Annotated in this window: 55 protein-coding genes, 3 pseudogenes and 1 riboswitch (1 of these 59 only partly in view); of the genes and pseudogenes, 29 read left to right on the forward strand and 29 right to left on the reverse strand. The window is 59.3% G+C overall.

The features are described from left to right. Positions 1-408 precede the first annotated feature (408 nt). Together ABLV04_RS12315 and ABLV04_RS12320 are read left to right on the forward strand one after the other, a co-directional pair. On the forward strand, positions 409-1,785 hold the full coding sequence (locus ABLV04_RS12315) for a cystathionine beta-synthase (protein ID WP_348815782.1): 1,377 nt from the start codon (positions 409-411) through the stop codon (positions 1,783-1,785). Positions 1,786-1,795: 10 nt separating this feature from the next. Next, positions 1,796-2,944, forward strand: a complete 1,149-nt coding sequence (locus tag ABLV04_RS12320) for a PLP-dependent aspartate aminotransferase family protein (RefSeq protein ID WP_064155320.1) — start codon at positions 1,796-1,798, stop codon at positions 2,942-2,944. Here the strand turns inward: ABLV04_RS12320 and ABLV04_RS12325 are convergent, their stop codons facing one another. Then, a complete protein-coding gene (locus tag ABLV04_RS12325) occupies positions 2,945-3,856 on the reverse strand; it encodes a LysR family transcriptional regulator (RefSeq protein WP_064155321.1) in 912 nt (303 codons plus the stop codon). 97 nt (positions 3,857-3,953) lie between these two features. Between ABLV04_RS12325 and ABLV04_RS12330 the strand changes: the two genes are divergently transcribed. The 3 genes from ABLV04_RS12330 (at position 3,954) to ABLV04_RS12340 (ending at position 5,375) form a co-directional block, all read left to right on the forward strand. Further along, positions 3,954-4,556: a short chain dehydrogenase gene (locus ABLV04_RS12330; protein WP_064155322.1), complete on the forward strand. Its 603-nt coding sequence runs from the start codon at positions 3,954-3,956 to the stop codon at positions 4,554-4,556. 86 nt (positions 4,557-4,642) lie between these two features. Next, the gene (locus ABLV04_RS12335; protein WP_023291012.1) at positions 4,643-4,981 is read left to right on the forward strand and encodes a hypothetical protein; all 339 of its coding nucleotides are present in this window, start codon (positions 4,643-4,645) and stop codon (positions 4,979-4,981) included. A 205-nt stretch (positions 4,982-5,186) separates the two neighbouring features. Then, complete coding sequence (locus ABLV04_RS12340) at positions 5,187-5,375, forward strand: hypothetical protein (RefSeq protein ID WP_180266136.1); 189 nt, start codon at positions 5,187-5,189, stop codon at positions 5,373-5,375. A 195-nt stretch (positions 5,376-5,570) separates the two neighbouring features. On the opposite strand, the gene ABLV04_RS12345 is transcribed toward ABLV04_RS12340, so the two are convergent. The 3 genes from ABLV04_RS12345 to ABLV04_RS12355 all read right to left on the reverse strand — a co-directional run bounded on the left by ABLV04_RS12345 (position 5,571) and on the right by ABLV04_RS12355 (position 8,967). Then, positions 5,571-6,752 (reverse strand): PLP-dependent aminotransferase family protein, encoded by a 1,182-nt coding sequence (locus ABLV04_RS12345; protein WP_032454059.1) that lies wholly within the window; start codon positions 6,750-6,752, stop codon positions 5,571-5,573. Between the two features lie 150 nt (positions 6,753-6,902). After that, the gene (gene gss, locus ABLV04_RS12350; RefSeq protein ID WP_060590330.1) at positions 6,903-8,768 is read right to left on the reverse strand and encodes a bifunctional glutathionylspermidine amidase/synthase; all 1,866 of its coding nucleotides are present in this window, start codon (positions 8,766-8,768) and stop codon (positions 6,903-6,905) included. 76 nt (positions 8,769-8,844) lie between these two features. Then, positions 8,845-8,967 (reverse strand): hypothetical protein, encoded by a 123-nt coding sequence (locus ABLV04_RS12355; protein ID WP_032454061.1) that lies wholly within the window; start codon positions 8,965-8,967, stop codon positions 8,845-8,847. A gap of 20 nt (positions 8,968-8,987) precedes the next feature. Between ABLV04_RS12355 and ABLV04_RS12360 the strand changes: the two genes are divergently transcribed. Both ABLV04_RS12360 and yghU read left to right on the forward strand, forming a co-directional pair. After that, the gene (locus tag ABLV04_RS12360; protein ID WP_004150918.1) at positions 8,988-9,548 is read left to right on the forward strand and encodes a thioredoxin domain-containing protein; all 561 of its coding nucleotides are present in this window, start codon (positions 8,988-8,990) and stop codon (positions 9,546-9,548) included. 47 nt (positions 9,549-9,595) lie between these two features. Then, positions 9,596-10,462, forward strand: coding sequence for a glutathione-dependent disulfide-bond oxidoreductase (gene yghU / locus ABLV04_RS12365; protein WP_032454062.1), 867 nt, complete (start codon positions 9,596-9,598; stop codon positions 10,460-10,462). A 95-nt stretch (positions 10,463-10,557) separates the two neighbouring features. On the opposite strand, the gene yghX is transcribed toward yghU, so the two are convergent. The 4 genes from yghX to exbB all read right to left on the reverse strand — a co-directional run bounded on the left by yghX (position 10,558) and on the right by exbB (position 13,365). Next, complete coding sequence (gene yghX / locus ABLV04_RS12370) at positions 10,558-11,445, reverse strand: YghX family hydrolase (protein ID WP_180266137.1); 888 nt, start codon at positions 11,443-11,445, stop codon at positions 10,558-10,560. A 121-nt stretch (positions 11,446-11,566) separates the two neighbouring features. Then, on the reverse strand, positions 11,567-12,061 hold the full coding sequence (locus ABLV04_RS12375; protein WP_004105804.1) for a TIGR00645 family protein: 495 nt from the start codon (positions 12,059-12,061) through the stop codon (positions 11,567-11,569). A 140-nt stretch (positions 12,062-12,201) separates the two neighbouring features. Beyond that, positions 12,202-12,627 (reverse strand): TonB system transport protein ExbD, encoded by a 426-nt coding sequence (exbD, locus tag ABLV04_RS12380; protein ID WP_180266138.1) that lies wholly within the window; start codon positions 12,625-12,627, stop codon positions 12,202-12,204. Between the two features lie 6 nt (positions 12,628-12,633). Next, complete coding sequence (gene exbB, locus ABLV04_RS12385) at positions 12,634-13,365, reverse strand: tol-pal system-associated acyl-CoA thioesterase (RefSeq protein WP_004174395.1); 732 nt, start codon at positions 13,363-13,365, stop codon at positions 12,634-12,636. A 250-nt stretch (positions 13,366-13,615) separates the two neighbouring features. Between exbB and metC the strand changes: the two genes are divergently transcribed. Further along, entirely contained in the window at positions 13,616-14,803 is a 1,188-nt protein-coding gene (gene metC / locus ABLV04_RS12390) for a cystathionine beta-lyase (RefSeq protein WP_032454065.1), read from the forward strand. A 131-nt stretch (positions 14,804-14,934) separates the two neighbouring features. Next, complete coding sequence (yghB, locus tag ABLV04_RS12395; RefSeq protein WP_004205217.1) at positions 14,935-15,594, forward strand: DedA family general envelope maintenance protein YghB; 660 nt, start codon at positions 14,935-14,937, stop codon at positions 15,592-15,594. A 49-nt stretch (positions 15,595-15,643) separates the two neighbouring features. On the opposite strand, the gene ABLV04_RS12400 is transcribed toward yghB, so the two are convergent. Then, entirely contained in the window at positions 15,644-16,543 is a 900-nt protein-coding gene (locus tag ABLV04_RS12400) for an AraC family transcriptional regulator (protein WP_032454066.1), read from the reverse strand. A 196-nt stretch (positions 16,544-16,739) separates the two neighbouring features. Here ABLV04_RS12400 and yqhD point away from each other — a divergent pair, with 196 nt between their 5' ends. Together yqhD and dkgA are read left to right on the forward strand one after the other, a co-directional pair. Then, the gene (gene yqhD / locus ABLV04_RS12405) at positions 16,740-17,903 is read left to right on the forward strand and encodes an alcohol dehydrogenase (RefSeq protein ID WP_023291020.1); all 1,164 of its coding nucleotides are present in this window, start codon (positions 16,740-16,742) and stop codon (positions 17,901-17,903) included. Between the two features lie 144 nt (positions 17,904-18,047). After that, on the forward strand, positions 18,048-18,875 hold the full coding sequence (gene dkgA / locus ABLV04_RS12410) for a 2,5-didehydrogluconate reductase DkgA (RefSeq protein WP_004205220.1): 828 nt from the start codon (positions 18,048-18,050) through the stop codon (positions 18,873-18,875). A gap of 146 nt (positions 18,876-19,021) precedes the next feature. On the opposite strand, the pseudogene ABLV04_RS12415 reads toward dkgA, so the two are convergent. The 6 genes and pseudogenes from ABLV04_RS12415 to ABLV04_RS12440 all read right to left on the reverse strand — a co-directional run. Then, positions 19,022-21,234: pseudogene (locus tag ABLV04_RS12415) on the reverse strand (YgiQ family radical SAM protein); the annotation flags it as partial. Between the two features lie 33 nt (positions 21,235-21,267). After that, positions 21,268-22,680, reverse strand: a complete 1,413-nt coding sequence (ftsP, locus tag ABLV04_RS12420; protein ID WP_023291023.1) for a cell division protein FtsP — start codon at positions 22,678-22,680, stop codon at positions 21,268-21,270. A gap of 83 nt (positions 22,681-22,763) precedes the next feature. Continuing rightward, positions 22,764-23,501, reverse strand: a complete 738-nt coding sequence (plsC, locus tag ABLV04_RS12425; protein WP_004205223.1) for a 1-acylglycerol-3-phosphate O-acyltransferase — start codon at positions 23,499-23,501, stop codon at positions 22,764-22,766. Between the two features lie 191 nt (positions 23,502-23,692). Further along, complete coding sequence (parC, locus tag ABLV04_RS12430; RefSeq protein ID WP_004205224.1) at positions 23,693-25,951, reverse strand: DNA topoisomerase IV subunit A; 2,259 nt, start codon at positions 25,949-25,951, stop codon at positions 23,693-23,695. A gap of 120 nt (positions 25,952-26,071) precedes the next feature. Further along, positions 26,072-26,941 carry an AraC family transcriptional regulator gene (locus ABLV04_RS12435; RefSeq protein ID WP_044524725.1) on the reverse strand — a complete coding sequence of 290 codons (870 nt, stop codon included), beginning with the start codon at positions 26,939-26,941 and terminating at the stop codon, positions 26,072-26,074. Between the two features lie 77 nt (positions 26,942-27,018). Then, entirely contained in the window at positions 27,019-27,426 is a 408-nt protein-coding gene (locus ABLV04_RS12440; protein WP_023291025.1) for a YgiW/YdeI family stress tolerance OB fold protein, read from the reverse strand. A 149-nt stretch (positions 27,427-27,575) separates the two neighbouring features. On the opposite strand from ABLV04_RS12440, the gene qseB reads away from it, so the two are divergent. From qseB to ABLV04_RS12460, 4 genes are all read left to right on the forward strand, one after another. Then, positions 27,576-28,235, forward strand: a complete 660-nt coding sequence (qseB, locus tag ABLV04_RS12445) for a quorum sensing response regulator transcription factor QseB (RefSeq protein ID WP_044524726.1) — start codon at positions 27,576-27,578, stop codon at positions 28,233-28,235. Further along, on the forward strand, positions 28,232-29,581 hold the full coding sequence (qseC, locus tag ABLV04_RS12450; protein ID WP_110237915.1) for a quorum sensing histidine kinase QseC: 1,350 nt from the start codon (positions 28,232-28,234) through the stop codon (positions 29,579-29,581). Before qseB ends, qseC begins: the two co-directional genes overlap by 4 nt. A gap of 106 nt (positions 29,582-29,687) precedes the next feature. Then, the gene (locus ABLV04_RS12455) at positions 29,688-30,269 is read left to right on the forward strand and encodes an NAD(P)H-dependent oxidoreductase (protein ID WP_023291028.1); all 582 of its coding nucleotides are present in this window, start codon (positions 29,688-29,690) and stop codon (positions 30,267-30,269) included. A gap of 81 nt (positions 30,270-30,350) precedes the next feature. Continuing rightward, positions 30,351-30,665, forward strand: coding sequence for a putative quinol monooxygenase (locus tag ABLV04_RS12460; RefSeq protein ID WP_023291029.1), 315 nt, complete (start codon positions 30,351-30,353; stop codon positions 30,663-30,665). A gap of 73 nt (positions 30,666-30,738) precedes the next feature. On the opposite strand, the gene parE is transcribed toward ABLV04_RS12460, so the two are convergent. From parE to nudF, 5 genes are read right to left on the reverse strand one after another with little or no spacing between them, the layout of a single operon-like run. Continuing rightward, positions 30,739-32,634: a DNA topoisomerase IV subunit B gene (parE, locus tag ABLV04_RS12465; protein ID WP_004205235.1), complete on the reverse strand. Its 1,896-nt coding sequence runs from the start codon at positions 32,632-32,634 to the stop codon at positions 30,739-30,741. 30 nt (positions 32,635-32,664) lie between these two features. Then, on the reverse strand, positions 32,665-33,240 hold the full coding sequence (gene yqiA / locus ABLV04_RS12470; RefSeq protein WP_004205236.1) for an esterase YqiA: 576 nt from the start codon (positions 33,238-33,240) through the stop codon (positions 32,665-32,667). After that, entirely contained in the window at positions 33,240-34,067 is an 828-nt protein-coding gene (cpdA, locus tag ABLV04_RS12475) for a 3',5'-cyclic-AMP phosphodiesterase (RefSeq protein WP_004205237.1), read from the reverse strand. The genes yqiA and cpdA overlap by 1 nt, the downstream gene beginning before the upstream one ends. A gap of 24 nt (positions 34,068-34,091) precedes the next feature. Beyond that, a complete protein-coding gene (locus tag ABLV04_RS12480) occupies positions 34,092-34,514 on the reverse strand; it encodes a DUF1249 family protein (protein WP_004205239.1) in 423 nt (140 codons plus the stop codon). Continuing rightward, complete coding sequence (gene nudF, locus ABLV04_RS12485; protein WP_117136324.1) at positions 34,511-35,143, reverse strand: ADP-ribose diphosphatase; 633 nt, start codon at positions 35,141-35,143, stop codon at positions 34,511-34,513. Before nudF ends, ABLV04_RS12480 begins: the two co-directional genes overlap by 4 nt. Before the next feature lie 196 nt (positions 35,144-35,339). Between nudF and tolC the strand changes: the two genes are divergently transcribed. From tolC to ABLV04_RS12500, 3 genes are all read left to right on the forward strand, one after another. Beyond that, positions 35,340-36,800 (forward strand): outer membrane channel protein TolC, encoded by a 1,461-nt coding sequence (tolC, locus tag ABLV04_RS12490; protein WP_032454074.1) that lies wholly within the window; start codon positions 35,340-35,342, stop codon positions 36,798-36,800. 167 nt (positions 36,801-36,967) lie between these two features. Continuing rightward, positions 36,968-37,639, forward strand: a complete 672-nt coding sequence (locus tag ABLV04_RS12495; RefSeq protein ID WP_002916849.1) for a DUF1190 family protein — start codon at positions 36,968-36,970, stop codon at positions 37,637-37,639. Positions 37,640-37,644: 5 nt separating this feature from the next. Continuing rightward, the gene (locus tag ABLV04_RS12500; RefSeq protein WP_072420622.1) at positions 37,645-38,805 is read left to right on the forward strand and encodes a glutathionylspermidine synthase family protein; all 1,161 of its coding nucleotides are present in this window, start codon (positions 37,645-37,647) and stop codon (positions 38,803-38,805) included. Between the two features lie 42 nt (positions 38,806-38,847). On the opposite strand, the gene ygiD is transcribed toward ABLV04_RS12500, so the two are convergent. Further along, positions 38,848-39,639 carry a 4,5-DOPA dioxygenase extradiol gene (ygiD, locus tag ABLV04_RS12505; protein WP_004205244.1) on the reverse strand — a complete coding sequence of 264 codons (792 nt, stop codon included), beginning with the start codon at positions 39,637-39,639 and terminating at the stop codon, positions 38,848-38,850. Positions 39,640-39,825: 186 nt separating this feature from the next. On the opposite strand from ygiD, the gene zupT reads away from it, so the two are divergent. After that, on the forward strand, positions 39,826-40,596 hold the full coding sequence (gene zupT / locus ABLV04_RS12510; RefSeq protein WP_048335299.1) for a zinc transporter ZupT: 771 nt from the start codon (positions 39,826-39,828) through the stop codon (positions 40,594-40,596). Positions 40,597-40,659: 63 nt separating this feature from the next. On the opposite strand, the gene ribB is transcribed toward zupT, so the two are convergent. Next, the gene (gene ribB, locus ABLV04_RS12515; RefSeq protein ID WP_023159075.1) at positions 40,660-41,313 is read right to left on the reverse strand and encodes a 3,4-dihydroxy-2-butanone-4-phosphate synthase; all 654 of its coding nucleotides are present in this window, start codon (positions 41,311-41,313) and stop codon (positions 40,660-40,662) included. Positions 41,314-41,418: 105 nt separating this feature from the next. Further along, positions 41,419-41,570, reverse strand: a riboswitch (FMN riboswitch). Positions 41,571-41,690: 120 nt separating this feature from the next. On the opposite strand from ribB, the gene ABLV04_RS12520 reads away from it, so the two are divergent. Further along, positions 41,691-41,963, forward strand: coding sequence for an accessory factor UbiK family protein (locus tag ABLV04_RS12520; RefSeq protein ID WP_004174355.1), 273 nt, complete (start codon positions 41,691-41,693; stop codon positions 41,961-41,963). A gap of 34 nt (positions 41,964-41,997) precedes the next feature. Here ABLV04_RS12520 and glgS read toward each other — a convergent pair whose 3' ends face one another. Beyond that, positions 41,998-42,195 (reverse strand): cell surface composition regulator GlgS, encoded by a 198-nt coding sequence (gene glgS, locus ABLV04_RS12525; protein ID WP_004205248.1) that lies wholly within the window; start codon positions 42,193-42,195, stop codon positions 41,998-42,000. On the opposite strand from glgS, the pseudogene ABLV04_RS12530 reads away from it, so the two are divergent. Beyond that, positions 42,187-42,333 (forward strand): annotated as a pseudogene (locus ABLV04_RS12530) (hypothetical protein); the annotation flags it as partial. The gene glgS and the pseudogene ABLV04_RS12530 sit on opposite strands and share 9 nt — an antisense overlap. An 80-nt stretch (positions 42,334-42,413) precedes the next feature. Here the strand turns inward: ABLV04_RS12530 and hldE are convergent. The 3 genes from hldE to ABLV04_RS12545 are packed head-to-tail and all read right to left on the reverse strand — an operon-like array spanning position 42,414 to position 48,062. After that, on the reverse strand, positions 42,414-43,847 hold the full coding sequence (gene hldE, locus ABLV04_RS12535; protein WP_023291033.1) for a bifunctional D-glycero-beta-D-manno-heptose-7-phosphate kinase/D-glycero-beta-D-manno-heptose 1-phosphate adenylyltransferase HldE: 1,434 nt from the start codon (positions 43,845-43,847) through the stop codon (positions 42,414-42,416). Positions 43,848-43,905: 58 nt separating this feature from the next. Further along, on the reverse strand, positions 43,906-46,743 hold the full coding sequence (glnE, locus tag ABLV04_RS12540) for a bifunctional [glutamate--ammonia ligase]-adenylyl-L-tyrosine phosphorylase/[glutamate--ammonia-ligase] adenylyltransferase (RefSeq protein ID WP_187142931.1): 2,838 nt from the start codon (positions 46,741-46,743) through the stop codon (positions 43,906-43,908). Positions 46,744-46,763: 20 nt separating this feature from the next. Then, entirely contained in the window at positions 46,764-48,062 is a 1,299-nt protein-coding gene (locus tag ABLV04_RS12545; protein ID WP_147733507.1) for an inorganic triphosphatase, read from the reverse strand. Between the two features lie 214 nt (positions 48,063-48,276). On the opposite strand from ABLV04_RS12545, the gene ABLV04_RS12550 reads away from it, so the two are divergent. Together ABLV04_RS12550 and ABLV04_RS12555 are read left to right on the forward strand one after the other, a co-directional pair. Further along, the gene (locus ABLV04_RS12550; RefSeq protein ID WP_023291036.1) at positions 48,277-48,897 is read left to right on the forward strand and encodes a TIGR04211 family SH3 domain-containing protein; all 621 of its coding nucleotides are present in this window, start codon (positions 48,277-48,279) and stop codon (positions 48,895-48,897) included. A gap of 61 nt (positions 48,898-48,958) precedes the next feature. Beyond that, positions 48,959-50,200 carry a multifunctional CCA addition/repair protein gene (locus tag ABLV04_RS12555; RefSeq protein ID WP_023291037.1) on the forward strand — a complete coding sequence of 414 codons (1,242 nt, stop codon included), beginning with the start codon at positions 48,959-48,961 and terminating at the stop codon, positions 50,198-50,200. Positions 50,201-50,211: 11 nt separating this feature from the next. Here the strand turns inward: ABLV04_RS12555 and bacA are convergent, their stop codons facing one another. Then, positions 50,212-51,033: an undecaprenyl-diphosphate phosphatase gene (gene bacA, locus ABLV04_RS12560; protein ID WP_023291038.1), complete on the reverse strand. Its 822-nt coding sequence runs from the start codon at positions 51,031-51,033 to the stop codon at positions 50,212-50,214. A 198-nt stretch (positions 51,034-51,231) separates the two neighbouring features. Continuing rightward, positions 51,232-51,615 carry a bifunctional dihydroneopterin aldolase/7,8-dihydroneopterin epimerase gene (folB, locus tag ABLV04_RS12565; protein ID WP_004150923.1) on the reverse strand — a complete coding sequence of 128 codons (384 nt, stop codon included), beginning with the start codon at positions 51,613-51,615 and terminating at the stop codon, positions 51,232-51,234. A 107-nt stretch (positions 51,616-51,722) separates the two neighbouring features. Between folB and plsY the strand changes: the two genes are divergently transcribed. Then, positions 51,723-52,340: a glycerol-3-phosphate 1-O-acyltransferase PlsY gene (plsY, locus tag ABLV04_RS12570; RefSeq protein ID WP_004205257.1), complete on the forward strand. Its 618-nt coding sequence runs from the start codon at positions 51,723-51,725 to the stop codon at positions 52,338-52,340. Positions 52,341-52,462: 122 nt separating this feature from the next. Then, positions 52,463-52,591 (forward strand): annotated as a pseudogene (locus ABLV04_RS12575) (hypothetical protein). A 10-nt stretch (positions 52,592-52,601) separates the two neighbouring features. Here ABLV04_RS12575 and ABLV04_RS12580 read toward each other — a convergent pair. Continuing rightward, a complete protein-coding gene (locus tag ABLV04_RS12580) occupies positions 52,602-52,748 on the reverse strand; it encodes a hypothetical protein (RefSeq protein ID WP_032428993.1) in 147 nt (48 codons plus the stop codon). On the opposite strand from ABLV04_RS12580, the gene ABLV04_RS12585 reads away from it, so the two are divergent. The 4 genes in view from ABLV04_RS12585 to ureC are tightly spaced (at most 9 nt apart) and all read left to right on the forward strand, a layout consistent with a single transcriptional unit that may run on beyond the window. Then, positions 52,738-53,562, forward strand: coding sequence for an urease accessory protein UreD (locus tag ABLV04_RS12585; protein WP_023291039.1), 825 nt, complete (start codon positions 52,738-52,740; stop codon positions 53,560-53,562). The two genes, ABLV04_RS12580 and ABLV04_RS12585, sit on opposite strands and share 11 nt — an antisense overlap. 9 nt (positions 53,563-53,571) lie before the next feature. Beyond that, positions 53,572-53,874: an urease subunit gamma gene (locus ABLV04_RS12590; RefSeq protein WP_002916871.1), complete on the forward strand. Its 303-nt coding sequence runs from the start codon at positions 53,572-53,574 to the stop codon at positions 53,872-53,874. A gap of 9 nt (positions 53,875-53,883) precedes the next feature. Beyond that, entirely contained in the window at positions 53,884-54,204 is a 321-nt protein-coding gene (locus ABLV04_RS12595; protein WP_023291040.1) for an urease subunit beta, read from the forward strand. Further along, positions 54,197-55,383, forward strand: partial view of an urease subunit alpha gene (gene ureC / locus ABLV04_RS12600; RefSeq protein WP_023291041.1) — the 5' portion only. 517 nt of this gene lie beyond the right edge of the window; the window shows 1,187 of its 1,704 coding nt (coding positions 1-1,187); the start codon lies at positions 54,197-54,199; the stop codon falls past the right edge of the window. Before ABLV04_RS12595 ends, ureC begins: the two co-directional genes overlap by 8 nt.

Genomic DNA, 55,383 nt, shown 5'->3' on the forward strand with positions numbered 1-55,383 from the left:
AGTCCGGGCACCACTATTTAAAGAACCCGCCCAAAAGGCGGGTTTTTGCTTTTCTACATCCGGACTCTCCATCGAACTCCGTTAAGCCGTGATTTCCCTGCTGCGTTTTTCTCCTGGCCAGCCCGCTGCCACTTAACGGCAAGCGCAGGCCTGTTCCCCATAGAATCTTTTCGCAAATACATTGCCAGATATCAGATAACACGCTGATTAAAATCGCCTTTTTGTCGCCAAAAGCGGCTAAAAACGCCCTTTTCTGGCAATCGATCCGCCCAGGCGGCTACCCTGCTTTCCCTCCGGATGGCTGAATAGCATCTTATATTCCATTTTGCGCTAAATGACAGAGAAATATTCTTTAAATAACCGATTTCACAGACCTACCATGCAAAAATATCTTAAACGAGTGGGTAAATGGTTATGTCACTGTTTCATTCCGTGAGCGACCTGATCGGTCATACTCCCCTGCTCCAGTTGCACAAACTGGATACCGGCCCCTGCAGTCTGTTTTTAAAACTGGAAAATCAGAATCCGGGCGGCTCAATTAAAGATCGGGTTGCGCTGTCGATGATTAACGAAGCCGAGCGCCAGGGAAAACTGGCGCCCGGCGGGACAATTATCGAAGCCACCGCCGGCAATACCGGCCTCGGCCTGGCGCTGATTGCGGCGCAGAAAAATTACCGCCTGATCCTGGTGGTGCCGGACAAAATGAGCCGCGAGAAAATTTTTCACCTGCGGGCGCTGGGCGCGACGGTGCTGCTCACCCGCTCCGACGTCAATAAAGGCCACCCGGCCTACTACCAGGATTATGCCCGCCGCCTTGCCGATGAAACGCCGGGGGCTTTTTACATCGACCAGTTTAACAACGACGCGAATCCGCTGGCGCACGCTACCTCCACCGCGCCGGAACTTTTCCAGCAACTGGAGGGCGACATAGACGCCATCGTCGTCGGCGTTGGCTCCGGCGGCACGCTGGGCGGGCTTCAGGCCTGGTTTGCAGAACATTCGCCGAAAACGGAATTTATCCTCGCCGATCCGGCGGGCTCGATCCTTGCCGATCAGGTTGATACCGGACGCTACGGCGAAACGGGATCCTGGCTGGTCGAAGGGATTGGAGAAGATTTCATCCCGCCGCTGGCCAGGCTGGAAGGGGTGCATACCGCCTATCGCGTCAGCAACCGCGAAGCTTTCCACACCGCGCGCCAGCTGCTGCAGGTCGAGGGGGTACTGGCCGGCTCCTCCACCGGCACCCTGCTCAGCGCCGCGCTGCGCTACTGCCGGGCGCAAAGCCGTCCGAAGCGGGTGGTGACCTTCGCCTGCGACAGCGGCAATAAATACCTGTCAAAAATGTTCAACGACGACTGGATGCGCCAGCAGGGGCTGATCGCCCGCCCCGAACAGGGCGATCTCAGTGATTTTATCGCCCTGCGCCATGACGAAGGCGCCACCGTCACGGCCGCGCCGGACGACACCCTGGCCGCAGTATTTACCCGCATGCGGCTGTATGACATCTCCCAGCTGCCGGTGCTGGAGGATGGCCGCGTGGTCGGCATCGTCGATGAGTGGGATTTGATCCGCCACGTAAAGGGCGATCGCCAACGCTTCTCTCTGCCGGTTAGCGAAGCGATGAGCCGCCATGTTGAAACTCTCGATAAGCGTGCGCCAGAGAGCGAACTGCAGGCCATTCTCGATCGCGGTCTGGTGGCGGTGATCGCTGACAACGCGCGTTTTCTTGGCCTGGTCACCCGCAGCGATGTACTGACCGCCTGGCGTAACCGAGTCGCACAATAAGGAATTTTTTATGTCATCCATCCACACCCTGAGCGTACATAGCGGAACCTTCACCGACAGCCACGGCGCAGTGATGCCGCCGATTTACGCCACCTCCACTTTTGCTCAGCCGGCGCCGGGGCAGCATACCGGCTATGAATATTCCCGTAGCGGGAACCCTACCCGCCACGCGCTGGAGACGGCGATCGCCGACCTGGAAAACGGCACGCGCGGCTACGCGTTCGCCTCCGGGCTGGCCGCCATCTCCACCGTGCTGGAGCTGCTGGATAAGGACAGCCACCTGGTGGCGGTCGATGATGTGTATGGCGGCACTTACCGCCTGCTGGAAAACGTTCGCCGCCGTAGCGCTGGTCTGCAGGTGAGCTGGGTGAAACCCGACGACCTGGCGGGGATTGAAGCGGCGATCCGCCCCGATACGCGCATGATCTGGGTGGAGACGCCCACCAACCCGCTGCTGAAGCTGGCGGATCTCAGCGCCATCGCCGCCATCGCGCGCCGCCATAACCTGATCAGCGTCGCCGATAACACTTTCGCCTCGCCGGCGATCCATCGCCCGCTGGAGCATGGGTTTGATATTGTGGTCCACTCCGCGACCAAGTACCTCAACGGCCATTCCGATGTCGTCGCCGGCCTGGCGGTGGTTGGCGATAACGCTGAGCTCGCGGAAAAGCTTGGCTACCTGCAGAATGCGGTAGGCGGTGTACTCGACCCGTTCAGCAGCTTCCTGACGCTACGCGGCATCCGCACCCTGGCGCTGCGGATGGAGCGACACAGCGCGAACGCGCTGCAGCTCGCCAAATGGCTGGAACAGCAGCCGGAGGTGGAGCGAGTCTGGTTCCCCTGGCTGGCCTCGCACCCGCACCATCAGCTGGCGCGCCAGCAAATGGCCCTGCCCGGCGGCATGATTTCCGTCGTGGTGAAGGGCGATGACGGTTACGCCGAACGCATCATCAGCAAGTTGCGCTGGTTCACCCTTGCGGAGAGTCTGGGCGGCGTGGAGAGCCTGGTGAGCCAGCCCTTCAGCATGACCCATGCCTCGATCCCGCTGGAGAAGCGCCTGGCGAACGGCATCACGCCGCAGCTGATTCGCCTGTCGGTCGGGATCGAAGATCCTCACGATCTGATTGCCGACTGGCAGCAGGCGCTACGGGAGGAGTGATTATTCCGACGCGCGGGTCGTCGCCAGCGCGTCGGCCATTCCCTGCTGAAGGTGGGCGATAAACTGCGTCAGCTTCGGCAGGGGCCGGCGATCCTGACGCCAGAGCAGATGTACAGGCCTCGGCTGTGGGGTCCACGCCTCCAGCACCCGCATCAGGCTGCCGCTGGCCAGCGCATCGGCCAGCAGCACCTCCGGCTGCATCAGCAGCCCGGCCCCGGCGATCGCCGCATGGCGCAGCGCATAGCCATCGTTGCAGCGCAAAACCGCATCACGCTTCCAGCGCACTTCCCCCTCCATGCCCGGCAGCCGCCACTCGTTGCGCGCGGTCCAGACCGTATGGGACAGGCAGAGATGATCGGCGAGATCTTCCGGCGTCCCTGGCGTTCCGTAACGCGCCAGATAAGCCGGCGCGGCGCAGATCACCATCCGATAGGGCGCCAGATAGCGGGCCACCAGATCCTCCTGATGGATCTCGCCAATGCGGATCGCCAGATCGAAACCTTCATCCACCAGATCGACCATCCGGTTGGTCAGATCCAGTTCCACCCGGACCGCTGGCCAGGCCTGCAGAAAGGTGGCGGTCAGAGGCGCGATCACGCTGGCGCCGAACGAGGTGGGCGCGCTCACCCGCAGGGTGCCGGCGGGCGCCAGCCGCAGCCGCTCAACGGCGCTTTCGGCGATGGAGACCTGCTCCATCACCCGTTTCGCTTCGTCAAAATAGACCCGCCCTGCGTCGGTGAGGCTCTGGCGTCGGGTGTTACGCTCCAGCAGACGCGTCGCCAGCTGGGTTTCCAGATGGGCGATGTATTTCCCGACCATTACCGCCGACAGCCCCAGGCGCGACGCCGCCCCGGTAAAGCTGCCGCACTCCACCACAGCAATAAACGTCTCCATCCCTCGCAGCTTATCCATATTGCTAACCTCTGGTTAGTAATGTTCTAACTTTTAGCCAGTTTATCCGATATCCGTTTTATTAAAGAATAGCCTTTCACCTCACGAGGAGTCAGCCATGAAAATTATCGTTATCGGTGCCAGCGGCACCATTGGTCGCGCGGTCAGCGAAGAACTGGGCCAGAGACATGACGTTATCCGCGTCGGCCGCACCCGGGGGGATTATCAGGTGGATATTACCTCCCAGGGGAGCGTCGAGACGCTGTTTGCGCAGACCGGCGAAGTAGACGCCATCGTCTCCACCACCGGCAATCTGCACTTTGGGCCGTTAAGCACCATGACCGATAGCCAGTTCAACCTCGGTCTGCAGGACAAGCTGCTGGGGCAAATTCGCCTGGCGCTGATCGGCCAGCATTTCCTGCGCGACGGCGGGTCGATTACTCTGGTCAGCGGCATTGTCGCGCAGGAGCCGATTGCTCAGGGCGTCAATGCCACGACGGTTAACGCCGGTCTGGAAGGCTTTGTGCGCGCCGCCGCCTGCGAACTACCGCGCGGGCTCCGCATTAATCTCATCAGCCCCACCGTGCTCAGCGAGTCGCTGGCGGCCTACGGCGACTTTTTCCCGGGCTTTGCCAGCGTCCCCGCCGCCGCCGTGGCGCAGGCCTATCGCCGCAGCATTGAAGGGGTGCAGACCGGCCGCATTTACCCGGTCGGCTACTAGCCTGCGCCGGCCCGCCGGGGCCGGCGCTTACATCCTGACATCGTTGCAGGTACACTGACGGCTGATTGTCTCCGGCCGAAAAACTGATGTTGAAAAAATTACCCTTTATTATCCCGCTGCTGGCGCTTACCGCGCTGCTGGTCTGGTGGTTCACCCCGCATTACACCGAGGAAGACGAAGCTTACTACCGGGCTGTATTTTGCGTGATCGATCATGACGACAGCCGCCAGTTCCTCGACGATATGCAAAACATCGTCGAGGGGGGGAATTCTGACTACGCGCTGCATAAAGCGCATTACCTGCCGGCGCTGGGGCAGCGGATGCTGGACACCTGGCATCAGCTCAGCCCGCAGGAACAGCAGACGCTGCGTCAGGACCGGCAGCGCTGCGGCGAGATATTACGGGCAAAACAGCAGGGTGAATAATCCCGGCGGGCTGGCGAAACAGCAGCCCGTCCCAGCGTCCGATAAGATCCCGCTGTTGATGAGCCGATCGCTGTCACAAAATCCTCCTCTATCGCCGAGCCACGGGATGTCGTTTTTTTCTGCGGTCGCATACGATAAAAAGTAGTTGATCTGGTACGAACTAACTCTTATTTTGCTTCTCAGTTTTCAAAATGAGATAAAACTGATGCCTGTCATTATTGCCAGTAGTGTTAAAGAAGCCAAAGCGTTAATTAACGGTGGGGAATACAGGGAAATTATTCTTAACTTCGATATTGATGCCGATGACTTTTTCTCTCTCGCCAGCCATTCGGCTGGGACAAAAATCACCATCTCCGACCGAAACGATCGCTCTCCGGTAAAATCAGCAAAATAATTAACCCGTGAGGGACATCTATGTGGTTGTTTATTGGTACCTTTGCGGTGGCTTTTCTCGCAGCGCTGATGTTGGTCTGGCTGGATGATCGCATCGCCGATACGGAGTGACCCCAGCGCTGAACGCTAGCGTCACCCCCTCTCGCTACTGAGGCGAAGAGGGTGCGCCGCCGCTAAGCGGCACACTGCAGGGTCGTTACAGGGAGGCCGCCAGCCGCTCAACGGCGGTCAGCAGCCCCGCTTCCGACACCGTGGAGTAGGAAAGGCGCAGGGTACGGGTATCCGGATTATCGTGATAGAACGCTTCCCCCGGGACGTACACAACGCCGTTTTCCAGCGTTTTCTTCATCCATGCCATGGTATCGAACGGATAGCGGAAACGCGCCCACAGGAACATCCCACCCTGTGGGCGGCTGAATTCCAGATGCTCGCCAAGGCGACTCTCCAGCGCGTCGGCCAGCGCCACGCACTTCTTGCGATAGTCTTCGCGAATCAACGCAATCTGATTTTGCAGCCGGTTCAGGCTGAGGTATTCCGCGGTGATCACCTGCGACAGCATATTGGTATGCAGATCCGCCGCCTGCTTAACGATCACCGTCTGCTGCGCCAGCCAGTCCGGCATGACGATCCAGCCGATACGCATCCCCGGCGCGAGGATCTTTGAAAACGTCGAGGTGTAAACCACCTGATCTTCACAGCCCAGCTCAACGGCGTGCTGATAGAGCGGACGTCGCACGGCGTCAGTAAAGCTAATTTCACCGTAGGGATCGTCTTCCAGAATGACGAAGTCATATTTTTTCGCCAGCTCGACCAGCCGGCGACGACGCGCCTCGCTCAGCGTTTTACCGCCGGGGTTGCCGAACGTCGGCACCAGGTAGACGGCTTTGACGCGGGTGGTCTCCAGCAGGTCGGCCAGTTGCTCCACCAGCATCCCGTCATCATCGGTATCGACGCTGAGGATATTGGCCTGCGCCAGCTGAAACACCTGCAGCGCCGCCAGATAGGTGGGTCGCTCAACGACGATAGTATCGCCTGGATCGAGCAGCGTGCGGGCAACGATATCCAGCGATTGCTGGGAGCCGGAGGTGATATAGACCTGAGCGGCTGAACAGGTCACGCCACGGGAGTGGCAGATTTCACTCACCGCCTGACGCAGCGGCGGGTAGCCCTCGGTCAGACCGTACTGAAATGCGTCATGAAAACGCTCGCTCATCACCTTCTGCACCGCCAGCTCCAGGCCTTCGGTATCAAACAGTTCCGGGGCCGGAATGCCGCCGCCAAGCGAGATCACGCCCGGCAGTTTACTGTGCTTGAGAAGTTCGCGGACGGCGGAGGGCTTGAGTTCACCCGCGCGGGCGGCGAGACGCCGATCGTGCATACTATTTTCCTTTTCTGTCTTGTTGTTGTGTTAATTATCTTGGCTTTGTTGCAGGTGGTCCCCGGCGGCGCTTACCGGACCGGGCTATCCTGGTTCGTGTCTCTGCGCTCTCCCCGGACAGGGCGCGAGCCGCTATCCGGGGTCAGCACATCACGCTTTATCTTTCAATACGATCAGCGGCTCTATGTCGCTCTCTTTTTTCACCACCAGCGACGAATCGCCGCGCAGGCAGGTACCGCCGTAGTTACCGCCGACGGTAAAGGTGCACACCTGGATATACTTGCCATCCACTTTCGGCAGGCACCACAGCTGCTGGTAGATATTCTTACGATCGACAAACTGGCCGCTGGTCTGATCCAGAACCTCATCCTGAGGCCCGATCAGATCGATATTGTTCCCGCAGCGTCCGGAAATGGGCTTCACGGCATAACCGGTTTTCGCCAGCTCGTCGTTAACCACGAAATCGGTATCCAGCAGATAGCGATGATGCGGGAACAGCGACCATAGCACCGGCAGGATCGCTTTGTTGCCCGGGATCACCGTCCACAGGGGTTCGAATACCAATACTTCAGGACGCAGCAGGACGTCAATCAGTCGCACCTCATTCTGCGGATGTCCGGTACGAATCGGCACCGCCGCGTACTCATCGGCACTGACTTCGCGCACCTGCTCAATGGCGGTTTCCCATGCCCAGGTTTTCCAGACGCAGTTGACCAGCCGCCCGTCGGCGTCGATCAGCTGGCCGGCGGCATCCCAGCGCAGTTCATCGAGGCCAAAGAGAATTTTGCTCTCAAAACCGGCCTGGGTCAGCGAACGCTGGATAAACTTCGCGTGGTAATTCTCTTCCAGATCCTTGTCCTGCATGATGTGCACGAATGGCCGCGCCCGGCTGTGTTTCCACGCCCCCGCCAGCTCATCGAGCAGACCTTCGGCCGGATTGTGACCCGTGCCGTAGTAGCCCTGCTTCAGCCACTGCTCGAGGATCAGCCCGCCTTCGGTATGGCAGGAGGCGGAGTCGGCATTGTACTCGTACACCTTCAGCCCGCGCTCGTCCATGCAAAAATCCATGCGCCCGGTGATCATATGATGACGCCGGCGCTGCCACGAGAGACGCAGACGCGGCCAGAGGATTTTCGGGATATCAAACAGCGCCAGCAGGTTATCATCCTTCATTACCTTATCGGTGGCGTGCAGATACATCAGGTGCAGCTCGTTGGTGGCTTTAATCAGCTCCTGTTCGGCGCTTTCGCTGATGGTGAAATACTGATAGGGATCCTGATTGATAAAATGGCCGTTGGCCGCCACGTAGGCTTTCTGCAGCGGATCTTTCTCGTTCAGCCATTTGCCGCGGAACTGGCCGTTGTTCGGCAGCCGCGCGCCCTTGATCGCCATCGCCTCGCCCGGCAGCACCGGCTGCGGCAGGCTGTGTTCGGTATCGGCGGTCTGGATCATCCAGCCTAAAATTTCGGTATCGGCAAAGGTATCTTTGATGGTGTACCGGCCGGCGTTGACCTCGAGGGTCAGCTCGCGGGTCCACTGCTGGCCCTGCGGCAGCGGCGAGTGAATGACGTTCTGCTCGGCGATACGCACCTTATTGCCGACAAGCTGGGTGATCACCGCGACGTGGCCGGTGTGCTTAAACTCGCCGCCCTTCTGCCAGATCAGCAGCGAACCGGCGATCGGCGGACGACGGGAGCCGTTGGCGAAGGCCTGCAGCGGGAGAATATTGTCATTGACCACTTCGCGCAGAAAGCGCAGGGAGAAGATTTCATAGGCCATCCCAACATCGGTAAAGACAAACCCGTAGGTCAGGAACAGAAAGCGGCGCGCAAATTCAACGCACTGCCATTTATGCCCCATATACTCATTGCCGATGTAGCTGCGAAACGTCGCGTCATCCGGATAGTCCTGCGGATTTAAGCTACTGTAATTCGATGAATAAATTGCCACGCCGCCGGGCGCGTAGCCTAACAATGTCCCAAACGGGGCGTCACTGCTTGTCGATCCTTTGCTCATTTAGCCTGACCTCAAATAAATGCAGCCCGGGCAGTTGGCGAAACAAAACTCCCTCTTCTTATCCTGCCGCAGGCACTTACCAGACAGAGGTGTAACGATGATACCACTCATTCGTTTCGCTAATCGTGCCGTTAAGGAAAATAACCCTGCAGCCGAAAGCAGAAGTGATATCGTTATCGGTGATATAACAAAAAAACAACGCAACATCAGGAGTCGACAATGAGCACACCCTCGCATCTGAATGCCCAACCGCTGGTCTGGGGACACGGCCCGCGGACGTTTGAGGTGTTCCTTGAGCCCACCTGCCCCTACTCTGTCCGCGCGTTTAATAAACTCGACGATCTGCTCGATGAGGTCGGCGCCGATAACGTAACCATCAAGATACGGCTGCAGTCGCAGCCGTGGCATCTGTTCTCCGGGGTGATTGTCCGCTGCATCCTCGCCGCGTCCACCCTGCCGCATGGCAGAGAGCAGGCGCATAAGGTGATGCAGGCCGTGGCAGACCATCGGGAAGAGTTTGAATTTACCGATCACTGCAGCGGGCCGAACATGAACGCCACGCCGCAGCAAATCATTGAACGCATTGAGCGCTACAGTCACGTCCTGCTGGGAGCCGCCTTTGCCCGCCCGGAGCTGCAGGACGTGATCAAGTGGCACAGCAAATATGCCCGCCAGAACGGCATCCATGTCTCGCCGACCTTTATGGTCAATGGTCTGGTGCAGCCGGATCTGGGCAGCGGCGATGATGTCAGCGTGTGGGCCGCGCGGATTATGGCCTGAGGTCACCTGCTACACTTTTTGTACATCCACGAAAAAGGCAAACCAGCATGTCAGAGCAAAACTACCAGCCACCAAAAGTGTGGGAATGGAAGCAAAACAGCGGCGGCGCGTTCGCCAACATCAACCGTCCCGTTTCCGGCGCGACTCATGAACGCGTCCTGCCGGTGGGAACCCATCCGCTCCAGCTATACTCACTTGGCACGCCCAACGGCCAGAAGGTGACGATCATGCTGGAGGAGCTGCTGGCGCTGGGCGTCAGCGGCGCGGAGTACGACGCCTGGCTGATACGCATTGGCGAAGGCGATCAGTTTTCCAGCGGCTTTGTCGACATCAACCCGAACTCGAAGATCCCGGCGCTGAGCGATCACTCCACCACACCGCCTACCCGAGTATTCGAATCCGGCAACATTCTTCTCTATCTGGCGGAAAAATTTGGCTTCTTCCTGCCGAAGGATCCCGCTGGCCGCACTGAAACCCTTAACTGGCTGTTCTGGCTGCAGGGCGCCGCGCCCTTCCTCGGCGGCGGCTTCGGCCACTTCTATAACTATGCGCCGGTGAAGATCGAGTACGCGATCGATCGCTTTACCATGGAAGCCAAACGCCAGCTCGACGTGTTGGACAAACAGCTCGCCCGCGGTCGCTATGTGGCCGGCGAGGAGTATACCATCGCCGATATGGCGGTCTGGCCATGGTATGGCAACGTGGTGCTGGGCAATGTCTATAACGCGGCGGAGTTCCTCGACGCCGGGAGCTACACCAACGTGCTGCGCTGGGCGCAGGATGTCGGCAACCGCCCCGCCGTCAAGCGCGGACGCATCGTTAACCGCACCAACGGCCCGCTCAATGAGCAACTGCATGAGCGCCACGACGCCCGCGACTTTGACACCCAAACGGAAGATAAGCGCCAGGCGTAGCGCGCTGACCCACCGGAGGCGCCCGCCTCCGGTTTTTAGCTTTCCAGCCGATAGCCTGCCATAAGCGAGCGGTAGCGCTATTTATGACGTTTGCGCTAGCGTAAATACTTCTCAAACCATGCCAGCGTGCGTTGCCAGGCCAGGTCCGCCGCAGCCCGATCGTAGCGCGGCGTGGAATCATTATGAAAGCCGTGATTCACGCCCTGATAGAGATAGGCCTCATAGACTTTATGGTGTTCCTTCAACGCCTGTTCATAGGCGGGCCAGCCTTCATTAATGCCGCTATCGAGGCCGGCATAGTGCAGCAGCAGCGGCGCTTTAATTTTATCGACCTCCTTCAGCGGCGGCTGGCGGCCGTAAAACGGCACCGCGCAGGCCAGCTCCGGAATGGCGACCGCCGCCGCGTTGCTGACGCCGCCGCCGTAACAAAAACCGGTGATACCAACCTTCCCCGTCGCCTGCGGATGCTTCGCCATAAACGCGACCGCGGCAAAAAAGTCATTCATCAGCTTCACGGGATCGACTTTCTGCTGCAGCGCGCGGCCTTCATCATCATTCCCTGGATAGCCGCCAACGGAGCTCAGGCCATCCGGCGCCAGCGCGATATACCCCGCTTTCGCTACCCGCCGGGCGACATCTTCAATATAGGGATTCAGGCCGCGGTTCTCATGCACCACCACCACGGCGGGCGCTTTGTCGGCTATTTTCGTCGGCGTCACCAGGTAAGCCCGCACTTCGCCGTGGCCGTCAGGAGAGGGATAATGAATATACTCCGGGCGGATATCCGGGTCGGTGAACTGTACCTGCTCTGCCAGGGCATAGTCGGGCTTCAGCAGATTAAATAGCGCCAGCGCGGTCATCCCGCCGACGGTATATTTCCCCGCCAGCTGGAGAAACTCGCGTTTGCTGATTTTGCCGTGGGCATAGTAGTCATAATACTCGAGCAGCTGCTGCGGGAAATCTTTGGCCGTTAATCGCGTCATCACCCTGCCTCCGTTGTTAAGCGCCCTTTAAGCAAAGCAGAAGCCCGGACATACGCCAGCGCAGAACAGCAGAAACGGGGAGAAGAAAGCCCAGCGGCTAACGCCGCCGGGAGAGAAAGGATCAGTGTTTCACTTTGGTCAGACGATCGAGGTAGCCCATCACAAAGGCCGACAGCACAAAGGTCAGGTGGATGATGACATACCACATCAGCTTATTGTCCGGGACGTTTTTCGCATCCATAAACACCCGCAGCAGGTGAATAGAGGAGATCGCCACGATGGAGGCGGCAACCTTATTTTTCAGCGACGTCGCGTCCATTTTGCCCAACCAGCTGAGTTTTTCTTTACCCTCGTTAATATCCAGCTGCGAGACAAAATTTTCATACCCGGAGAACATCACCATCACCAGCAAACCGCCCACCAGGGTCATATCCACCAGCGACAGCAGGGTCAGAATCATATCCGACTCACTGACGCTAAAAATATGCGGCAGTATGTGGAAGATCTCCTGAAAAAATTTGATGGTGAGCGCAATCAGACCAAGCGAGAGGCCAAAATAAACCGGCGCCAGCAGCCAGCGCGAGGCGTACATAGCATTTTCCAGAAAGCGTTCCATAAGATCCTGTCAGTTAACAAAAAGAAGCGACATTATATCTCAGACAGATAACGTGATGGCAACGCCAGGCCAACACTTCGCTGGCAGAGGACAATAAAAAAGGCCGGCGCGCGGCCAGCCTTTTCAGGAAAAGCATCGGGTTATTTGGCTTTGACGGTCTCTTCGCCCACCAGCCCGATCTTGAGATAGCCCGCCTGATGCAGGGTATCCATCACTTTCATCATCGTCTCGTAATCGACGGTTTTATCCGCGCGGAAGAAGACGGTGGTATCTTTTTTGCCGGCGGTCAGGCTATCCAGGGCGTTAATCATATTCGTTTCGGTCACCGGGTCGTTGCCGAGGAACATGCTCTTATCCGCCTTCACCGACAGGTAGATAGGTTTTTCCGGTCGCGGTTGCGGCTGGCTGGAGGAGGCCGGCAGATTGACCTTCACGTCGACCGTCGCCAGCGGCGCGGCTACCATGAAGATAATCAGCAGAACCAGCATGACGTCGATAAACGGCGTCACGTTGATCTCATGCATTTCGCCGTTATCGTCCAGATTTTCATTAAGACGCATCGCCATAGCCGATCAACCTACCCGTAATTTCTGCGCGCTGCGCACCGGCTTCACGCCGCTGGCGCTGAGGTCCAGGTCGCGGCTTTGCAGCAGGAGGACCTGAGCGGCGACGTCGCCAAGCGAGGCCTTATAGCTGCCGATCATGCGGGCGAAGATGTTATAGATGACCACCGCCGGGATGGCGGCGAACAGACCGATAGCTGTCGCCAGCAGCGCTTCCGCGATGCCCGGCGCCACCACCGCAAGGTTGGTGGTCTGGGTCTGGGCGATGCCGATAAAGCTGTTCATGATGCCCCAGACGGTGCCGAACAGGCCCACGAACGGCGAAATGGCGCCGATGGTGGCCAGATAGCCGTTGCCGCGCCCCATATGGCGACCGACGGCCGCGACGCGGCGCTCAAGGCGGAAACCGGTTCGTTCCTTGATGCCTTCATTGTCTTCGGCACCGGCGGAGAGTTCGAGTTCGTTCTGCGCTTCATTGATAAGCTGGGTGGTGAGGCTTTTCGCCTCAAAGGCGCTGGCGATATCGCTGGCCTGATCGAGAGAGCGGGCTTCCGCCAGCTGCTGCTGTTCACGTTTGAGGCGACGCTTGCTGGCGAGGATTTCCGCCCCTTTACCGAAGAAGATGGCCCAGGTGACGACCGACGCCAGAATCAGGCCAATCATCACCACCTTAACGACAATATCGGCATGATGATACATACCCCAAACGGAGAGATCCGCCTGCATCAAATTATTACCCACGCTCTATCTCCACGACGATAATCACAAAATCTGCCCACAATAATATCAAAACGACATCGAATTGATAGTGGTTCTCATTAGTATTTACACTGTGCAGCAAATCACGTTTATTTTCCTTGCGCTTACGCAGTAAAAAAGTGGCTAACCGCGGGCCTGGTAAAATTTTCGCCTGTATCGGCAGCGCGCTGGTACAGAAAAGAAGATTCATGCTAGTTTAGACGTCCAGACGTATAAAAACAGGTTCATCAACATGGCTGATAAACATCTTGATACCGCGCTGGTCAACGCCGGGCGGAGCAAAAAATATACCCAGGGCTCAGTGAACAGCGTGATCCAGCGCGCGTCATCGCTGGTGTTCGACACCGTAGAGGCCAAAAAGCACGCCACCCGCAATCGGGCCAACGGCGAGCTGTTCTATGGGCGTCGCGGCACCCTGACCCACTTCTCGCTGCAGGAAGCGATGTGCGAGCTGGAGGGCGGCGCCGGCTGCGCCCTCTTCCCCTGCGGCGCGGCCGCGGTGGCCAACACTATCCTGGCGTTTGTCGAGCAGGGCGACCATGTGCTGATGACCAATACCGCCTATGAGCCAAGCCAGGATTTTTGTACCAAAATTCTCGCCAAACTCGGCGTGACCACCAGCTGGTTCGATCCCTTAATCGGCGCCGATATTGCCCGTCTGGTTCGCCCTGAGACCCGGGTGGTGTTCCTGGAATCGCCCGGCTCCATCACCATGGAAGTGCACGATGTGCCGGCGATTGTCGCCGCCGTGCGTCAGGTCGCCCCGGAAGCGATTATCATGATCGATAACACCTGGGCGGCGGGGATCCTGTTCAAAGCGCTGGATTTTGGCATTGATATTTCTATTCAGGCAGGCACCAAATACCTGATCGGCCACTCCGACGCCATGGTCGGCACCGCGGTGGCGAACGCGCGCTGCTGGCCGCAGCTGCGTGAGAATGCCTATCTGATGGGGCAAATGTTGGACGCCGATACCGCCTATATGACCAGCCGCGGCCTGCGCACGCTGGGCGTCCGCCTGCGTCAGCATCATGAAAGCAGCCTGCGCATCGCCGAGTGGCTGGCGCAGCATCCGCAGGTGGCGCGGGTCAACCACCCCGCTCTGCCCGGCAGTAAAGGCCATGAGTTCTGGAAGCGCGATTTTACCGGCAGCAGCGGGCTGTTCTCGTTTGTGCTCAACAAGCGTCTCAACGACGCTGAACTGGCAGCGTATCTCGACAACTTCAGCCTCTTCAGCATGGCCTACTCGTGGGGCGGCTTTGAATCGCTGATTCTGGCCAATCAGCCGGAGCAAATCGCTCACATCCGACCGGATGCGGAAGTCGACTTCAGCGGCACGCTGATCCGTTTGCACATTGGTCTCGAAAATGTTGACGATCTGCAGGCGGATTTAGCAGCGGGCTTCGCGCGTATCGTGTAAAGTGACAGTCAGTGGCAACAATAGCGGACGCTTTTTATCGGAGCGGCCGCTTTTGTTGCGCCCGGGATCAAGGTGCTCGGGTCTCTTCAGGAGTACACTAGTCAACAATACGGTACCACTTAGGAAAGTCCATGGTTGTCATTCAAGAGATTGTCGCCGCGCTGTGGCAACATGATTTTGCCGCACTGGCGAACCCTCATGTTGTGGGCGTTGTATATCTGGTTATGTTCGCGACCCTGTTTCTGGAAAACGGGCTGCTGCCTGCCTCCTTTTTACCTGGAGACAGCCTGCTGCTGCTCGCCGGCGCGCTGATTGCTAAAGGCGTCATGGACTTTGTGCCCACTATCGCCATTCTGACCGCCGCCGCCAGCCTCGGCTGCTGGTTGAGCTATGTACAGGGGCGCTGGCTGGGCAATACGCAAACGGTGAAAGGCTGGCTGGCGCACCTGCCGCATAAGTACCATCAGCGCGCCACCTGCATGTTTGACCGCCACGGTCTGCTGGCGCTGCTCGCGGGCCGCTTTCTGGCATTTGTCCGTACCCTGTTGCCAACCATGGCGGGGATTTCCGGTCTGCCGAACCGCCGCTTCCAGTTCTTCAACTGGCTGAGCGCCCTGCTGTGGGTCGGCGTGGTCACGGGCCTCGGCTATGCGCTGAGCATGATCCCGTTCGTGAAGCGTCATGAAGATCAGGTGATGACCTGCCTGATGATCCTGCCGATTGCCCTGCTGCTGGCTGGCCTGCTCGGCACGCTGTTCGTGGTGATCAAAAAGAAATACTGCAGCGCCTGACGTCGACTGCCGGGGGGCTGCGCCCGCCCGGCCTGCTCCCTCCCCGGTATTACATTCCCTGCATCGTACGAATACGCGCGGCGTCTTCCCCGGGCGTCATCCCGAAGTAGCGCTTAAACTCGCGACTGAACTGGGAAGGGCTTTCATAGCCCACCTGTATCGCTGCCGCGCTGGCCTTCATCCCGTCATGGATCATCAGCATGCGCGCCTTGTGCAGACGGTAGGTTTTCAGATACTGCAGCGGCGAAGTGCTGGTCACCGATTTAAAATTATGGTGAAACGCCGATACGCTCATATTCGCTTCCGCCGCCAGCCGATCGACGCTGAGGTTTTCGGTGTATTGACTCTCGATATGCTTGAGTACGCGGCTAATCAGGCTGAAGTGGGTCTGCCGGCTGACCAGCGCCAGCAGCGCGCCGCCGCAGGGTCCCGTCAGCACATAGTAGAGAATTTCGCGGACGATCTGCTTGCCAAGGATCCGCGCGTCCAGCGGCCGCTCCATCACGTCGAGCAGCCGTTCAGCAGCGCACAAGATATCCTCCGAGAGCACTGCGGAGTTTATCCCGCTGGAGGCGACGGCGGGCTGAAACAGCGGATCCTCGCCAATATCCATCAGCAGCTCCTGCAGCTGCAGGATATCGACGTTCAGGCGCATGCCGGCCAGGGGCACCTCCGGGGTGGCAAAGGTTTCGCATTCGAAAGGCAGCGGTACGGTCAGCAGCAGATATTCGTTTGTATCGTAGCGAAACGTCCGCTCATTGATATAACCAATTTTATGGCCAGAAAAGAGAAAAACGATCCCCGGCTGGTACATCACCGGCATCCGCGGTCCCGGCTGCGTCCCGTACAGCAGGCGGACGTCGGGTAGCAGCGAACTTAACATTTCGTGCTTATCTTTCAGCTGGTTAACCTTCTCTGTCAGTGTCTGACATATCTCTGCGTGTTGCATTACCACCGTCTCTCCCGATGTTTCTTCACCCGTACATTGTGCGCAGGCCGCCGCGAATTCTCCAGCCATATGGAGAAATAGGCAAGACATAGGCAGAAATGTGCATTGAGGGGCAACGGCGCCAGGACCACAATAACCGTCATCGGGCAGCGGTATCGTCCCTGTCGGCGGTTTTACTCTTTTGAGGATTCAAGCAATGAATAATTTTGACCTGCATACCCCAACCCGCATTCTGTTTGGCAAAGGCGCGATTGAAAAACTGCGTGAACAGATCCCGGCGGAAGCTCGCGTACTGATCACCTACGGCGGCGGCAGCGTGAAAAAAACGGGCGTCCTGGATCAGGTACTGACCGCCCTGAATGGCCTGGACGTCCTTGAATTTGGCGGCATCGAGCCGAACCCGTCTTACGAAACCCTGATGAATGCGGTGAAGCTCGCCCGCGAAGAGAAGGTCACCTTCCTGCTGGCGGTCGGCGGCGGTTCGGTGCTGGATGGCACCAAATTTATCGCGGCAGCAGCCCACTATGACGCCAATATCGATCCGTGGGAAATTCTGGAAACCTATGGCAGTAAGATCGCCAGCGCCATTCCAATGGGCTCGGTTCTCACTCTGCCGGCGACCGGTTCTGAATCAAACAAAGGGGCGGTGATTTCGCGGAAAACCACCGGCGACAAACGCGCGTTTATGTCTTCCCATGTTCAGCCGCAGTTCGCGATCCTCGATCCGGTCTACACCTATACCCTGCCGCCGCGCCAGGTCGCCAACGGCGTGGTTGACGCCTTCGTCCATACCGTCGAACAGTACGTCACCTACCCGGTTGACGGCAAAATTCAGGACCGCTTCGCCGAAGGCATTCTCCTGACCCTGATCGAGGATGGCCCGAAAGCGCTGCAGGAGCCGGAAAACTATAACGTGCGCGCCAACATTATGTGGGCCGCGACCCAGGCGCTGAACGGCCTGATCGGCGCTGGCGTGCCGCAGGACTGGGCAACGCATATGCTTGGTCACGAACTGACGGCGATGCATGGTCTCGATCACGCCCAGACGCTGGCTATCGTTCTGCCGGCGCTGTGGAATGAGAAGCGCGATACCAAGCGCGAGAAGCTGCTGCAATATGCGGAGCGCGTGTGGCATATCACCGAGGGCTCAGACGACCAGCGCATCGATGCCGCCATCGCCGCGACGCGCCAGTTCTTCGAGCAGATGGGCGTGCCGACCCGCCTCTCCGATTACGGTCTCGACGGTAGCTCCATCCCGGCGCTGCTGGCGAAACTGGAAGAGCACGGCATGACCAAGCTGGGCGAGCGCCAGGATATCACCCTGGACGTCAGCCGTCGTATCTACGAGGCTGCCCGCTAAGTTACCCCGCCTGATTCACCTCCCCTTACGTTAAACAAACGTCGGGGAGAGGTGTTTTTACTACCGTTTTTAGCTATTTCGTCCAGACTTAATGCTACCCCTCGGCGGATCCTGCTTCGCCGAGTTCATTAACAGGAGGAAGGCATGACACATCCAACCGTTATAAAACTACACGACGGCAACCTGATGCCGCAGCTGGGTCTCGGCGTGTGGAAAGCTGGCAACGAGGAAGTCGTCTCCGCCATTCATAAGGCGCTGGAAGTCGGTTATCGCTCTTTTGACACCGCCGCCGCGTACCAAAATGAGGCTGGCGTCGGCAACGCCCTGCAAAGCGCTGGCGTCAATCGCGATGAGCTATTCATCACCACCAAGCTGTGGAACGACGATCAAAAACGGCCGCACGAGGCGCTGAAAGAGAGTCTCAGCAAGCTGAAGCTGGACTATGTGGATCTCTATTTAATCCACTGGCCGGTGCCGGCTATCGGCCATTACGTCGAGGCCTGGCAGGCGCTGATTGAGCTGCAGCAGCAGGGGCTGGCGAAGAGCATCGGCGTGTGTAATTTCCAGGTGCCGCATCTGCAGAAGCTGATTGATGAAACCGGGGTTGCGCCGGTGATCAACCAGATAGAGCTGCATCCGCTGCTGCAGCAGCGGCAGCTGCACGCCTGGAACGCCACCCACAAGATCCAGACCGAATCCTGGAGCCCGCTGGCCCAAGGGGGTAAGGGCGTCTTCGATCAGAAAGTTATCCATCAGCTGGCTGATAAATATGGCAAAACGCCGGCGCAGATTGTCATCCGCTGGCATCTCGACAGCGGTCTGGTAGTGATCCCCAAATCCGTCACGCCGTCGCGCATCGCCGAAAACTTTAACGTCTGGGATTTCCGCCTGGATAAAGAAGAATTGGGGGAGATTGCCAAACTGGATCAGGGCAAGCGTCTGGGGCCCGACCCGGATCAGTTCGGCGGATAACAGGTAAAAAAGCCGGGCAGCGCTGACGCGTGTCCGGCTTGAGAAACCGCCCGGCCAGCGAAACGCTGCCGGGCGCAAAGTCAGGCTTAACGCCCGGCGACTTTACCCCGTTTAACGGGCTTTTTCGCCGTTGCGCCACCGTTAGAACGCTGATGCACAATCGGCGTGTGCTTGGTCAGCGCCGGGCGGGTATGACGGTTCTGGCGACGCGCTTCGCGCATCTCATCCAGAGTCGGCGCCGGCACCAGGCAGTCGCGACGTGAGCCAATCAGGTGTTTCTTGCCCATCGCCTCCAGCGCCTGACGGATCAGCGGCCAGTTGGCCGGATCGTGATAGCGCAGCAGCGCTTTGTGCAGACGGCGCTGTTTATCGCCCTTCGGCACCACCACCTCTTCACTCTTATAGCCGATCTTGCCCAGCGGGTTTTTGCCGGTGTAATACATGGTGGTCGAGTTCGCCAGCGGCGACGGATAGAAGTTCTGCACCTGGTCGAGACGGAAGCGGTGCTTCTTCAGCCACAGCGCCAGGTTCACCATGTCTTCATCACGGGTCCCCGGGTGGGCGGAGATAAAGTACGGGATCAGATACTGCTCTTTACCCGCCTGCTTCGAATAGGTGTCGAACAGCTCTTTAAAGCGGTCGTAGCTGCCCATTCCCGGCTTCATCATCTTCGACAGCGGGCCCTCTTCGGTATGCTCCGGCGCGATCTTCAGATAGCCGCCGACGTGGTGGGTCGCCAGCTCTTTGATATAGCGCGGATCTTCGACCGCGATGTCATAGCGTACCCCGGAGGCGATAAGGATCTTTTTGATGCCCTTCAGCTCGCGGGCGCGACGGTAAAGATTGATCGTCGGCTCATGGTTGGTATCCATGTGCGGGCAGATATCCGGGTAGACGCAGGAGAGTCGGCGGCAGGTCTGCTCGGCGCGTGGCGATTTGCAGCGCAGCATATACATGTTGGCGGTGGGTCCGCCGAGATCGGAGATCACGCCGGTAAAGCCCGGCACCGTGTCGCGAATAGCTTCGATCTCATTGATGATCGAATCCTCTGAACGGCTCTGGATAATGCGTCCTTCGTGCTCGGTGATCGAGCAGAACGAACACCCGCCGAAGCAGCCGCGCATGATGTTGATCGAGAAACGGATCATCTCATACGCCGGGATGCGCGCATCGCCATAGGAAGGATGCGGCACCCGCTTGTAAGGCAGGGCGAAGACGCTGTCCATCTCTTCAGTGGAGAGCGGGATTGCCGGCGGGTTGATCCAGATGTAGCGCTCGCCGTGCTTTTGCATCAGCGCCCGGGCGCAGCCGGGGTTGGTTTCATGGTGCAGAATGCGCGAGGCGTGAGCGTACAGGACCTTATCGCCTTTCACCTTCTCGAAAGAAGGCAGCAGCACATAGGTTTTTTCCCACGGTTTTGGCCGCGGCGGCTGCACAGTGATGCTTTTCGCTTCCTGTTTCTTCGGCGCGACCGGTTTGTTATCGGCGCACGGCAGATCTTCACCATACGGGTGCGGGATGGGGTCGATTTTGCCCGGGGTATCCAGACGGGTGGAGTCTACGCCGCTCCAGCCCGGGAGAGCCTCTTTCACCATGATGGCGGTATTGCGCACATCGCGGATCTGGTCGATGGTTTCGCCCATCGCCAGGCGATGGGCCACTTCCACCAGCGGACGCTCGCCGTTGCCGAACATCAGCATATCGGCCTTGGAGTCCACCAGCACCGAGCGGCGCACGGTATCGGACCAATAATCATAATGCGCGGTACGGCGCAGGCTGGCTTCGATGCCGCCGAGGATCACGGGCACATCTTTCCACGCCTCTTTACAGCGCTGGGTATACACCAGGGTGGCGCGGTCCGGGCGCTTGCCCGCCACGTTGCCGGCGGTGTAAGCGTCGTCATGGCGCAGCTTACGGTCGGCGGTGTAGCGGTTGATCATCGAGTCCATGTTGCCGGCGGTCACCCCGAAGAACAGGTTCGGTTTGCCCAGACGCATGAAGTCGTCTTTGGTGTTCCAGTCCGGTTGGGAGATGATCCCCACGCGGAACCCCTGCGCTTCCAGCATGCGGCCGCAGATAGCCATCCCGAAGCTCGGGTGGTCGACGTAGGCGTCGCCGGTGACCAGAATAATGTCGCAGCTATCCCAGCCAAGTTGATCCATCTCTTCACGCGACATCGGTAAAAATGGCGCAGGGCCAAAACAGGCAGCCCAGTATTGCGGCCAGGAAAAAAGGTCACGATCCGGTTGGATCAGGGATATTGCGCTCATATTGCTTCCGGGGAAATGATAAAAAAATAACCAAAAGGGCGTGGATTATAAGCCGGAATGATAGTGGAAATGAAGGAGGATTTTCTCAAACCCTGACCGTATGCCGGCCAGGGTCGAAGAGTTTACGGTGCGGGATTCACCAGCATCTGGCCAATCGAACCGCGGTCGGCCAGCTCCAGCGTCTGGCTCAGATACTGGAACGGGAAGTGCGGCCACGACGGCTGGGCGTAGTAGACCAGCAGTTCGACCTGCCCGTCGACCCACACGGTGTCCTTCCAGCCGCGGTCTTCCGGGAAAGGGGTCGAGCCGTTGACGTTACGGATCTGGAACATTACCCCTTCAATATGGAACGACTGCGGGCGGTCGGCGCGCACCGTCCAGCGCTCCCAGGTCCCCTGCTGCGCCGTGATATCGATACGCTGCGGATCCCACAGCTGGCCGTTAATCCCCGGATCGTCGCCGAGCGTGATATCCCGGCTGCGGATCGGCGTGCCGGAGAGCAGCTCAGTCGGCAGCAGACGCGCCGGCAGGCTGTCGGTGACCAGCGGCAGCAGCCCGGTAGGGCGCAGGGTCAGCACCAGCGTGGAGACCAGAATGCTGGACGGTTCAAAAAAGCCGCGGATACGGTCGACGATGCTCGCCGCTTCGCCGCAGGTAATGGACACTTCATCGCCGTTGGTCATATCGACCAGAATTTCACGCCGTTCCCCCGGCGCCAGCGACAGCTGCTTGAGCGAAACCGGCGCCGGCAGGAACCCCTGGTCGCCGGAAATGACATGCAGCAGTCGACCATCGCTCATCTGTAGCTGATAGCGCCGGGAGTTGGAAGCGTTCAGCAGGCGCAGACGCACCCAGCCGCGGGACACTTCGACATAGGGGCTCTGCACGCCATTGACCAGCAGCGTATCGCCGACGAAGCCGCCGCTGCCCGGTTCGCTATATTCCGGCGTGCCGAAGTTATCCAGCCGTTTGTCCTGAATTATCACCGGGAAGTCATCGACGCCATAGTGGTTAGGGATCGGCAGGTTCTTGCTCACCTCATCCTCCACCAGCCACATGCCGGCCAGACCGTTATAGACCTGCTTCGCCATCCGGTTCGGCGTATTGGCCTGGTACCACAGCGTCGCCGCACTCTGACGGATCGGCAGCACCGGCGCCCAGTCGGCGTTCGGCGACATCATGCGCGCCGCGCCGCCGATCAGCGGGCCAGGCACCTGCAGGCCGCGGATGGTCATCGCGACGTTCTCCGTCAGACGGTTGCTGTAGATAAGCTTGACGTCGTCCCCGCTCCAGACGCGGATCGTCGGCCCCATATAGCGGCCATTGATCCCCCAGACGGGGGCGCGGGTGCCTGGCGTAAACGACCAGTGCGAACGCTGCAGCGTCAGAAACAGCGGCTGACCGCGACGGGACTCCAGCAGCGGCGGAACCGGCAGCGCAGGCTGCTGGCCGGCGGCATGGGCCTTCAGCGGCGCGGCGCCAGCGCACAGCGCTACGCCGGAAGCCTTAATAAACTGACGCCGACTGAGTGACATATTAACTCCATGACATACTGACAAATGAAAAAGGGAATTCGTTTCCCGCCAGCAATACGCGCGCGTTGGCGGCGTTTCCTGTCTTATTGCTTACCGGCCGCTTCGCGCTCGGCCACTTCGTTGTCCAGCTCAGCGATTTTGGCGGCCATCAGCTCGCGGCAATGCGTCGCCAGCGCGCGGACGTTGTCTTTACCGAACTGGCTGGTATCCACCGGCGGCAGCATTTCCACAATCACCAGACCGTTGTTCCAGCGATTGAGCTTTATTTTATTCGATGTATTCGAGACACACACCGGAATAATCGGCACGCCGGCGGCAATAGCCGCGTGGAAGGCGCCGGTTTTAAACGGCAGCAGACCGCGACCACGGCTGCGGGTCCCTTCCGGGAACATCCAGAACGAAATTTTACGCTTTTTAAAGGCGTTGACGACCTCGGCAATGGTGCCGTGCGCTTTGGTTCGGTTATTGCGGTCAATCAGCAGATTACCGGTCAGCCAGTACAGCTGGCCAAAGAACGGGATCCACAACAGGCTCTTTTTCCCCACGGTGACCGTCGGGGCCTGCACGATGTTAGATGCCGTCACCATATCATAGTTGTTCTGGTGGTTAGCGATGTAGATCGCGTTGCCATAGCTTTCCGCATCGGCAGGTTTGCGCAGCTCCACCTTCAGACCAAACACCGGGGATAAGCGGCCAAACAGATGGCCGAAAGTGGCAACGTGTTTTGGATTACGCGGGCTGAACAAGCAGTACAGACAGCCAAGTATGCACACTACGATGCAATAAATGACCACGAAAATTACTCGAAAAATGAATAGCATAGCTACCTCTAAAACCCAAACCGCTTAGAATTATTCGCTGCTGGCAGAAGGCAGGCTCACAAGTTCTGCGCAGGCCGGGACCGTTCTTCCTGGGCCCCTGATGATGGACATTGTTAATCGCAACGCCTGAATAAACAACGATTTTGCGGCTTTTTTTCGCCTCCTCCCGTCAAAGACGGGAGGAGAAGCGCTTACTCTTCGCTATCGCCTGCCGCGGCGCGGCGCGGCGAGTCAATTTCAACACGGTCAATCTTCTGCAGCCCGCGCATCAGCGAACCGCGGCGGCCGCGCTCGCCGGTGACTTTTTGCAGCTCTTCCGGACGCAGTTTGATCTTCCGTTTGCCGACATGAATGGTCAGCGTACTCTGCGGCGGCAGGACAAACAGATGTGCGAGACCGTCCTGGCCGGCGGCGGCTTCCGCCGCAGGAATGTTGATGATTTTGTTGCCCTTGCCTTTCGACAGCTGCGGCAGATCGCTGACCGGGAACATCAGCATCCGCCCGGCGGCGGTGATGGCCAACAGCATATCGGACTCGTCCTCAATGACCAGCGGCGGCATCACATGCGCGTTGTCAGGCAGGGTGATCAACGCTTTGCCGGCGCGGTTGCGCGCCACCAGATCGTTGAAGGTGCAGACAAAACCGTAGCCGGCGTCGGAGGCCATCAGCAGTTTCTGATCGTCGCCTTCCATCAGCATATGTTCCACGGTCGCGCCCGGCGGCAGCGTCAGCTTGCCGGTCAGCGGCTCACCCTGGCCACGCGCCGAGGGCAGGGTAATCGGATCGATGGCATAGCTGCGCCCGGTGGTATCGATAAACACCACCGGCTGGTTGCTCTTGCCCTTCGCCGAGGCTTTCCAGCTGTCGCCCGCTTTATAGCTCAGCCCCTGGGCGTCGATGTCGTGCCCTTTGGCGCTGCGCACCCAGCCCATCTGCGACAGAACGATGGTGACCGGCTCAGACGGCAGCATATCATGCTCGCTCATCGCTTTCGCTTCTTCACGCTCGTGAAGCGGCGAGCGGCGATCGTCGCCGAAAGCATCGGCATCGGCCTGCAGCTCTTTCTTCAGCAGGTTGTTCATCTTACGTTCAGAGGCCAGAATCGCCTGCAGCTGATCGCGCTCTTTTTCCAGCTCGTTCTGCTCGCCGCGGATCTTCATCTCTTCCAGTTTGGCGAGATGGCGCAGTTTCAGTTCCAGAATCGCTTCCGCCTGGGTTTCGCTGATGGCAAAGCGCGACATCAGGGCTGGCTTCGGCTCATCTTCCGTGCGGATGATCTCGATGACTTCATCAATATTGAGGAACGCCACCAGCAAACCTTCAAGGATATGCAGGCGCTTAAGGACCTTCTCTAACCGGTGGTTCAGACGGCGACGTACGGTATCGCGACGGAACACCAGCCATTCGCTGAGGATCTCCAGCAGGTTTTTTACCGCCGGGCGGCCGTCGAGACCGATCATATTGAGGTTGATGCGGTAGCTCTTCTCCAGATCGGTGGTGGCGAACAGGTGGTTCATCACCTGCTCCATATCCACCCGGTTGGAGCGCGGGACGATCACCAGGCGGGTCGGATTTTCGTGGTCCGATTCGTCGCGCAGGTCGTCCACCATCGGCAGCTTTTTATTGCGCATCTGCGCGGCAATCTGCTCCAGTACTTTGGCGCCGGAGACCTGGTGCGGCAGCGCGCTGATCACTACCGCGCCGTCCTCTTTGCTCCATACCGCGCGCATGCGCACTGAGCCGCGTCCGTTCTGGTAGATTTTGCGAATTTCCGCCCGCGAAGTGATGATCTCCGCCTCGGTCGGGAAATCCGGTCCCTGCACGATATCCAGCAGTTCGTCGAGGGTCGTTTTCGGCTGCTCAATCAGCGTAATCGCCGCTTTCGCCACTTCACGCAGGTTGTGAGGTGGAATATCGGTCGCCATGCCCACCGCGATGCCGGTGGTGCCGTTGAGCAGGATGTTTGGCAGGCGCGCCGGCAGCATTTTCGGCTCCTGCAGCGTACCGTCAAAGTTTGGCACCCAGTCGACCGTCCCCTGCCCCAGCTCGCTGAGCAGCAGCTCGGCATACTTCGACAGGCGGGATTCGGTGTAACGCATGGCGGCGAAGGATTTCGGATCGTCCGGCGCCCCCCAGTTCCCCTGGCCATCCACCAGCGGATAGCGATAGGAGAAGGGTTGCGCCATCAGCACCATCGCTTCATAGCAGGCGCTGTCGCCGTGTGGGTGATATTTACCCAGCACGTCGCCGACGGTGCGGGCGGACTTTTTGAATTTGGCGCTGGCGTTCAACCCCAGTTCGGACATCGCATAGACGATGCGACGCTGGACCGGTTTTAAGCCATCGCCAATAAACGGTAATGCCCTGTCCATGATCACGTACATGGAGTAGTTCAGGTAAGCATTTTCCGTAAATTCATGCAGCGCAAGGCGCTCTGCCATATCGCTCATTAATCGTGGATCCTCAATCTGGGTACCGACCGTTCGGACGGCAAAACTACCCGCGATAATACCCGATCTCACGCCCTGAGTCACAGGCCGTGAGATCGGTTGAGGATTCCGTCACCTTAATCAGGCCAGCGGCAGATAAATATCGGTTTGCAGCTCATGCTCAGCCACTTGGTGGACAAAATTGTGGTAACGGAAGTAGACCGGAAAATCCCGTAACGTCTCGCCTGAAGCGGGTAACCAGTCGCGATAGAGATACCAAACGCTGTTCGCCAGGGTGTCCAGCGAGCCGTGATGGCGCACGAGGGCGCAGCGTCCGCCGGGGATTTCGCCGTTAATCACGCCAAAGGCGTTTTCACCAACCGGCCGTTCGACCGTACCGCAGAGATCAAAACGAAATGCCTCCTGCGGGGTAGTCTGCGGATCGTCCCAGGCGATCCCCCAGGTTTCGCTGGTGGCAACGGGCGATAATCCGCTCGTCTTACGCCAGGCGATAAAACGCGCGGCGGTGGCGTTGACAAGGTCCGGGCTGCCACGATGTTGCAGGACGGCTACCCGGGTGGTGGGGAACGAAATGATATTGACGTCCATCGACGTTTGCTCCTGTAGCGTATGTTTCGGTACGCGTCGATGCCACTCGGCCCAGTCCGGTTGCTGACGGAACTGGGTCGGGCTTTGGTCAAACGCGGTACGGAAGGCACGGCTGAACGACTCCGCATTCTGAAATCCGGCATCAAGGGCAATGTCGATGATTTTATCGCGGGGGTTGAACGCCAGGCGCCAACAGGCGCGTCGCAGACGTAACCACTGAATATACCGGTACAAGGGAATGCCGGTATACGCGCTAAATTGCCGGTGAAAATGGTAAGGCGAACTGTGCGCTATCGCGCTCAGCGCCTCCAGCGACAGCGGCTCATCAAGATGACGCGCAATGTATCTACAGACGCGCTGGAAGCGCCCGACATACGCCGGGCTGGCCTTAATATCGTTCATCGTCTCCTCCTCGCGACATACTCTGACAGAGCGAGGATAGCGATTCCTGACCGATCTTGCGCTTATCCGCCGGAGACTTATGGCGTGATTTTACGGATCTGTTTAACGTCGATCTCCACCGAGTTCCAGTCCTTATCGACTTCCCCCTGAATTTCTACCGTGTCCTGCGGGCCGACGGTGACGCCGTTCCAGCGTTTGTGGTCGATATCGACATTGATCACCCCGGTAGCATCCTGGAACTTATACAGATCGTCGGACACGCGCTCGGTAATTTTGCCCCGCAGGGTCACCCAGGTATCGTCCCGCAGCGATTTGACATTGGTGACGGTGGTGACCGCGCCGCTCGGGCCGGTAAATCCGCCGCCCTGGGTGGTCGAACTTGCCGGTGTGGTCGCAGAAGGACCGGTATACCCGCCCTGTCCGGCAGCCAGCACCGGCATGGAAACCAGGGCAACGATCGCGGTCATCGCAGCAATTTTCTTCATGATGTGTTCTCCCTTCGTGTTGATATGGCTCCTATTACGCCCGACAAAACTTAACGACTTCTTAAGGGGAAAAAAGAAATTTTAATGCTGTACAACCCCGGTCGCAACGCGGTTTACTGCGCAGAGCAGCCGGGTTGGCAGGAGGGAAAATGCGCATATTATTGGTGGAAGATGACAAGTTAATCGGCGATGGCATCAAGGCCGGGCTGAGCAAAATGGGCTTCAGCATCGACTGGTTTACCGCCGGGCTGGAGGGCAAAAACGCCTTATACAGCGCCCCCTACGACGCGGCAATTCTTGATCTCACCCTTCCCGGCATCGATGGCCTCGATATTCTGCGCGAGTGGCGCGACAAAGGCCGCCATGAGCCGGTGCTGATCCTCACCGCCCGCGATGCGCTCAGCCAGCGGGTGGAGGGGCTGCGCCTGGGCGCCGATGATTATCTGTGCAAACCTTTCGCCCTGATTGAGGTAGCGGCCCGCCTCGAAGCATTGATCCGCCGCGCCCACGGCCAGAGCAGCAGCGAGCTGCGCCACGGCAAGGTGAGCCTTGACCCGAACCGCTTAACCGCCAGCCTCGACGGCGAAAGCCTGACGCTGAAGCCGAAGGAGTTCGCCCTGCTGGAACTGCTGCTGCGTAACGCCGGGCGCGTACTGCCGCGTAAGCTTATTGAAGAAAAGCTCTACACCTGGGACGACGAGGTCTCCAGCAACGCCGTGGAAGTTCACGTCCATCATCTGCGCCGCAAACTCGGCAGTGAATTTATCCGCACCGTCCACGGCATCGGCTATACCCTGGGTGACGCATGAAACGACTTGCCCGCCTGAGCCTGCGCCTGCGTCTGACGCTGCTGTTTGCCGTGCTGACCGCCGCCGCCTGGGGGGTGGCCAGCGTGATCGCCTGGCAGCAGACCAGTAAAAAGCTGGATAAGCTGTTTGATACCCAGCAGCTGCTGTTCGCCCGCCGCCTGAGCGTCATGAATTTCGAAGAGCTCCGCGCCCCGCCGGCATCGCTCGGGGAAAAGAAAAAGGTGCGCCACGGGCATATCGACGACGATGCGCTGGCATTCGCCATCTTCACCCGCGACGGCAAAATGGTGCTTAACGACGGCGAAAACGGGGAGGATATTCAATGGCACTCGCAGCGCGAGGGTTTCAGCGATGGCTACCTGCGCGGCGATGATGACGAGTGGCGCTTCCTGTGGTTAACCACCGCCGATGGCCGCCACCGTATCGCCGTCGGCCAGGAGTGGGATTATCGCCGCGAAATGGCGATGGACATTGTTACCTCGCAGCTAACGCCGTGGATGATCGCCCTGCCGCTGATGTTCGTGCTGCTCATCGTGCTGTTAAGCCGCGAACTGGCGCCGTTGAAACATCTGGCGCGCACGCTGCGCCTGCGCGCGCCGGACTCGGCGGAATCGCTCAGCGTGGAGAAGATCCCCACTGAAGTCCGCCCGCTGGTCGAGGCGCTGAATCAGCTGTTCCAGCGCACCCACGACGTCATGCTGCGCGAGCGTCGGTTTACCTCTGATGCCGCCCACGAGCTGCGCAGCCCGCTGGCGGCGCTGAAGGTGCAGACTGAAGTCGCCCAGCTCTCTCTGGACGATCCACAAGGGCGTGAGAAAGCCCTGGCTCAGCTCCATCACGGGATCGATCGCGCCACCCGTCTGGTGGATCAGCTGCTGACGCTGTCGCGGCTGGACTCGCTCGCCCAGCTGGACGACGTGCAGCCGGTCGCCATCGACGATCTGCTGCAGTCGGCGGTAATGGAGATGTACCACCCGGCGCAGCAGGCCGGGATTGAGCTGCGCCTGCATCTTAATGTCTCTGGCATCTCCCGCACCGGCCAGCCGCTGCTCCTCAGCCTGCTGGTGCGCAATCTGCTGGATAACGCGGTACGCTACAGCCCGCGCGGCAGCCAGGTCGATATCACCCTCAACGCCCGAGAGTTTCGGGTACGCGATAACGGCCCCGGCATCAGCCCGCAGGCGCTGGCGCGCATCGGCGAGCGTTTCTACCGCCCGCCGGGTCAGGACGCTACGGGCAGCGGCCTGGGCTTGTCGATCGTCCGGCGCATCGCCTCGCTGCACGGCATGCGCGTCGAGTTTGCCAATGCCCGCGACGGCGGCTTCGAAGCCCGCGTTGACTGGTAAGGATATTATTGCTCATTTAGCAAAAGACTTTGCACATTTTGCTCATTTTACTGCCCCGCTTCGCGGGGTAAGATCGTCGGCAAATTTTCAAGATTGAGGACAAATGATGAGCAACATCCTGATTATCAATGGCGCAAAAAAATTCGCGCACTCGAATGGCCAGCTGAACGACACCCTGACCGAGGTCGCGGAGAGTTATCTGCGCGACGCCGGACACGATGTTAAAAGCGTTCGCGCCGACAGCGAGTACGACGTAAAAGCCGAAGTGCAGAATTTCCTCTGGGCCGATGTGGTGATCTGGCAGATGCCGGGCTGGTGGATGGGCGCCCCGTGGACGGTGAAAAAATATATGGATGACGTCTTTACCGAAGGCCACGGCTCGCTGTACGCCAGCGATGGCCGTACCCGCTCCGACGCCAGCAAAAAATATGGCTCCGGCGGCCTGGTGCAAGGGAAAAAATATATGCTCTCCCTGACCTGGAACGCGCCGATGGAAGCCTTCACCGACGAAGAACAGTTCTTCCACGGCGTCGGCGTTGACGGCGTTTACCTGCCGTTCCATAAAGCCAACCAGTTCCTGGGTATGGAGGCGCTGCCAACCTTTATCGCCAACGACGTGATTAAAATGCCTGATGTCCCACGGTATATCGCAGAATATCGCAAGCATCTGGCGGAAATTTTTGGTTAACTAGGGGTCTATGCTCTACATATTTCGAGTTATTCGAACCTGGAGTATGACAAGATCCACACAGAAGGAGTTGAGTTAACCATGTTAACAGTGATTGCAGAAATCCGTACCCGCCCGGGCCAGCACCACCGCCAGGCGGTTCTCGATCAGTTCGCGAAAATTATTCCGACCGTTTTGCAGGAAGCCGGCTGCCACGGCTATGCGCCCATGGTGGATCATGCCGCTGGCGTCAGCTTCCAGACCACCGCTCCTGACTCTATCGTCATGGTGGAACAGTGGGAAAGCGTCGCGCATCTTGAAGCGCACCTGCAGACCCCGCACATGAAAGCCTGGTCGGAAGCGGTCAAAGGCGATGTGCTGGAGACCAACATCCGTATCCTGCAGGCCGGCGTCTAAGCCCGCTGACGCAGAAACGAAATAAGAAAAGGGAGCCTGAGGCTCCCTTTTACGTCTGGCGCAGCGCGCGGTCTTACACTTCCAGGTCCGCCATATCGCCCTTCTCCTGCAGCCAGTTGCGACGATCTTCGGAACGCTTCTTGGCCAGCAGCATATCCATCATCGCCGTGGTCTGCTGCTCATCCTCATCGCTGATCACCAGCTGCACCAGGCGGCGGGTATTCGGGTCGAGGGTGGTTTCCCGCAGCTGCATCGGGTTCATCTCGCCGAGACCTTTAAAGCGCTGGACGTTTGGCTTGCCCTTCTTACGCTTCAGCTGCTCCAGCACACCAGTTTTTTCTTCTTCCGTCAGCGCGTAGTAGACCTCTTTGCCGAGGTCGATACGGTACAGCGGCGGCAGCGCCACGTAGACGTGCCCCTCTTTCACCAGGGTACGGAAATGTCTCACAAACAGCGCGCACAGCAGCGTGGCGATGTGCAGGCCATCGGAGTCCGCATCCGCCAGAATACAAATTTTTCCGTAGCGCAGCTGGCTTAAATCATCGCTATCCGGGTCAATCCCAATCGCCACCGAAATGTCGTGTACTTCTTGCGAAGCTAACACTTCATCGGAAGAGACTTCCCAGGTATTCAGGATCTTGCCTTTCAGCGGCATGATCGCCTGATATTCACGATCGCGCGCCTGCTTGGCTGAACCGCCCGCCGAATCCCCTTCGACGAGGAACAGCTCGGTACGGTTCAGATCCTGGGCGGTGCAGTCGGCCAGCTTACCCGGCAGCGCCGGACCGCTGGTCAGCTTTTTGCGCACCACTTTCTTGGCGGCGCGCAGACGGCGCTGGGCGCTGGAAATGGCCATCTCCGCCAGCAGCTCCGCGGCCTGCACGTTCTGGTTCAGCCACAGGCTGAAGGCGTCTTTCACCACGCCGGAGACGAACGCCGCGCACTGGCGCGACGACAGGCGCTCTTTGGTTTGCCCGGCGAACTGCGGATCCTGCATCTTCACCGACAGCACGTAGGCGCAGCGATCCCAGATATCTTCCGCCGACAGTTTCACCCCGCGCGGCAGGATATTACGGTACTCGCAGAACTCACGCATCGCGTCCAGCAGCCCCTGACGCAGGCCGTTGACGTGCGTCCCGCCCTGCATGGTCGGGATCAGGTTGACGTAGCTCTCGGTCAGCAGCTCGCCGCCTTCCGGCAGCCACAGCAGCGCCCAGTCCACCGCTTCCGTCTCGCCGGAGAAGGTGCCGACGAAAGGTTTTTCCGGCAGCAGCGGCAGGCCGTTCACCGCTTCGCTCAGGTAGTCGTTAAGGCCATCGGCATAGCACCAGCTCTGCTCGCTGTTGTTGACCTGGTCGCGGAAAACAATTTCCACGCCCGGGCACAGCACCGCTTTCGCTTTTAACAAGTGGGTCAAACGCGAAACGGAGAAGCGCGGGCTATCGAAGAAGCTTTCGTCCGGCCAGAAATGGACGCTGGTCCCGGTGTTGCGTTTACCGCAGGTGCCGGTGACGTGCAGGTCCTCTACTTTCTCACCATTCTCAAAGGCGATGCTGTAGACCTGACCGTCGCGACGCACGTTGACCTCCACGCGTTTTGACAGGGCGTTGACCACCGAAATCCCCACCCCGTGCAGACCGCCGGAAAACTGGTAATTTTTGTTGGAAAACTTACCGCCCGCGTGCAGCCGGCAGAGGATCAGTTCAACCGCCGGCACCCCCTCTTCCGGGTGAATGTCGACCGGCATCCCGCGCCCGTCGTCAATCACCTCGAGGGACTGGTCGGCGTGCAGGATCACTTCCACGCGTTTAGCATGGCCTGCCAGCGCTTCGTCCACACTGTTATCAATCACTTCCTGACCAAGATGGTTAGGACGGGTGGTGTCGGTATACATGCCCGGACGGCGGCGCACCGGCTCTAGCCCGGTGAGTACCTCAATGGCATCAGCGTTATATGAAGATTGCGTCATGGTGTGTATTCGTAGGTCGTTCAGGGCCGTTTAGCGCAGGCCGAGAAATTCGATAATCTGAGTGAAATGATCGTCAAAGCCGACAAATGCGTGATTACCGCCCTCCTCCACCGTCTGCCGGCAGGAGGCGTAGTAATGAACGGCCTGGCGGTAATCAAGCACTTCATCCCCGGTCTGCTGCAGCAGCCAGAGTAAATCCGGCGCTTCGAGCGGGTCGATTTGCATGACTTTGAGATCGTAAATATGGCGAGACTCTAGCACATATTGCTGCCCGGTGTATGGATTCTCATTGTGGCCGAGAAAATTGTTCAGCAGCTCAAACGGCCGCACCGCCGGGTTAACCACTACCGCTGGCAGCATAAAGCACTGCGACAGCCAGGTGGCGTAGTAGCCGCCCAGCGACGACCCTACGACCCCCAGCGGCTCGCCGCCGTGCTCCAGCACGATGGACTCCAGCAGCTCCGCCGTTTCCGCCGGGTAAGGCGGCAGCTCCGGCACCACCATGGCGATCTCAGGATAGTGCTGCGCCAGCCAGGTCTTTAACGCCGTCGCCTTCGCCGAGCGCGGAGAACTGTTAAAGCCGTGCAGATAAAGGAGCGTCGCCATCAGTAGCCTTCTGAAGCAATATCCGGATGAAACGCCGCGCCTTCCAGGCGGCACACTTCGGTGGTCAGCGTTCCGTCAGGGTGAAGCTCCAGCCAGCGCCAGCCCGGCGACACCGTATCGAGGGTGAAATTGGCGCAGTGCGGTTTGAACTGAACGCAGGTCGACGGCGTCGCCATCATACGTCGGCCATTCCAGTCGAGATCCAGCTCCTGATGAATATGGCCGCACAGCAGATGCTTCACCCGCGGCCAGGCGCTCAGCGCGCTGTCCAGCGCGCCGGCGTTGCGCAGACTGTGTTGATCCAGCCAGCTGCAGCCGGCCGGCAGCGGATGATGATGCAGCAGGAGTAAGGTATAACGCTCCGGCGCCTCCGCCAGCTTATGTTCGAGCCATTCCAGCTGGAAGTCGCTCAGCTCGCCATGGGGAACGCCAAACACCTGGCTGTCCAGCAGCAGGATCTGCCAGTGGTCGCCGAGAAACACGCGCTTGGCGGGGGAAATGCCCGACTCCTGCAGGGTGCTGTACATCGCCGGCTGGAAATCATGGTTGCCCGGTAGCCAGACGCAGGGTGCAGCGAAACTCGCGATGCCCTCAGCAAAATGCTGGTAGGCCGCGGAGGAGTGATCCTGCGCCAAATCGCCTGTTGCGACAATCAAATCGCATGGACGCTGTGAGGCATGAATGGCCGACAGTACGGCCTGATAGCTTTCCCAGGTATTGATGCCTAACAACGTTTCATGTTTTTCAGCAAACAGGTGAGTATCAGTAATTTGTAAGATCCTGACTCTGGCCTCACCAGCCAGAGGTAGGTTTAACAGGCTTTCCAAATGGTGTCCTTAGGTTTAACGACGCTAACAAACCGGAATCGCCATCGCTCCATGTGCTAAACAGTAACGCAGCCAGTCGGCCAGAAACTGGTTAATTTGATGCTTTTCGTCGCGTTGATGCAACTTTTTATTAGGATAATCATATCGCGCTTTGAAGCGAAAGATCTGCTGACTCGAACACACTTCGGCCACCATGGCGTCATGGTAGAGGCGAACGGTCATCGACGGCAGACTCCAGTAGCTCACCGCTGGCAGAGTCTGCTCTATCGCCACCAGAGTAGTGTAGCGGGTTGATTCCGTTATCGTTAACCGATATTGCGCGCTTCCCACCTGATAGCTCACCTTCTCACCCGCTGCATCCGTTCGCGGCAACAGGCGGCGCAACTGGGCGAAATTGGTCTCGCACAGGCGCATCATCTCAGGGAAGTCAGGTGTATAACGCTTCATTTTGTCCACTCGTTTCGTAAATTGTGATAATGCAATTGCAGCCATTGCAAGGCGATGACAGAGGCTGCGTTGTCGATTTTCCCCTCTTCTACCCACTGGTAAGCCTGCTCCCGGCTCACCACATGCACCCGAATATCCTCATTTTCCTCGGCCAGGCCGTGAATGCCTTTTGCCGTCGATGCATCAACTTCGCCCACCAGGAGCGATAACCGTTCGCTGGTGCCGCCAGGACTGGCCAGATAGCTTAATATTGGTTTCGTCCGCCCAACTTCAAGTCCGGCCTCCTCCAGCGCTTCCCGACGGGCGACATCTTCTACCGTCTCACCCGCCTCGATCATGCCGGCGACCATTTCCAGCAGCCAAGGGCTCTCGCTGGTATCATAGGCGGCGATACGGATTTGTTCGACCAGCACCACTTCGTCCCGCACCGGGTCAAAGGGTAGCAAGACGGCGGCATGACCGCGCTCAAAAATTTCACGGGTGACTTCGCCGCTCATGCCGCCGTTAAACAGACGGTGGCGAAAACGGTATAAATCGAGCGAAAAAAAACCACGATACAGCGTTTCGCGTGCAATAATTTCTACATCATTTTTGGAGAAGGTAATTCCCTGGTGAATGGGTTTGCTCATTGTCATGTCCTGCTAATCCGAAATGAGGGATTTCCAGACCGTTTGGCTACCGTTTTACGGTCCGTATGTTAGATTGGTGCAAATTACCGCCGGATGGCACGTAACGCCAACTTTTTACGGCGGCAGAATCGATACAATCAGCGGAATTTTTCTTAGAATTAGACCAGCGCTAAATGCTTCACAACAAGGAATGCAAATGAAGAAATTGCTCCCCATTCTTATCGGCCTGAGCCTGACCGGGTTCAGCGCCATGAGCCAGGCGGAAAACCTGCTTCAGGTTTACCAGCAGGCGCGCATCAGCAACCCCGATCTGCGTAAATCGGCAGCCGATCGTGACGCCGCGTTCGAAAAGATCAACGAAGCGCGCAGTCCATTACTGCCTCAGCTCGGGCTGGGAGCGGATTATACCTATACCAGCGGCTTCCGTGATTATAAAGACCAGAATTCTAACGTCACCAGCGGCTCGCTGCAGTTAACGCAGGTTCTGTTTGATATGTCGAAATGGCGCGCCCTGACGCTGCAGGAAAAAACGGCAGGCATTCAGGATGTCACGTATCAGACCGATCAGCAAACGCTGATTCTGAATACCGCGACGGCCTACTTCAAAGTGCTGGCCGCCATCGACACGCTCTCTTATACCGAAGCGCAGAAACAGGCTATTTACCGCCAGTTGGATCAAACCACCCAGCGCTTTAACGTCGGTCTGGTGGCGATCACCGACGTGCAGAACGCCCGTTCACAATACGACGCCGTGCTGGCGAACGAAGTGACCGCGCGTAACGATCTCGACAACGCCGTGGAAGAGCTGCGCCAGGTTACCGGCAACTACTACCCGGAGCTGGCCTCCCTGAACGTAGACGGCTTCAAAACCAGCAAACCGCAGGCGGTGAACGCCCTGCTGAAGGAAGCGGAGAACCGCAACCTGTCGCTGCTGCAGGCGCGTCTGAGCCAGGATCTGGCCCGCGAGCAGATTCGCCAGGCGCAGGACGGCCATTTGCCGACCCTGGATTTGAATGCCTCGTCGGGCGTTTCCAACAACCGCTACAGCGGCTCAAACAGCATCGCGCAAGATGCTGATATCGGTCAGAACAAAATCGGCCTGAGCTTCTCCATGCCGCTGTATCAGGGCGGGATGGTTAACTCGCAGGTTAAACAGGCGCAGTACAACTTCGTCGGCGCCAGCGAGCAGCTGGAAAGCGCTCACCGCAGCGTGGTCCAGACCGTGCGTTCTTCGTTTAACAACGTGAATGCCTCTATCAGCAGCATCAACGCCTACAAACAGGCGGTGGTCTCTGCGCAAAGCTCCCTGGATGCGATGGAAGCTGGCTACTCGGTGGGTACCCGTACTATCGTTGACGTCCTTGACGCCACCACCACGCTGTACAACGCCAAACAGCAGCTCTCGAATGCGCGCTACAACTACCTGATCAACGAGCTGAACATCAAGTCGGCGTTAGGTACGCTGAACGAGCAGGATCTGGTCGCCCTGAACAACACCCTGGGCAAACCGATCTCCACCTCCGCGGACAGCGTCGCGCCGGAAAATCCGCAGCAGGATGCCACTGCCGACGGTTACGGCAACACGACCGCGGCCGTGAAGCCGGCGTCTGCACGGACGACGACCCAAAGCAGCGGCAGCAATCCGTTCCGTCAGTAATTCTCATACTGTGACGCGCATCGCCTGTCCGCCGGACAGGCGATGCGTTAAACGTAAGGCAACGTAAAGATCCCCCGCTTAGCGCCCCTCTTCGCTTCATTTTCCACCACTCATCCTCTATCCTGAGCGTTAACACACGCCATACCACTGGGTCCTGGAAGACAAATATGAAACGGACAAAAAATATTAATCATTCGTCGTTCCGCAAAAGCTGGAGCGCACGCCACCTGACGCCGGTCGCCCTGGCCGTCACCGCGGTCTTTATGCTTGCCGGTTGTGAAAAAAGCGACGAAACGGTCTCGCTGTACCAGAACGCCGATGACTGCTCCGCCGCCAACCCGGGCAAAGCAGCCGAATGCACCACGGCCTACACCAACGCGGTGAAAGAGGCAGAGCGCACCGCGCCGAAATATGCCACCCGCGAAGACTGCGTCGCCGAGTTTGGCGAAGGCCAGTGCCAGCAAACGCCTGCCCAGGCGGGCGTCGCCCCGGAAAACCAGGCGCAGGCGCAAAGCAGCGGCAGCTTCTGGATGCCGCTGATGGCCGGCTACATGATGGGTCGCCTGATGGGCGGCGGCATGGCGCAACAGCAACCGCTGTTCAGCTCCAAAAACCCGGCCAGCCCGGCCTACGGTCAGTACACTGACGCCAGCGGCAAGAGCTATGGCGCCGCCCAGCCGGGCCGCACCATGAACGTGCCGAAAACCGCGATGGCGCCGAAGCCAGCGACCACCACCACCGTCACCCGCGGGGGCTTCGGCGAGTCGGTGGCGAAGCAGTCAACCATGCAGCGTAGCGCCGCAGGCTCCACCTCCTCTTCTCGCTCAATGGGCGGCTAAGCAACATGGAAAGAGTTAGCATTACCGAGCGCCCGGACTGGCGCGAGAAAGCGACCGAATACGGCTTCAACTTCCACACCATGTACGGCGAGCCCTACTGGAGCGAAGAGGCTTATTACAAGCTGAGCCTCGCCCAGGTGGAAAAGCTGGAGGAGGTCACCGCCGAGCTGCATCAGATGTGTCTTCAGGTGGTGGAAAAAGTGATCGCCAGCGATGAGCTGATGGCCAAATTCCGCATCCCTAAACACACCTGGGGCTTTGTGCGCCAGTCGTGGAAAACCAACCAGCCGTCACTCTACTCACGTCTCGACCTGGCCTGGGATGGCGTCGGCGAGCCGAAACTGCTGGAGAACAATGCCGACACGCCGACCTCGCTATATGAAGCGGCCTTCTTTCAGTGGATCTGGCTGGAAGACCAGCTCAACGCCGGCAAGCTGCCGGCGGGCAGCGATCAGTTCAACAGCCTGCAGGAAAAGCTAATCGATCGCTTCGGTGAGCTGCGCGAGCAGTTTGGCTTCCAGCTGCTGCATATGGCCTGCTGCCGCGATACCGTTGAAGATCGCGGCACCGTGCAATATCTGCAGGACTGCGCCGCCGAGGCGGGGCTGGCAACGGAATTCCTCTACATCGAAGATATTGGTCTGGGTGAAAAAGGCCAGTTTACCGATCTCCAGGATCAGGTGATTGGCAACCTGTTCAAGCTCTATCCGTGGGAGTTTATGCTGCGGGAGATGTTTTCCACCAAGCTGGAAGACGCCGGCGTCCGCTGGCTGGAGCCGGCGTGGAAGAGCATCATCTCCAACAAAGCGCTGCTGCCGATGCTGTGGGAAATGTTCCCTAATCATCCGAATCTGCTGGCGGCTTACTTCAGCGAAGATGCCCATCCGGAGATGGAGAAGTACGTCATTAAGCCAATCTTCTCCCGCGAAGGCGCCAACGTGTCGATCGTTGAGAATGGCAAAGTTTTGGAAGCCGTGGAAGGCCCGTACGGAGAAGAAGGCACAATCGTGCAGGAATTTTATCCGCTGCCGAAGTTTGGTGACAGCTACACGCTGATTGGCAGCTGGCTCATCAACGATCAGCCCGCCGGGATCGGCATTCGTGAAGACCGGGCGCTGATTACCCAGGATCTGTCGCGCTTCTATCCGCACATTTTCGTCGAATAATGTCGCGCTCCGGCGACGATACCGCCGCCGGAGCACAATCTATCAGGCGCCAACCACCACCGACAGCATACTCAACGAGCCCATCTCGATGCCATCGACCGGGGTCGAAATCGCCTCAACGCCATCCCACGCCCCCAGGACGTATAACAGCGGCAGGAAATGCTCCGCCGTTGGGTTGGAGAGCGAGCCCCCTTCATGTGCCAGGTAGTTAACCAGCGGGTGCTGATCGTCCGGGCCCTGCCACTGCAAATTCGCCTTCACGTAGTTGTTGAAGGACTCCGCCCACGGATACGGCGTGTTCTCGCCATGCCAGCGGGCGGTACGCAGGTTATGCACCACGTTGCCGCTGGCCACCAGCATAATGCCTTCATCACGCAGCGAGGCCAGCTTCCGCCCCATTTCGAGATGCCAGGCCGGCGGTTTGGTGCTGTCGATGCTCAGCTGAACCATCGGGATATCCGCCTGCGGATACATCTTAATCAGCACGCCCCATGAACCATGGTCAAATCCCCAGGCTTCTTTATCGAGGGTAACCGGCACCGGCGAGAGCAACTCCACCAGTCGTTGCGCCAGCGCCGGGGAACCCGGAGCCGGGTAATGGGTGTCATACAGCGCCTGCGGGAAGCCGCCGAAGTCGTGAATGGTCTTCGGGGCCTCCATCGCCGTCACGCCCGTACCGCGCGTGAACCAGTGCGCAGAGACCACCACGATCGCTTTCGGACGCGGCAGGGTTTCGCCCAGGTGAGCCCAGGCGCGGGTATAGCGATTGTCTTCCAGCACGTTCATTGGGCTGCCATGGCCGAGGAACAACGCGGGCATTCGGGTACGGGACATGATGATATCCTTAGGGTGTCAATGTGATGTGCTCACATTACGCGCTTTTGCGCCAGGATAAACTCAGATAACCATGATGATGATCGTCAGAAAATTTGAATGTAATTCGCGGTAAAGGGAGCTGTCCCGTACGCGCATCCTCAGGCAATATACTCGTATGCACTTATTTTCGCAGGGAGAGAAGCGATGTCATCACCCTTAATATTGACGCTGTTAGCCGGTAGCGCAACCTTTATTGGCGCCATATTCGGCGTGATTGGCCAGAAACCCTCTAACCGCCTGCTTGGCTTCTCCCTCGGCTTTGCCGCCGGGATCATGCTGTTGATTTCGTTGATGGAAATGCTGCCTGCCGCGCTGGCCGCCGAGGGCATGTCGCCGCTGCTCGGCTACGGAATGTTTGTTGTCGGCCTGCTGGGCTACTTTGGTCTCGATCGCCTGCTGCCGCACGCCCATCCGCAGGATCTGATGACCCCCGCCGCGCCGCGGCCGCGCAATTTACGCCGCACCGCCATTTTGCTGACGCTGGGTATCAGCCTGCATAATTTTCCGGAAGGCATCGCCACCTATGTCACGGCCAGCAACAACCTCGAGCTTGGCATGGGAGTGGCGCTTGCCGTTGCCCTGCACAATATTCCTGAAGGTCTGGCGGTTGCCGGGCCGGTATATGCCGCTACCGGATCGCGCAGCAAGGCGGTGCTCTGGGCCGGTATTTCCGGCATGGCGGAGATTTTAGGCGGCGTGCTGGCGTGGCTGATTCTGGGCAGCCTGGTCTCGCCGCTGGTCATGGGCGCGATCATGGCCGCCGTCGCCGGGATTATGGTGGCGCTGTCGGTCGATGAACTGATGCCGCTGGCAAAAGAGATCGATCCGCAAAGCAACCCGAGCTATGGCGTCCTGTGCGGGATGTCGGTGATGGGGCTGAGCCTGGTGGTGCTCCAGACGATGGGCATCGGTTAAGGCGCAGAAACAATACAGCCCACTAAAAAGTGGGCTGTTTTCACTGGCGTTGTCAGCCGCTGATTAGCTGGCTTTACGCTCATGTTCGCGACGATAGGCCACCAGATCTTCAATCGTGACCACTGCCATATTATGCTGCTGAGCGAACTTGATGCACTCCGGCGCGCGGGCCATAGTGCCATCGTCATTGGTCAGCTCGCACAGCACGCCTGCCGGTTTGAAGCCGGCGAGGGTCACGAGGTCGATAGTGGCTTCGGTGTGGCCGCCGCGGGTCAGTACGCCGCCCGGCTGCGCCCGCAGCGGGAAAACGTGGCCAGGACGGTTGAGATCGGAAGGTTTCGCGCCGTCGGCAATCGCCGCGCGGACGGTGGTCACGCGGTCGGCAGCGGAAACGCCGGTGGTCACGCCTTCGGCCGCTTCGATGGTGACGGTAAAGCCGGTGCCGTAGGCGCTGGTGTTGTTCTCCACCATCATCGGCAGATCCAGCTGTTTACGGCGATCTTCGGTCAGGCACAGGCACACAATGCCGCTGCCGTGACGAATGGTCAGCGCCATCTGCTCTACGGTCATGGTTTCGGCGGCGAAAATCATATCGCCTTCGTTTTCACGGTCTTCATCGTCAAGCACCATCACGCCGCGGCCTTCGCGCAGGGCGTTTAAAGCGTGTTCCACACGTTCAAAAGCGGTACCAAAAGAAGAAAGGAGCGTCTGATTCATGGTAAAAAAACCTCATTAAAATTATGGTTACCAGAATCAGGGCAGTCTTAGGAGCGCCGGTTTAGCGGCAAAAGTCAACGCGAGCGGGCCTGGGCCCGACTGTGCCGTTACTCTCTCCCATCCGGACTTTAACCGTCGGCCCCGGAATTACACCGGATCTGCTGACCTTCCCGTAGTCACGGGAAGCGCTCGCGGGCTTTCAACGCCATGGTTGATTTACCGCCGGTGGGGAATTTCGCCCCGCCCTGAGAATAAGCGAGATAACTATAACGCTATTGACTATCCTCGGCAATGCATAAGCTTCAAACATTTCTGGTTTATAGGCGGCCTGGTTCGCACTACAATGATCAATCATCCGACCCGAGCAGGAAACCACCATGATTGACCCGAAAAAAATTGAACAAATCGCCCGCCAGGTCCATGAGTCGATGCCAAAAGGACTTCGCGATCTGGGTGAGGATGTTGAGAAGAAAATCCGCCAGGCGCTGCAGTCGCAGCTGACCCGTCTGGATCTGGTTAGCCGCGAAGAGTTTGACGTGCAGACTCAGGTTCTGCTGCGGACCCGCGAAAAACTGGCGCTGCTGGAACAGCGCCTGAATGACCTTGAAAACCGCCCGGCGACGACGCCTGGCAGCGAAGAGCAGCAGTAAAAAAACGGGCCCTCAGGGGCCCGTTTGCGTTGACTTAGTGTGCGGCTTCCGCCGGGCTGTTCACCTGACGACAGTACAGTTCATAGCGCTGGCAAAACCATTCACGATGTTCTTCATCCATATTGCCGACGATGGCCTGAAGATCAACTGGCTGGCCCTGGGCGTGCATTCTGGCGAAACTCCGCGCCAAAAAATCAAAATTCTTCATTGAATACATATCGTTATGGTTCATGCGCATACTCCTTCAGCGGTGGATGTTCTGATCAGTCATATGCCTTTTACTCACTTCAGTATTTACGCTTACCTTAACGCCATTTGTACGAAAAATGCGCTTAATGTGATTATTTATTGCGCCAAATCATTTTCCACATCATTAAATAAAAACGGCCCGCGATATCGCTATCGCAGGCCGTGATGCCGCACCGTTCTGGTGGGTGAATAGCGAAACGGTTATTTTTCGCTATCTTTCTGTATTTTCTTAATAATGTTGGTGGTTGAGCACCCATCTTCAAAGTTGAGCACCAGCACTTCGCCACCGTTCGCCCAGACCTCTTCACTGCCGGCGATCTGTTCCGGTTTGTAGTCGCCGCCTTTGACCAGCAGATCCGGCAGGATCCCGGCAATCAGGCGCTGCGGTGTATCTTCTTCGAAGGAGACCACCCAGTCGACCGCCTCCAGCGCCCCCAGCACGATCATCCGCTGCTCCAGCGGGTTCACCGGGCGGGTTTCGCCTTTCAGACGTTTGGTGGAGGCATCGCTGTTGACCGCCACGATCAGACGGTCGCCCAGTTTGCGCGCATTCGCCAGATAGGAGACATGGCCGGCGTGCAGAATATCGAAGACGCCGTTGGTCATAACCACTTTCTCGCCGCGCTTGCGCGCTGCCGCAACTGCCTGTTTGAGTTCCTCTTCGCTCATCACGCCGAAGCCAGTCTCAGCCCGTCCGCGAACCGCATTTTCCAGCTCGACAGGAGAAACGGTGGAGGTCCCCAGCTTGCCAACTACCACGCCCGCCGCGGCGTTGGCGAAATAGCAGGCCTCTTCCAGGGTATTGCCGGAGGCCAGGGTCGCCGCCAGCACGCCAATCACCGTGTCGCCGGCGCCGGTGACATCGTACACTTCCTGGGCCTGGGTCGGCATATGCAGCGGCGGACGCCCCGGCTGCAGCAGCGTCATCCCCTGCTCAGAGCGCGTCACCAGCAGCGCTGACAGTTCGAATTCGGCGATGAGCTTCATGCCGCGCTCAACGATCTCCGCTTCATTCTGGCACTTGCCCACCACCGCTTCAAACTCAGAGAGGTTCGGCGTGAGCAGCGTTGCGCCGCGATAGCGTTCGAAATCGGTACCTTTCGGATCGATCAGCACCGGCACGCCTGCTTCACGGGCGAGCTTGATCATCGTCTGGACGCTGGTCAGCGCCCCTTTAGCGTAGTCCGAGAGAACCAGCGCGCCAATCGAGCCCAGCGCCTGCTGAATGCGCTCGTGCATCGGCTGCGGATCAACGCCGGAAAAGCCCTCTTCAAAGTCGAGGCGGATCAGCTGCTGGTTGCGCGACAGCACCCGTAGCTTGGTGATGGTCGGGTGAGTCGGGACGGAGACAAAGTCGCACTTCACATTGACGTTGGCCAGCGCCTGGCTCAGCGCGCGGGCGGCGTCATCAATCCCGGTCAATCCCACCAGGCGCGACGTCGCCCCCAGGGAGGCGATGTTCATCGCTACGTTTGCCGCGCCGCCGGGACGTTCTTCGATATTTTCCACCTTCACCACCGGCACCGGGGCTTCCGGGGAAATACGACTGGTGGGGCCGTACCAGTAGCGGTCCAGCATCACATCACCCACCACCAACACTCCTGCACGTTCAAACTCCGGCAGCGTTACTTTCATGACTCTCTCCTGCGAGACGCAAACTTTGCGCGCGATAATAGCACACCCGATTTTATAGTTAAGCCATCAGCCACTTCTGCCAGCTGGCGCTGACCTGCTCACGCTCCCGGCTGAATGCCTCCGGCGCCACGTGTCCCGGCAGCTCCTGCAGGGCCAGGTGATGGAGCGCATCACGCAAGGTGGTGTACGCGTGCGTTAAGGCTCGCGCTTCCTCCTCGTCCATGATGTCGTTCTGCGCCAGCAGCTCGAGAATACGCACGTTATCAGACCAGCGGGTCAACTTCGGCTTGTCGCTGGCATAGCGTAGGACCAGATACTGGGTAATAAATTCAATATCCGTGATCCCACCGGCATCGGCTTTGATATCAAAACGATCGGCATGTTTATTGCCGAGGTGGGCGCGCATCTTCTCACGCATCTCGCGAACTTCGGTCTGCAGGGTCGCGCCATCCCGCTCGGTGGTCAGGATATCGCGACGAATGGCGTCAAATCGCGCCTGCAGCGCCGGGTCGCCATAGACCACGCGAGCGCGCACCAGCGCCTGATGCTCCCATGTCCAGGCTTCGTTCTGCTGATAGTCGGCAAACGCGTCGGCGGTGGTGACCAGCATCCCCGCCGCGCCGGAAGGGCGCAGCCGGGCGTCAACTTCGTAGAGAATACCGGACGAGGTGCGGGTGCTGAACAGATGCATGATCCGCTGAGCCAGCCGCAGGTAGAACTGACGGCCGTCGATCTCCCGCTCGCCGTCGGTCATCACCTCCGCCGGGCAGTCATGGAGGAACACCAGGTCGAGATCGGAACTGTAGCCCAGCTCCCAGCCGCCGAGCTTGCCGTAGCCGACGACGGCGAAGCCGCGCCCCTGGCGATCGTGCAGGTGGGTCGGCTGGCCGTAGCGGGCCACCATCTGTCCCCATGCCTGCTGCACCACCGCGTCGAGGATCGCTTCGGCAAGCCAGGTTAAGTGATCGCTGACCTTCATCACCGGCAGCGTGCCGGCGATATCCGCCGCGGCGATATGCAGCTGCTGCGCCTGCTTGAACTGGCGCAATGCCTCCAGCTGCTGCTCTTCATCCTCTTCCGGCACGCGCAGCAGATACTGGCGCAGCTCGTCGCGATAGGCATCGGTCGCCGTCGGCTGATAGAGGGTGTTGGGATCCAGCAGTTCATCAAGCAGCAGCGGGTGGCGCGCCAGCTGGCTGGCGACCATCGGCGACGCCGCGCAGAGCGTAATCAGGTGCTTCAGCGCGCCGGGGAATTCGCTCAATAGCTCAAGATAGGTGGTGCGAGTGACGATCCCGGTCAACAGCGGCGTGATCCGCGCCAGAGGCAGAGGCGCATCAGCGCGCGAGCAGATTTCGCTCAGCAGATGCGGCATCAGGTGATCCAGCACCTGGCGGCCTCGCGGGCCGATGGTGCGCCGATCCAGCTCTTTACGGAAATCAGCAATTAGCGCCAAAACGCTGCGGCGGTCGGCGTCGTTTAAATGCGCCAGCGCCGGGCTGGCGTCATCTTCTTCCAGCGCATCCTGCCACAGTTCGCGCCAGTACTCCGCCAACTGCTCATCCGGCGACTGGGCCTCATCATCGCCGATCAGCTCATTAAACACCCGCCGCACGCTGGCCATATGGCTCGCCAGCTGCGCGCTCAGCGTCTCCCAGTCGTCGGTATGCATCCCCCACGCCAGCCTGGCGCGGTTCAGTTCATCCTGCGGCAGAGTCTGAGTCTGCTCATCGTTGATGCTCTGCAGCAGGTTTTCCAGCCGGCGCAGGAACAGATAGGCCGCGCGCAGCCGCGCCGCGTCGCCTTCCGGCAGCAGATGCAGCTCATCAATCGCCGCCAGCGTCGGCAGCAGCGCGCGCTGCTGCAGCGCAGGTTCGCGACCGCCGCGGATCAGCTGAAAGACCTGCACGATAAACTCAATTTCACGGATCCCGCCGGCGCCGAGCTTGATGTTGTCTTTCAGCCCGCGACGCCGCACTTCGCGAGCGATCATGCCTTTCATGTTACGCAGCGACTGGATCACGCTGAAGTCGATATAGCGGCGGAAGACGAAGGGGCGAAGCATCGCGCGCAGCTCGCTGGCGTAGACGTCGTCGTTATCGCCCATGATCCGCGCTTTCACCATCGCGTAGCGTTCCCAGTCCCGGCCCTGCTCCTGGTAATAATCCTCCAGCGCCGCAAAGCTGAGCACCAGCGGCCCGCTGTCGCCAAACGGCCGCAGGCGCATGTCCACCCGATAAACAAAGCCGTCCTGCGTCGGCTGGTCGAGCGCCTTGATAAGCCGCTGCCCCAGGCGGGTAAAGAACTGGGCGTTATCCAGCTCGCGGCGGCCGCCGCGGGTGGCGCCATGCTCGGGCCAGGCAAAAATCAGATCGATATCGGAAGAGAAGTTCAGCTCGCCGCCGCCCAGCTTTCCCATCCCGAGGATCAGCAGCGGCTGCGGCTGGCCCTCGGCATTGCAGGGCGTTCCCCACTCTTTACAGCAGGCGGCGTACAGCCAGTCGCGGGCGGCGACAATCAGGGTCTCCGCCAGGACGCTCAACTGCTGCAGCGTCTCTTCTTCGCTTACCAGCGACAGCGCCTGCGCCCAGGCGATGCGGACCATCATATGACGGCGGAAAAGACGCAGCTCTCGCATCAACCCCGCTTCGTCAGCCACCGCCTGCAGGCGTTCCTGCAGCCAGGTCTCATAATGCCGCCACTCTTCCGCCTCCGGTGAAGAGTGGGCAAGCTCGTTCAGCCAGCCTGGCTGGGCGATCACACTCTGTTCGACAAAATCACTGAACGCCATCACCGACCTGGCCTGCGGGCTCAGTTCGGCGACGGGGAAATCCGCTGGCAGGCGGTCAGCGACCGTCTGCCAGTGCTGCTGTAACTGCGAAGAAAGCGGCATCATAGGGGCTCCCTGGCCTGTAATTATCGTTTTCCACTATGCAGCCAGAACGGCTCGGCAGCCAGCGCCTGGCGACGGAAATATTCAAAGACGCTGCGGTCGTCATGCTCTATCGCACGCTGTAGTTCCTGCCAGTTCTCCAGCCACGGCGCGACGGCGTCGCCATAGGCGCCCGCCAGCAACTGGACGCTGTCGATGTCGCGCGCCAGCTTCGGCAGCTGGTCGGCGGCATCCTCCACCGCCAGGTGCTGCACGGCGCCGCGCAGCTCAGCCGCCGCCCGGGAAAGGTGAATATCGGCAAACCGTTTGAACGATCCGGCTATTTTTTTCTCTCCCGCCTCGTTGAGGAACGGACGCCAGCCGCGCTGGACCAGCCATTCGGTCAGCGCCAGTTTGGCGGCGACGACCTCGGTGCGGAATAACGCCTCATCGGCGGTGTCCGCGGCCAGCAGCGCCGCTTCGGCATCGTTCAGCAACGCGCGGAGGTGGGTGGTCGCCTTCCGCGGCACGATGCCGCCGAACAGCACCAGCGCATGGCGCACGCGGGCTATCGCCAGCAGGATTTCCGCTTTGGCTTTCGCGTTGCCGCGCAGCCAGACCTCATCGTGATACAGCCAGTGCGCCAGGGCGCTCTCCAGCGCCGCCTCCAGCCCCTGCTCCACGCTGGCCTTCGCCGCCACCGGCAGCACCGCCAGCCGGGTTACCGGGCGCTCGTCGTTGCCTTGCGCCAGATGATACCCGCGCGCGGCTTTGCTCAGGCTCCCCTGACGCAGGACGCCGCTCTTCAGCAAACGCTGCGCGAGGCGCAGCAGATCGGCGGTCTCCCCGGCGAGCAGCTCCAGCTCCAGCTCGCAGATCGGCTCCTGATGCTCGCCCGCCTTCACTTCGCCGCGATCGAGGGCAATCTCAATTTCACTCTTTCCTTCCTGGATCACCCAGCGCTCACGGGCAAAGTCGGTGCTGAACAGCGGTTGCACATGCTCCGCCAGCGCGGCTGGAAGTTCCCCTTGCGGCCAGACCTCCGCCGGCAGGCGCTCAAGCGCCAGTTCCGGTTTATCCAGTGGAATATTGTATTCCGGACGCTGGTGCAGGCCGCCCACCACCCGACCGGCGATTTTCAGCGTCATCTCATAACGCCCCTGGTCGCCGCGGATGCGCAGCCCCATGTCGTGACGACGCAGCCAGTTATCGGCGGTTTCATAGTAAATGTTCAGCAACTGGCCCGCGGGCGTATGTTTCGCCTCGAGCGCATTGAGCTGCTCGCGCAGCGTCTCTACCCCATCCTGAGCGACGATAAACTTAAGTTCGATTTCTTGAGCCATGACTGAATTCTTCCGCTTCTGTGCTGCGCCGACAAATTGCGGCGAACTTACGACGATATTTTTTGTCAGTAGATAGTATTTTGCGGCGAATCGCCATGCAACGCGCTTTTTGCCGGGCCACCTCCTGGATGATTCCGATTGTGGTGGAAAACTTTGCGTCGCTCTGGCGATGCCTCTACTATCGTTCCACTTTTTATGACCAAACGATGACCTGATGCCAAAATTACGCCTGATTACTTTTACTTTGCTCGCGCTTAGCGCCGCCACGGCGGTTCACGCAGAAGAAAAGCGCTACGTTTCCGATGAGCTGAACACCTGGGTTCGCAGCGGCCCGGGCGATAATTATCGTCTGGTCGGCACCATCAACGCCGGGGAAGAAGTGTCGGTGCTGCAAACCAACGACAGCACCAGTTACGCGCAGATCCGCGACGCGAATGGGCGTACCGCCTGGATCCCGCTGAAAGAGCTGAGCAACGAGCCCAGCCTGCGCACCCGCGTCCCGGATCTGGAAAACCAGGTCAAAACGCTGACCGATAAGCTGAATAATATCGACGCCACCTGGAACCAGCGCACGGCGGATATGCAGAAGAAAGTCGCCGGCAGCGACAGCGTGATCAACGCGTTGAAAGACGAGAACCAAAAGTTGAAAAACGAGCTGGTTGTCGCGCAGAAGAAGGTGAATGCGGCGAATCTGCAGCTTGATGATAAACAGCGCACCATTATCATGCAGTGGTTTATGTACGGCGGCGGCGTGCTGGGCGTCGGTTTGCTGCTGGGTCTGGTGCTGCCGCATCTGGTGCCAAGCCGCAAACGTAAAGACCGGTGGATGAACTAATTCGTCTTCTCTGCCAGACTTACGTATCATCTTGCGAAAAACAGATACGGGAGAATCAGGCGTGAAGAGTTATCTGGTCGGTGGTGCGGTGCGCGACGCGCTGTTAGGACTGCCGGTCAAAGACCGAGACTGGGTGGTGGTGGGCGCCACCCCGCAACAGATGCTTGACGCGGGCTATCAGCAGGTGGGCCGCGACTTTCCCGTGTTTCTTCATCCGCAAAGCCGGGAAGAGTATGCCCTGGCCCGCACCGAGCGCAAATCCGGCGCAGGCTATACCGGTTTTACCTGCTATGCCGCCCCGGACGTCACTCTTGAGGCGGATCTGCTGCGCCGCGACCTGACGGTCAACGCCCTCGCCCAGGATGCCGACGGCACGATTATCGACCCCTACGGCGGACAAAACGATCTCCGCCAGCGCCTGCTGCGCCATGTCTCTCCCGCCTTTAGCGAAGACCCGCTGCGCGTGCTGCGCGTGGCGCGCTTTGCCGCCCGCTATGCCCATCTCGGTTTTCGCATCGCCGAAGAGACCCAGACCCTGATGGCCGCCATGGTTGAGGCTGGCGAACTGGCCCATTTAACGCCGGAGCGGGTGTGGAAAGAGACGGAAAGCGCGTTGACCACCCGCAACCCGCAGGTCTTTTTCCAGACGCTGCGCGACTGTCAGGCCCTCAAGGTGCTGTTCCCGGAGATTGACGCCCTGTACGGCGTGCCGGCCCCGGCCAAATGGCACCCGGAAATCGATACCGGCCTGCACACCCTGATGACCGTCACGATGGCCGCGATGCTATCGCCGGACGTCGAGGTGCGCTTCGCCACCCTGTGCCATGACCTCGGCAAAGGGCTGACGCCGAAAGCGCTCTGGCCGCGTCACCACGGCCATGGCCCGGCGGGAGTCAAGCTGGTGGAGCAGCTCTGCGCACGTCTGCGGGTGCCGAACGATATCCGCGATCTCGCGAAACTGGTGGCGGAGTACCATGATCTGATCCATACCCTGCCGATCCTGCAGCCAAAAACCCTCGTCAAACTTTTCGACAGCATTGACGCCTGGCGTAAACCGCAGCGCGTGCAACAGATCGCCCTCACCAGCGAAGCCGACGTCCGCGGGCGCACCGGCTTTGAGGCCAGCGATTATCCGCAGGGGCGCCTGCTGCTGGAGGCCTGGGAAGTGGCGCAGTCGGTCTCCACCAAAGAGGTGGTAGCGGCGGGCTTTAAAGGGGCGGAAATTCGCGAGGAGCTGACGCGGCGGAGAATTGCGGCGGTGGCGCAGTGGAAGGAACAGCGTTGCCCCCAGCCGCAAGGCTGAGGGCGATGGCCTTAGAAAAAGACCACGTACACCGCTGCCGCGACGATAAAGCGGTAGATAGCGAACGGAATGAACGAGATCCGTTTGATCAGCTGCAGGAAGGTTTTAATCGCAATCAGCGCCACGATAAACGCCATCACGAAGCCGACGGCAAACATCGGAACATCGCCCATGTTGAGGAAGCCGATGCTCTTGTAGACGTCCAGCACCGTGGCGCCCATCATCATCGGTACCGCCAGCAGGAATGAGAACTCCGACGCCGCGTAGCGGCTGACGCCCATCAGCATGCCGCCGGAGATGGTCGCCCCTGAGCGGGAGAAGCCCGGCCACAGCGCCAGGCACTGGAAGCAGCCGATAACGAATGCCTGACGATAGGTCATATCGTCAATCCCGACCGCGCGCGGCTGTTTCGGCTTCAGCACTTCCGCCGCAATTAACAGCACACCGCCGACAATCAGGGCGTACATCACATTTACCGGGTTAAACAAGGACTTAATGGTGTCGTGGAAAATAAGCCCCATCACCACCGCGGGGATCATACCGAGAAGGATATGGATAAGCGATAAGCGACCGCTGCCCTTGCCTTCATGCGCCGGCGGCTTGCCGAAATGGATGCCGATCAGGCCGAACAGGCGACGCCAGAACATCACCACCACGGCGAGTATCGAGCCTAGCTGAATAACCACTTCAAAGGTATTTGCCGTATCACCTTCAAACCCCAGCAGGTGACCAACAATAATCATATGACCGGTACTGGAAACAGGTAAAAATTCTGTTAACCCCTCAACCACACCCAATATTGCCGCCACCAGCAGCGAGTGTATATCGCTCATCCAATTAAACCCTTTAAAAAAGTAAAATGAAAAAAACCAGGAACACGGTATCGTTCAACAGGCATAACCCGGCTGCCAGAGGGCGCGCAATCCGCAGCATACACGGCGTACACAAGGATTCACCTGCCGTTCTGGTAGGAGATCGCCAGTAAAATTGCCTGATGACCGGATGCTATGACCGGTATAAACGCAATTTGTTTAACAAGTATGACCTGAAAAGTTTTGTTTCAGATTAAGGCCACGTTCAATAATCACCCCGACGTTTGCCGCGCGAGCCACGGCGCCAGGTTTGCTGACTTTAATGCGCACCCATGGCGACTGGAATGTCTCCAGCAGCAGATCGGCCACCTCTTCCGCCACCCGCTCCACTAACGCGAATTTTCCCCCCTCAACATGCGCGATGACGCGCTCGCTGATATCAGCATAGCTAAGGCAATCGCTGACATCATCGCTGGCGGCCGCCTTGCGGTTATCCCATGCAATTTCGATATCGAACACCAGCTTCTGTTCAATGGTTTGTTCCCAGTCATAAACACCAATGGTGGTGATTACCGAAAGTTGCTCTATAAATACAATATCCATCACGCCCTGCCTGCTTTTTAGCTAAACCGGATACCACTTCCGGCGAATTATGCGTATTATCCACAGATGCAGAGAATACAACGACATTTTCAAAACGGAACAGCGTTATGAGTGCAATCGCGCCTGGACTGGTACTCCTCGCCTACCTCTGCGGCTCCATTTCCAGCGCCATTCTGGTATGTCGCCTTGCTGGCCTGCCCGACCCACGCGACAGCGGCTCAGGCAACCCCGGGGCCACTAACGTACTACGAATCGGCGGAAAAGGGGCGGCCGTAGCGGTACTTATTTTTGATGTGCTGAAGGGCATGTTGCCGGTATGGGGCGCCTGGGCGCTGGGCCTGACGCCGTTCTGGCTGGGTTTAGTGGCGATTGCCGCCTGCGTGGGCCATATCTGGCCAGTCTTCTTTCATTTCCGCGGCGGTAAAGGCGTCGCCACGGCCTTCGGCGCTATCGCCCCCATCGGCCTCGACCTGACCGGCGTGATGGCCGGGACCTGGCTGCTGACCATCCTGCTCAGCGGTTACTCTTCCCTTGGCGCTATCGTCAGCGCGCTGATCGCTCCGTTCTACGTCTGGTGGTTCAAACCACAGTACACCTTCCCGGTGTCGATGCTCTCCTGCCTGATCCTGCTGCGCCATCACGACAACATTCAGCGTCTGTGGCGCCGCCAGGAGAGCAAAATCTGGACGCGGGTGAAGAAGAAAAAAACGCCAGAAGAGAAGTAATCTCCCCTCCCGGCCACGCCAGCCGGAGGGATCCCCGATTCTATTTAGCGGTCTCACCCGCTCTTTCGCCTTACGTCATCATGATTGGCGATCATCGCCACATCCCCCTTTTGTAACAATGCATTAGCGGCGACCCACAGCAAAAATCACGCCAGCGACCGGCGGCGCGGCGTGAACCGCGCTGACGCCTTTTCCGCCGCGGCCAGGCAACGGTTCAGGATATTGACGGCAATGATTATCCGGGTGAATAATCCGGAGCGGTTATGCCGCTTTCCCCTCGCGCCCGATGCGACGCTCCGGGTAACAGATGACATAAGCGTTTCGTATGACCGGGATAATCTCCCGCCGATCAATACTCATTGCTGCTGTTTTATCTTGATTTTGCAGGGGCGCAACATTGCACGGCACCGTGTTACCACCACTCAAAAAAGGCTGGCAGGCCACGCTGGATCTGCGCTTTCAGCAGGCCGGCGGCAAGACCGTTCTCGCCAGCGCCCAACACGTCGGCCCGCTGACCGTCCAGCGCCCGTTTTACCCGGAAGAAGAGACCTGTCATCTCTATCTGCTTCACCCCCCCGGCGGCATCGTCGGCGGTGATGAGCTGACGATTAGCGCCCACCTTGATCCCGGCTGCCATACCCTGATAACCATGCCTGGCGCCAGCAAGTTTTACCGCAGCAGCGGCGCGCAAGCGCTTTTGCGCCAGCGGTTGACCCTCGCCCCGCAGGCGACCCTGGAGTGGCTCCCGCAGGATGCCATCTTCTTTCCCGGGGCGAACGCCCGGCTGTCCACCACCTTTCACCTTTGTGCCTCCAGCACGCTGCTGGCCTGGGATCTGCTCTGCCTTGGCCGCCCGGTGATTGGCGAAACCTTCAGCCACGGTACCCTCAGCAACCGGCTGGAGGTATGGGTGGACGATGAGCCGCTGCTGGTCGAGCGCCTGCACCTGCAGGAGGGAGAGCTGTCCAGCGTCGCCGGACGCCCCTGGGTCGGCACGCTGCTGTGCTATCCGGCAACCGATGCCCTGCTCGACGGGGTGCGCGACGCGCTGGCGCCGCTCGGCCTCTACGCCGGCGCCAGCCTGACCGACCGCCTGCTGACGGTGCGCTTCCTCAGTGACGATAATCTGATTTGCCAGCAGGTGATGCGCGACGTCTGGCAGTTTCTGCGCCCTCATCTCACCGGCAAATCCCCCGTACTTCCCCGAATCTGGCTGACTTAAGAGAACGTTATGGAACTGACCCCCCGAGAAAAAGACAAGCTGTTGCTGTTTACCGCCGCGCTGGTGGCGGAACGCCGCCTGGCCCGCGGCCTGAAGCTCAACTATCCGGAGTCCGTGGCCCTGATCAGCGCCTTTATTATGGAAGGCGCCCGCGACGGCAAAAGCGTGGCCTCGCTGATGGAGGAAGGCCGTCACGTCCTGACCCGCGAGCAGGTGATGGAGGGCGTCCCGGAAATGATCCCGGATATCCAGGTCGAAGCCACCTTCCCGGACGGCTCGAAGCTGGTCACCGTTCACAACCCGATTATCTGAGGTAGCGCCATGATCCCCGGTGAATATCACGTTAAGCCCGGCCAGATAGCCCTCAACACCGGCCGGGCGACCTGTCGCGTGGTCGTTGAAAACCATGGCGATCGGCCGATTCAGGTCGGTTCGCACTACCATTTCGCCGAGGTCAACCCGGCGCTGAAGTTCAACCGTCAGCAGGCCACCGGCTATCGCCTGAATATCCCGGCCGGCACGGCGGTACGCTTTGAACCTGGCCAGAAACGCGAGGTTGAGCTGGTGGCCTTCGCCGGTCACCGCGCCGTTTTCGGCTTCCGCGGCGAGGTCATGGGCCCTCTGGAGGCAAACGATGAGTAATATTTCACGCCAGGCCTATGCCGACATGTTCGGCCCCACCATCGGCGACAAGGTGCGCCTGGCCGATACCGAGCTGTGGATAGAGGTGGAGGACGATTTGACCACCTACGGGGAAGAGGTCAAATTCGGCGGCGGCAAAGTGATCCGCGACGGGATGGGTCAGGGACAGATGCTGGCCGCCGACTGTGTCGACCTGGTGCTCACCAATGCGCTGATCGTCGATCACTGGGGGATCGTTAAGGCCGATATCGGCGTGAAGGACGGTCGGATCTTCGCCATCGGCAAAGCCGGCAACCCCGACATCCAGCCCAACGTCACCATCCCCATCGGCGCCGCGACGGAAGTCATTGCCGCCGAAGGAAAAATCGTCACCGCCGGCGGGATCGATACCCATATTCACTGGATCTGTCCGCAGCAGGCGGAAGAGGCGCTGGTCTCCGGCGTGACCACCATGGTCGGCGGCGGCACCGGCCCGGCGGCGGGTACCCATGCCACCACCTGCACCCCGGGGCCATGGTATATCTCACGCATGCTGCAGGCGGCCGACAGCCTGCCGGTCAATATCGGCCTGCTGGGCAAGGGCAACGTTTCTCAGCCGGACGCTCTGCGCGAGCAGGTGGCGGCGGGCGTTATTGGCCTGAAGATCCATGAGGACTGGGGCGCCACCCCGGCGGCGATCGACTGCGCGTTAACCGTCGCCGATGAGATGGATATTCAGGTCGCGCTGCACAGCGACACGCTCAATGAGTCCGGTTTTGTGGAAGATACCCTCGCCGCCATCGGCGGGCGCACCATTCACACCTTCCATACCGAAGGGGCCGGCGGCGGCCATGCGCCGGATATCATCACCGCCTGCGCCCACCCGAACATTTTGCCGTCCTCCACCAACCCAACGCTGCCCTACACCCTTAACACCATCGATGAACATCTCGATATGCTGATGGTCTGCCACCATCTGGACCCGGACATCGCCGAGGACGTGGCCTTTGCCGAGTCGCGCATTCGCCGGGAAACCATCGCTGCGGAAGACGTGCTGCACGACCTAGGCGCCTTCTCGCTCACCTCCTCGGATTCGCAGGCCATGGGCCGCGTCGGGGAAGTGGTTCTCCGCACCTGGCAGGTGGCGCACCGCATGAAGGTGCAGCGCGGAGCGCTGGCGGAGGAGACCGGGGATAACGA

The sequence above is a fragment of the Klebsiella sp. JN_Kp127 genome, assembly GCF_040062505.1.
Classification (GTDB): Bacteria; Pseudomonadota; Gammaproteobacteria; order Enterobacterales; family Enterobacteriaceae; genus Klebsiella; species Klebsiella quasipneumoniae.

What these genes read in the sequence shown, in the direction of transcription:
- ABLV04_RS12315 (WP_348815782.1), top strand. Translation starts at nt 409, where the DNA reads ATGGTTATGTCACTGTTTCATTCCGTGAGCGACCTGATCGGTCATACT.
- ABLV04_RS12320 (WP_064155320.1), top strand. Translation starts at nt 1,796, where the DNA reads ATGTCATCCATCCACACCCTGAGCGTACATAGCGGAACCTTCACCGAC.
- ABLV04_RS12325 (WP_064155321.1), bottom strand. Translation starts at nt 3,856, where the DNA reads ATGGATAAGCTGCGAGGGATGGAGACGTTTATTGCTGTGGTGGAGTGC.
- ABLV04_RS12330 (WP_064155322.1), top strand. Translation starts at nt 3,954, where the DNA reads ATGAAAATTATCGTTATCGGTGCCAGCGGCACCATTGGTCGCGCGGTC.
- ABLV04_RS12335 (WP_023291012.1), top strand. Translation starts at nt 4,643, where the DNA reads ATGTTGAAAAAATTACCCTTTATTATCCCGCTGCTGGCGCTTACCGCG.
- ABLV04_RS12340 (WP_180266136.1), top strand. Translation starts at nt 5,187, where the DNA reads ATGCCTGTCATTATTGCCAGTAGTGTTAAAGAAGCCAAAGCGTTAATT.
- ABLV04_RS12345 (WP_032454059.1), bottom strand. Translation starts at nt 6,752, where the DNA reads ATGCACGATCGGCGTCTCGCCGCCCGCGCGGGTGAACTCAAGCCCTCC.
- gss (WP_060590330.1), bottom strand. Translation starts at nt 8,768, where the DNA reads ATGAGCAAAGGATCGACAAGCAGTGACGCCCCGTTTGGGACATTGTTA.
- ABLV04_RS12360 (WP_004150918.1), top strand. Translation starts at nt 8,988, where the DNA reads ATGAGCACACCCTCGCATCTGAATGCCCAACCGCTGGTCTGGGGACAC.
- yghU (WP_032454062.1), top strand. Translation starts at nt 9,596, where the DNA reads ATGTCAGAGCAAAACTACCAGCCACCAAAAGTGTGGGAATGGAAGCAA.
- yghX (WP_180266137.1), bottom strand. Translation starts at nt 11,445, where the DNA reads ATGACGCGATTAACGGCCAAAGATTTCCCGCAGCAGCTGCTCGAGTAT.
- ABLV04_RS12375 (WP_004105804.1), bottom strand. Translation starts at nt 12,061, where the DNA reads ATGGAACGCTTTCTGGAAAATGCTATGTACGCCTCGCGCTGGCTGCTG.
- exbD (WP_180266138.1), bottom strand. Translation starts at nt 12,627, where the DNA reads ATGGCGATGCGTCTTAATGAAAATCTGGACGATAACGGCGAAATGCAT.
- metC (WP_032454065.1), top strand. Translation starts at nt 13,616, where the DNA reads ATGGCTGATAAACATCTTGATACCGCGCTGGTCAACGCCGGGCGGAGC.
- yghB (WP_004205217.1), top strand. Translation starts at nt 14,935, where the DNA reads ATGGTTGTCATTCAAGAGATTGTCGCCGCGCTGTGGCAACATGATTTT.
- ABLV04_RS12400 (WP_032454066.1), bottom strand. Translation starts at nt 16,543, where the DNA reads ATGCAACACGCAGAGATATGTCAGACACTGACAGAGAAGGTTAACCAG.
- yqhD (WP_023291020.1), top strand. Translation starts at nt 16,740, where the DNA reads ATGAATAATTTTGACCTGCATACCCCAACCCGCATTCTGTTTGGCAAA.
- dkgA (WP_004205220.1), top strand. Translation starts at nt 18,048, where the DNA reads ATGACACATCCAACCGTTATAAAACTACACGACGGCAACCTGATGCCG.
- ftsP (WP_023291023.1), bottom strand. Translation starts at nt 22,680, where the DNA reads ATGTCACTCAGTCGGCGTCAGTTTATTAAGGCTTCCGGCGTAGCGCTG.
- plsC (WP_004205223.1), bottom strand. Translation starts at nt 23,501, where the DNA reads ATGCTATTCATTTTTCGAGTAATTTTCGTGGTCATTTATTGCATCGTA.
- parC (WP_004205224.1), bottom strand. Translation starts at nt 25,951, where the DNA reads ATGAGCGATATGGCAGAGCGCCTTGCGCTGCATGAATTTACGGAAAAT.
- ABLV04_RS12435 (WP_044524725.1), bottom strand. Translation starts at nt 26,941, where the DNA reads ATGAACGATATTAAGGCCAGCCCGGCGTATGTCGGGCGCTTCCAGCGC.
- ABLV04_RS12440 (WP_023291025.1), bottom strand. Translation starts at nt 27,426, where the DNA reads ATGAAGAAAATTGCTGCGATGACCGCGATCGTTGCCCTGGTTTCCATG.
- qseB (WP_044524726.1), top strand. Translation starts at nt 27,576, where the DNA reads ATGCGCATATTATTGGTGGAAGATGACAAGTTAATCGGCGATGGCATC.
- qseC (WP_110237915.1), top strand. Translation starts at nt 28,232, where the DNA reads ATGAAACGACTTGCCCGCCTGAGCCTGCGCCTGCGTCTGACGCTGCTG.
- ABLV04_RS12455 (WP_023291028.1), top strand. Translation starts at nt 29,688, where the DNA reads ATGAGCAACATCCTGATTATCAATGGCGCAAAAAAATTCGCGCACTCG.
- ABLV04_RS12460 (WP_023291029.1), top strand. Translation starts at nt 30,351, where the DNA reads ATGTTAACAGTGATTGCAGAAATCCGTACCCGCCCGGGCCAGCACCAC.
- parE (WP_004205235.1), bottom strand. Translation starts at nt 32,634, where the DNA reads ATGACGCAATCTTCATATAACGCTGATGCCATTGAGGTACTCACCGGG.
- yqiA (WP_004205236.1), bottom strand. Translation starts at nt 33,240, where the DNA reads ATGGCGACGCTCCTTTATCTGCACGGCTTTAACAGTTCTCCGCGCTCG.
- ABLV04_RS12480 (WP_004205239.1), bottom strand. Translation starts at nt 34,514, where the DNA reads ATGAAGCGTTATACACCTGACTTCCCTGAGATGATGCGCCTGTGCGAG.
- nudF (WP_117136324.1), bottom strand. Translation starts at nt 35,143, where the DNA reads ATGAGCAAACCCATTCACCAGGGAATTACCTTCTCCAAAAATGATGTA.
- tolC (WP_032454074.1), top strand. Translation starts at nt 35,340, where the DNA reads ATGAAGAAATTGCTCCCCATTCTTATCGGCCTGAGCCTGACCGGGTTC.
- ABLV04_RS12495 (WP_002916849.1), top strand. Translation starts at nt 36,968, where the DNA reads ATGAAACGGACAAAAAATATTAATCATTCGTCGTTCCGCAAAAGCTGG.
- ABLV04_RS12500 (WP_072420622.1), top strand. Translation starts at nt 37,645, where the DNA reads ATGGAAAGAGTTAGCATTACCGAGCGCCCGGACTGGCGCGAGAAAGCG.
- ygiD (WP_004205244.1), bottom strand. Translation starts at nt 39,639, where the DNA reads ATGTCCCGTACCCGAATGCCCGCGTTGTTCCTCGGCCATGGCAGCCCA.
- zupT (WP_048335299.1), top strand. Translation starts at nt 39,826, where the DNA reads ATGTCATCACCCTTAATATTGACGCTGTTAGCCGGTAGCGCAACCTTT.
- ribB (WP_023159075.1), bottom strand. Translation starts at nt 41,313, where the DNA reads ATGAATCAGACGCTCCTTTCTTCTTTTGGTACCGCTTTTGAACGTGTG.
- ABLV04_RS12520 (WP_004174355.1), top strand. Translation starts at nt 41,691, where the DNA reads ATGATTGACCCGAAAAAAATTGAACAAATCGCCCGCCAGGTCCATGAG.
- glgS (WP_004205248.1), bottom strand. Translation starts at nt 42,195, where the DNA reads ATGAACCATAACGATATGTATTCAATGAAGAATTTTGATTTTTTGGCG.
- hldE (WP_023291033.1), bottom strand. Translation starts at nt 43,847, where the DNA reads ATGAAAGTAACGCTGCCGGAGTTTGAACGTGCAGGAGTGTTGGTGGTG.
- glnE (WP_187142931.1), bottom strand. Translation starts at nt 46,743, where the DNA reads ATGATGCCGCTTTCTTCGCAGTTACAGCAGCACTGGCAGACGGTCGCT.
- ABLV04_RS12545 (WP_147733507.1), bottom strand. Translation starts at nt 48,062, where the DNA reads ATGGCTCAAGAAATCGAACTTAAGTTTATCGTCGCTCAGGATGGGGTA.
- ABLV04_RS12550 (WP_023291036.1), top strand. Translation starts at nt 48,277, where the DNA reads ATGCCAAAATTACGCCTGATTACTTTTACTTTGCTCGCGCTTAGCGCC.
- bacA (WP_023291038.1), bottom strand. Translation starts at nt 51,033, where the DNA reads ATGAGCGATATACACTCGCTGCTGGTGGCGGCAATATTGGGTGTGGTT.
- folB (WP_004150923.1), bottom strand. Translation starts at nt 51,615, where the DNA reads ATGGATATTGTATTTATAGAGCAACTTTCGGTAATCACCACCATTGGT.
- plsY (WP_004205257.1), top strand. Translation starts at nt 51,723, where the DNA reads ATGAGTGCAATCGCGCCTGGACTGGTACTCCTCGCCTACCTCTGCGGC.
- ABLV04_RS12590 (WP_002916871.1), top strand. Translation starts at nt 53,572, where the DNA reads ATGGAACTGACCCCCCGAGAAAAAGACAAGCTGTTGCTGTTTACCGCC.
- ABLV04_RS12595 (WP_023291040.1), top strand. Translation starts at nt 53,884, where the DNA reads ATGATCCCCGGTGAATATCACGTTAAGCCCGGCCAGATAGCCCTCAAC.